A 56,809-nucleotide genomic window follows, 5' to 3' on the forward strand; every position below is an offset into this window, starting at 1 on the left:
CCGATGGCCGCCACGACGGTCATGACCCCCAGGGTGTAGTCGCTGCTGGAGGCATTGGCCACCGTCAGGTGGTGGGCGGGGTCGATCGTGGAGGGCAGGACCACGGGGTAGACGTTGGCGAAGATTGAGGTAAGACCGCAGAACAGCAGTGCGGCGGAACCGGCGAAGGCGCGGCCTTCCCGGCCCAGGCGGGCGCTGGTCCACCCGAAGAGCGCGGCGACGACCGCGACACCGACCAGGGGCCAGGTCCAGGCCGTGTCGTGGAGCACTTGAACGGCCAACACCCACACGGTGAGCGGCACCAGCGCAGCCGGACCGAAGCGGAGGAGGAACCGGCGGGCACGCACCCGGACCGGGCCCTCGGTCTTCAGTCCCAGGAAGGCCGCGGCGTGCACGAGGCAGAACCCGACCAGCGCCAGCCCCCCGAGCAGCGCGTAGGGCGTGAGCCAGGCGAAGGCCCCGCCGACGCGGTCGCCGTTAGCGTTCAGCGGCAGACCCGTAGTGGTCAAAGCCAAGGCAGCACCTAGCCCGAAGGCGACCAGGAACGACCCCATCCCCAAGGCCCGGTCCACCCACCGCCGCCACCGGTCGCTGTGGACCTTCCCGCGGTACTCGATGGACACCGCCCGGAAAATCAGCCCGACCAGGACGAACACGAAGGGGACGTACAGGGCAGAGAACAAGGAGGCGTACCAGTCGGGGAAGGCGGCGAAGAGCCCGGCGGCTGCAGTGATCAGCCACACCTCGTTGCCGTCCCACACCGGGCCGATGGTATTGAGCATCTGCCGGCGCTGGCGCTCATCGCGGGTACTGGTAAGCATGAGCATCCCCACGCCCAGGTCGAAGCCGTCCAGGAGGATGAACCCGGTCCACAGCACCGCGATGGCGATGAACCAGAGAGTGGGAAGCAGTTCCATGTCAGGGGCCGTTCTGTGGTCGTCGGGCTCAGTAGGCGAAGGCCAGCACGTCATCGCGCCGACCGGTCATGCCCTCGGGATGGGCGGGGTCATCTTCGTGGTGGGCGAGCTCGGGCATGGCCGAGGCGACCCCGCCGCGCACGTAGCGCACGAGCAGCATCGTCTCCACCACCAGCAGGACCGCGTAGATCAGCCCGAGGGTGACCAGGGAGAAAAGGATCTCCTCCCCGCTGACTCCCGGGGAGACGGCAGCGGCGGTGTACATGTACACCCCGTCCACACCACTGGGGTTGGGATTCGGGACGACCACGAACGGTTGCCGCCCCATCTCGGTGAACACCCACCCGGCAATGTTGGCCCCGAAGGGTGCCAGGATGGAGGCCACCGCCACCCACATCAAGGGCTTGGAAGCCGGGACGGTGCCCTTCCGTGTGATCCACAGCGCCAGCGCCGCGAACCCCGCGGCGAGCATGCCGAAGCCGATCATCAGGCGGAACCCCCAGTAGGTGACCTCCATCAGGGGCAGGTAGTCGATCTTCTGGCCGGCCCGTTGCCCGTACATGGGGTCCTCAGGCAGGTGGGTGCCGTAGGCGGCCTCGTACTGTGGGATGAGGGTGTTCACGCCCTTGACTTCGGTGTCAAAGTCCCCGTGGGCCAGAAACGACAACAGGCCCGGGATCTCGATGACGTTGGTCACCTGGTCACAGTCCTGGGCTCCCAGCGGGCCCACCGCCAGCACCGAAAAGCTGGTGCCATCGTGGCAGGCCGCCTCAGCGGCAGCCATCTTCAGCGGTTGCTGCTCGAACATCAGCTTGCCCTGCAGGTCCCCGGTGGCGGCGACCCCGCCGAAGGCGACGGCGGCGACCACCGCACCGATGCGCAGACTGGACAGCCACACCGCGTGGTCGACCCGGTCCCGCCCGGGAATATCGGCCCGCTCCCCCACAACCACGGCACCGGAATCGTCGACGGTGTCGATGTTGTCCCGGCGGCGCTGCCACAGCTGGTACCAGGAAACCCCAATCAGGAACGCCGCGCCCACTGCCACCGCTCCGGCCAGAGTGTGGGAGTAGGCCACCAGGGCCGTGTTATTGGTCAGCACCGCCCACACGTCGTTCATCACAGGGCGGCCGTCCACCATCTCCACGCCCACCGGGTGCTGCATCCAGGAGTTGGCGACGATGATGAAAAAGGCCGAAACCACGGAGCCCAGCACCGCGGTCCACAGCGTGGCCAGGTGCAGCTTCTTGGGCAGGCGATCCCAGCCGAAGATCCACAGGCCCAGGAAGGTGGACTCGAAGAAGAAGGCGAGCAGGCCCTCCATCGCCAACGGTGCCCCGAAGACATCGCCGACGAAGCGGGAGTACTCGCTCCAGGCCATCCCGAACTGGAACTCCTGCACCAACCCGGTGGCCACGCCCATGATGAAGTTGATCAGGTAGAGCTTGCCCCAGAACTTCGTCATCCGCAGCCAACGCCCGTTGCCGGTACGCACCCACATCGTCTGCATGAGCGCCACCAGCAGACCCAGCCCGAGCGTGAGCGGGACCATCACGAAGTGGTAGACGGTGGTGATCCCGAACTGCCACCGGGCGATCTCCAACGGATCCATGGGTTGTCCCCCAAGCCTGTTTACAGTGGTGTAGAAGTAATTCTACGAGTCGTAGAACTACTTCTACACCACTGTAGAACACGTGGGTCGGTCCGCTAGAATCAGCCGGTGGCAACCAACGAATCGAAACGTGCAACCTCCTTAGGTGACCTGGAGCGATCCATCATGGAGATCCTCTGGCAGGCGGACACCCCCCTGTCGGCTTACGACCTTCAGGACCAGCTCCCCCTAGCCACCGACAGCGGCCGCCCCCGCGCCGCCACCACCGTGCTCACCGTCCTGTCCCGCCTGGAGCGCAAAGGCTTCGTCACACGGGAACGCACCTTCCGCCCCCACCGCTACTTACCTGCGGCCTCCCGGGAGGAGCACATGGCCTCCCTCATGCACGAGGTCCTCGGAACAGCCAACGACCGGGCCGCCGTACTCGAACGCTTCGTCGGGGGCGTCAGTTCCGAGGAAGCACAAACGCTGCGGCGCCTCCTCGACGACCACTGAGTCCATGTGATCAGCGCCTCGATCGCCCTCGCGGCATTTGCCCTCGCCCTGGCCTGGCCCGTCCCAATCCTTCTCTCGCACGCCAAGTGGCCGACCTGCGCCCCCGCCACCGCACTGGTGCTCTGGCAGGCCGTCGCCCTGGCCGGCGGGCTGTCGATGCTCGGGGCCTTGCTCACCTTCGGCCTGACCCCTTTTGGGCCGGACCTGGTCACGGGCGGCATCAGCTTCGCCGCCAGCTTCTTGGGAGATCAGCCATGGGTGCCCGCAGGCCCGATGCACATCCTCGCGCTGTCCGGAGCAGTTCTGCTCGGCGGGCATCTGCTGCTGAACCTGATCGTCACGATTGTGCGCGCCGAACGCGATCGTCGGCGCCATGCCCAGCTGGTCCTGCTCCTGAGCACACCGCTGCCCGAGGCCCCCGGCACCCGGCTCCTCGACAACCCCGCCCCGATCGCCTACTGCCTCCCCGGGGCGTTCACCACGATGACCGTCCTCTCTGCCGGACTGCTGTCACTGCTCGATGAAAACGAGCTGGACGCGGTGATCGAGCACGAGAAGGCGCATGCCACCCAACGCCATGACATCGTGCTCATGCTATTCCGCGCCTGGAGGGCTTCCCTGCCCTGGTTCCCCATCGCCGACCGCGCCCACCGCGAAGTCGGGCTCCTCGTCGAGATGCTCGCCGACGACAGCGCCCGCCGGAGCGTCGACGACCGTACCCTCGCCCGAGCCGTCGTCCTTGTCAGCACCGGTGGATTCGCTGCTCCCTCGCACCGCTTCCAAGGCACCTGGACAGGAACGGCCCCTACCGAGGATGCTCGTCATCGCATCCTGCGGCTGGAGGCCACACCCCTGCCGACGGGGCAAAAAGCAACAGTCATCGGCGCAGCCGCTGCGCTCATCTCCGTGCCCACCATCTTGTTGCTCGCCCCCGGCCTCACCAACCTGTTCGACTGACCACAGGCGCGAACCACGCTGGCTGCCACGGCAACATCTGACCCACGACAGGGCGCCCTGACATCGGTATCTACCGCGTCACATGAGGTACCTCAGCGCCACTCTGCCGCCACCGAACCAGGAACCTCGAACCGGAGGGCGGCAGCTCTGCGCGTCATACAGCGTTGCGTCCCCGCACGACGCCGCATTAACGGGAGCGAAGACGTATCCTCAGGAGAATTGTCCGTGCTCCTACGCGCACACCAATGTTTGATGCCTGCGGTCCGTTGCTCGATCTTTCCGTCGCTGCCTGCGACGTCCTGGGGGAAACACCATCATGCCCCGCGACTCCTCTCGCCGCCCTGCCAAGCCCGACCTCCGTCACCGCGCCTCCTCGCCGGTGAGCGCCCTCGCCGCGTTCTCGGCCCTCGTGGCGCTGAGCGTGGCCGTCAGCTCGGGCGTCACTCCGGGGGCCGGCGAAGAACGAGGGGCTGCCTTCGGGGCGTCGGCGGGTTCCTCGACGTCCTCGGAGCGGTCGGACAGCGGGTGGAGCCTCTTCGCGTCAGGTCAGGAGCGGCAGCACCCCCCGGCGGCACCGCTGCGGCAAAACCGTTCCACCTCGCCCGTCCGTGACGGCGCCACGGGCAACGGCTCCTGGCGCCAAGGCACCGGCCCGGGCGACGGCGACCGGAACGCGGCCTCGACGGTGCGCCCGGGGCGGCACGCACCGAGGCTGTACTCGGGCGAGCTTCCCGTCAACACCCTCATCGCCCCCACCACTCCCGGGGCCGTCCTGACCGGGGGCACCTTCGGGTGGCGGATCGCCCCCGATCGCGGCGACCGCGAGTTCCATAACGGCACCGACGTTTCCGCCGCCGCAGGGCTGCCGGTCGTGGCGGCCGCCGAGGGCGAGGTGACGGCCGTGTTCTGGGACGTCTGGGGCGGCAACCGTGTGGAGGTCACCCACGCGGACGGACTGAGAACCACCTACAACCACCTCCAGGACGTCAGGGTGGCCACCGGTGACCGGCTGACCGCGTCCGAGCAGCTCGGTTCCGTCGGTGCCACCGGAACCCGGGTCACGGGACCAAACCTGCACCTCGAGACCTGGGTCGACGGGCAGGCCGTGGACCCCCAGTCCTTCGACTGGGTCGACGGCCTCCGCGTCATTCCCGCCTCCCGCAGCAAGTACTCCTTGGAGGTGCCCGTGCCGGCTCTCCCGGAGGACGAGACCGCCGCCAAGAAAAAGGCCGCCTCAGGCGAAGAGACTGCCGATCAGAAGAAGGTCGCCCAAAGGAAGGCTGCCGAGCAGAAGGCCGCTGCGACCAAGAAGGTCACGAAGGAGCCACAGCCCACGGCCGAGCCTTCCGCTCCTGCAAAACCCAGCCCCACACCGACTCCTGCACCGCCAGCAGCGCAAAAGCCCACGGCCCCCCAGACCAAGCCGGTAAAGCCCGCCAAACCAGCACCTGCTGCGACCCCGCCCGGGCCCCTAACGGCACCGTCCAAGCCGGCACCGCCCAAACCGGCACCGCCCAAACCCGCGCCGCCACCATCCGCGCCGCCACCATCCGCGCCGCCACCGTCCGCGGACACTGGGAAAGAGAAGGATCTCCTGCCCGGGGTGGCGCCCCGGGTTCCGGACACCAGACGGGACACCGATCGCGACGGCACCCTCGATATTGAAGACACCGACCTCGACGGGGACGGCATCGACAACGAGGCTGACGACAACCTCGACGGCGATAAGTTCGTCGATGAGGTTGATCCGGACATGGATGGGGACGGCCTGCTCAATGAAGGAGACCCGGACATTGACGGGGACGGCATCCTCAATGACAAGGAAGAGGGGCCCATACGCCCGGCACGAGTGACGTCCGGCAAACCAACCCCCGAGACTGGCGAGCCGAGCGCTCCGGCAGGAATCACGGCCCCTGCCCGGGGAAATCGGAATGCCGGCACCTCGCCGGCCACCAGTGCAGTGCAGGCACGCTGAGGTGCACCTGATCTCATAACTTGGTCGCCTGGCGCAGTCGGCGAACGTTGATGAGCGGGAGGCCGAGCAGGGCAGAGGACCAGGGTGCCGACGATGCGGTCGTAGCGGATTCCGAGGCGTTTGAAGCGCAAGACCCCGGAGATGGGGCGCTCGACCACCAAGCCGTGTCGATCCAGATGAGTTTTGGCCTCGATCCCACGGCGGGTAACACGCACTTTGATGCCTGGGCGGCGCCGTGGCTGCACGGGACGTCCGCACCGATCGCGCACACCGGAGGTGGCCACCATCAGGAGTTCGAAGAGACGGCTGTCGTGGGTGTTGGCGGCCGGGGCGTGAACGTGCAGGGGCAGGCCGTTGCGGTCAGTGAGCAGGTAGTACTTGGAGCCCGGGTTCGCGTGGTCGGTGGAGTTCGGGCCGGTCAGCTCGCTCCCCTTTTTGGGTTCGTACCGACACCGAGTCGATGCTGGCCCCTGTCCAGTCGAGGATCTGCTCCTCGGAGAGCTCCTCGAGCACGGCCCGGTGGGGCTTCTCTCAAACCCCGGCCGCCTGTCACTCGCGCAGAGGCAACCAGGCGGTGTGTCCGGACCCGTGCCCCAGAGCCGGTGGCAGGTCAACGACACCGAGGTATGCAGCACGAACAAGATGCCCTCCACAGCGGCCCAGTCATCGATCCACGCCGCCTACCGGGACCTCGCGGCGGCGTTAGGGGCGGGATGAGCGGGGCGATCAGCTCCCACAGTCGATCATCCACTGCGGCTTCATCGTGGCCATACAGGAATGGTCAGCCAGCCGGACGAGGGCGATCAACGACCGACCAGGTCTTGAAAACAGATGTACGATAATCGCGATGAGTCACGACCACGGCATGTTCGGTTGGACTTTGTTCAGATACGTCACAGCCCTGGCGTTCGGTCTGGGCGCGGTCGGCTACGCCGCGGGATGGTGGGCGTCCCGCCACCGGGGGCGCTGGCCGATCCACCGCGCCGTGCTGTGGTACACCGGGCTCTTCTGCGCCGGGGTCGGGCTGGTGGGCCCGATCGCTGAAGCCGCCCGCACGAGCTTTCCCGCCCACATGGTCGGGCACCTGCTCTTGGGCATGGTCGCGCCACTGTGTCTGGTGCTCAGTGCCCCGGTCACTCTTGCTCTGCGTGCTTTGCCTGTGGTTCAGGCCCGCGCGCTCTCCTGGGCCCTGCGCACCGCTCTCGTGCGGGCTCTGACCCATCCGGTGGTCGCGGTGGTGCTCAACGTCGGGGGCCTGTGGGCGCTTTACACCACCGATCTGTACGGCATGATGCACACCTCGGTGTGGTTGTATGCGCTCGTCCACGCCCACGTCTTCCTGGCCGGCTATCTTTTCACCGCCGCGATGGTGGGGATTGACCCGAACCCGCACCGGAGCTCCTTCGCCCTGCGGACCGCAGCGCTCATTGGGTTTCTCACAGCCCATTCGATCTTGGCCAAGTGGCTTTACGGCCACCCGCCCGCCGGCGTTGACTTCGCCGACGCGCGAATCGGGGCGCAGATCATGTATTACGGTGGGGACGCCGTGGACGTCACCTTGATCGTTGTTTTCTGCGCCCAGTGGTACACCGCCACCCGCCCCCGTGGAATACCCCTGACAGACACCCATGCACCGCGCTGAGTACACACCCGGCGCCAGCGTCCGTCCAGATCCCTAAGGGAGAATACATCCATGGAGTACTTCGCGGCTGTGCTGCCGTCCATCTGCATCGGCGTCATCTTCTGGCTGATCATGCGTTCGATTTTCCGCGGCGACCGCACCGAGCGCGCCGTCGAATCCGCTTCCCAGGACGACGCAGCACGCTGGTATAAGGACCTCAAGCAACGCGAGAGCGACGCCCTCCCCTTCAGTCCATCCTCCCTCGCCGACAACGAGCCCACGCGCTGACCCCGGGCATCATGTCAGCGGGGGGGCTAGCGGCTGACCGCCTCAGGTGATGGGGAACGCGTCCCCCGCGACGGGGCTGTGGCCCGCCCCGTGACATGCCCGTCGACGGGGCGACCTACGCATCACGGACCCCGTAAGCCAGGACGGCCTCAGATCGTCGGCTGCGGCAGCTCCCGGATCCGCTGATACAGACCACCCGTTGCATCCTCGGATTGTGAAGACGGCGGAGAAGCCGTGACGGTTCACGGTGCGGGAGAGCGTCAACCACACCGACCACCAGCTCGCCGGTGAACCCGTCCACGACTGCCCCACCCGCACCGCCGGTCCCGCGCGGGCAGCACGGCCACCCGGGACACCGAGGCTCACAGCACTCACATCACAGCGATCAGGACAGGGAGGACAGATGACGGATCCGCTCACCGGGCGTGTTCTGGTGGTCGACGATGAGGTCGACCTGGCGGAACTGGTCGCGGAATATCTGCGCAAGGCGGGCCTGGACGTCGAGGTGCGCCACGACGGCACGGACGCGGTGGCCGCGGTGCGGGAGTACGCCCCGGACGTCCTCGTGCTGGATCTGGGGCTACCGGGAATCGACGGGATCGAGGTGTGCCGTCAGGTGCGGACCTTCTCCGACTGCCACGTGCTGATGCTCACCGCCCGCGACGACGAGGTCGACAAGATCGTGGGCCTGTCGGTGGGAGCCGACGACTACGTGACCAAGCCGTTCAGCCCGCGCGAGCTCGTGGCCCGGGTCCAGGCCATGCTGCGCCGGGCCCGCACCCGCCCCGCGCCCACCCCGCCGCCGGCGGGGCGGGCCCAGGAGCTGGTGATCGGGGACCTGGTGGTGGACGAGGCCGCCCGGGAGGTCCGCGTGGGCGGGGAGTCGGTGGCACTGACCCGGATCGAGTTCGATCTGCTGGCCGCCCTGGCGACGCACACGCAGATGGTGCTCTCGCGCCGGCAGCTGGTGGAGATCGTCTGGGACACGCGCTGGACCGGGGACGAACACCTGGTGGACGTGCACATCGGGCGGATCCGCAAGAAGCTCGGCGATGAGGCCGCCAGCCCGAAGTTCATCCATACGATCCGCGGGATCGGTTTCCGGATGGGCACCGGAGAATGAGCAGCACTGTCTTAACAAGCCCGCGCTGGTCCTGGAGCCCGTTGACGGTGCGGTTGATGCTGGCCCAGACCGCGGTGCTGTTGATCGGGTTGATCATCGTGGTCGTGACCGCGGTGCTGGTCGGGCCGAACATGTTCTACCACGAGCTCGTCGAGTCGGGTCACGCCGATGAGGCCCTCGGGCTGGTGCACCTGGAGGACGCCTTCCGCTCGGTGAGTCTCACGGCCCTGGCCATCGGCGGGTTGCCGGCTCTCTACATCGCCGGGCTGCTCACCTTCTACCTTTACCGCACGATCGGGCGGTCCCTGGCCTCTTTCAGCACCGCCGCCGGTGAGGTGGCCGCGGGCAACTACGATGTCCGCGTCACCTCCACCAAGCTGGGCCCGGAGTTCGACGCCCTGGCCTCCTCTTTCAACGAGATGGCGGCCAAGCTCAGCGCGGTGGACACCACACGGCGCCAGATGCTCGCCGACCTAGCCCACGAGATGCGCACCCCACTGGCCAGCCTCAAAGGCCACCTGGAAGGGGTCGAGGACGGGGTGGTCGCCCTCGATGCGCACACCACCGGCATCCTTCACGCCCAGATCACCCGCCTGGAGCGCCTGGCCCGCGACATCCGCCAGCTCACCGCCGCCGAAGAGGGCATGACCCGCCTGCAGCTCACCCCCCAAGACCCGGAGCATTTGGCGGTCCAGGCGGTCGCGGCCATCGAGCCCGACGCCGCCGGCAAGGGTGTGTCGATCACCGCGGTGAGCACCGGCCCGGAGACCGCCCCGGTGCCGCTGGACCCGGAACGGATGGGCCAGGTGCTGAGCAACCTGCTGGAGAACGCCCTGCGCCACACCCCGACCGGGGGCACCATCATCCTGCGCACCGACCACACCGCCGAGGCGGTCACTTACACCGTCACCGACACCGGGGAGGGCATCAGTGCCGAGAGCCTCCCGCACGTCTTCGAGCGCTTCTACCGCGCGAACACCGGCCGGGAGGCCCACCGCGGCGGCTCGGGGCTGGGCCTGGCGATCAGCAAGGCCCTCGTCGAGGCCCAGGGCGGAACCCTGGAGGCCACCAGCGACGGCCACGGCCGGGGCGCCAGCTTCCGGATCCACCTGCCCTACCGTCGCCCCACCGGCTGAACACTGGGAGCACCCGGACCTAAGGCTTGAAAACGACTGCGGGCCGTGCCCGCCACCAAGAGCTTCGGAGCTTGGTGACGGGCACGGCCTGCGGCGGTGCAGAGGCACCTACCTGCGCGAGGTCCCAGTGGTCCCTCCGAGCACGAGCCGGCGGGTGCCTTTCACGCTGAGGCTGACAACCCGTTCCAGCGGGCCCTGGCCCAGGGCGCGGTACCAGGCGACCGCGAACAAGGCCGCCAGCGTCACGTGGATCAGGAACCACAGGTACGGCTGGTCGTAGTGGAGCTCGAAGGACAGGCCCACCAGGTGAGCGGTGTACAGGGTCAGAGTCATGACGCCCATCGCTGCCAGCGGCAGCAGCCAGGCCTCGGCCTTGCGGGCGATCAGCAGGAAGGCCCCGAGCACGGCCAGGCTCACGCCCAGGCTGGCCGCGATCGCCAGCGGGGTGTTGGTGTGCGGGGTGGCGATCGCCAGCCACCACACCGTGGAGGTCGGCAGGGAGTCCGGTCCCCAGATCAGGACCTCGGCGAGTTCCTCCTCACCGAACGAGGAGGCGTCCAGCAGCCGCTGGTAGCCGCCGAAGGCGTAGAGCAGGAAGTAGGAGGTGGCCTGAGCAAAGATCGCGATCCCGACACCGATGACCAGCAGCCGGATCTGCACCTCCTGCTTGCGCAGGTTCAACCGGCCCAGACCCATGCCGACCAGCAGATAAGTCATGTACGGCAGGGCTGGGTAGGTCCCGGTGAGCAGCAACTGGGAGGCCGTGGCCCCCGGCTCCGTGAGGACGGTGGTGAGGGTGGGGTTGTAGTTGCTCCAGGCGGGCAGCTCGTTGAGCAGGCCCTGCATCAGCAGCGGGGACACGAGCCCGAAAACCGCCGCGGAGCCGAAGAGCGCCTTCGGCCCGGTGTGGAGGAAGGGGATTGCCAGCAGGAAGAACACCCCGTAGTAGATCAAGATGTTGTCCGCCGGGGCGTCTGCGGGCATCAGCGTCCCGATCCACAGCCCCACAGCGGCAATCAGCACGGCCCGTACCGCCAGCCCGATCCGGTCGGCGGTTATCGCCTGGCCCTCGTGCGGGTGGCGCCCACCGGAGGTCAGCGCCAGACCCACCCCGGCCAGCAGGGCGAACAGGGCCGCGGAGTCCCCGGAGAACACCCGCCAGGTGAAGCTGGCCTCCCCGGTCTCCTCGTTCCAGGAGGGCAGGATGTGGATGGCCATCAACCCGACCAACGCCAGCCCCCTCGCCGCATCGATCCCCACCAACCGGCGTGTGGGCCGGATCAGTGCATCCTCGAGCCCTCCTGAATCGGCTTTCTCCGCTCGTGACATCGCGCTCATGACTCCCCCTGATCGAGCCGGCCCTCTTCGGAACCGGTGAGGCATGCGACCCCCGCCGCATTCGAGGCCTCGGGGTGTCCGAGGCCGATTTAACTCCAGGGTGCGCGCTGTCCTTAAAGCCGATGTTGCAGCTCTCTCAAGTTCCCGTGAAGATTCCCGGAACCCTCGCCATAAGGCAGTCGGATGCACAAGCGACATGACCGAAGTGGGAGACCTTGAGGCCGCTCAATCGGTTCCTGCACGAAAAATCGCCAGAGGGATGCCGTCTCTGCCACGCTCCCCATCCATGCCAGTCCAATTGGGAAATTGGGAAGGGGCCCTGGTTCGCGAAGATCGAACCAGGGCCCCCACACCGCTGACCCGGGGGACTGCCCGGGTGCGGCCGATGAGAACTGGGGGTTCCCGATCTGGAAGTTACGTCGTCTCCGCCCCGAAAAAAAGGACGCAAGGTGATTAAACACCATAATTTATGGTATTTACACACTTCCTTTACTTAAACTATACAATCGTTAGATTTCCTTGATAAATATTGCACTTTTTAGGACGATGCGCCAGCACGATGAGCATTCCAGTCTCAAGTTCAGGGGCGACAGTTGCAGCATGCACCAATAGGGCCAATAGGGCGTGGTCCTGGACATATTTATATCCCGGACTTCCGTTAGCAATGTCGTGATCAGCACCAGTGCGAGAAGTGACATGGGTGCTGGTTGATCAGGATGGGCCCGGTGCTAGACAGCCTGCCGAAGAAGGCTCCACATGAGGCCCTACCCATGGCTCCAAGACCATGAGTGGCGGCCATGCCGCGGAGGCGGTCACTGCTAGCCACTCCAGGAGGACACCAAGCCCCAACACTCTCCACATGTCCTCATGCGTTTCTCCTGCGCCCATCCCTGCCGGGACAGTGCATCGCAGGGGCAAGGTTGGATCCAAATGCGGAAACCGTGGGGCGCCCCGAGGGCCTCGCACTTCCTCGGTCGCCGCTTCCACTGTCAAGACGGGTGCCCCGGTATCCGGGGAGCAGAGCCGGGGCACCCGAATGCCCGTGCACGGGTGGGTGAGAACGGGGTGTTCTCACTAGCAAACTGTAATGCTCATTGAGCCGGTAGGCCAGCCCGTCGAGCATCTGGTGAACAAACTTCAGGAAATCTATACATCACGTTTAAGGTAACGCAACATAAATCTTCGATTTCAATATTCAGAACCAAGTGACCATGGGTTCCACTTTTCCGGCAACACACCGATGACATACGCATCGCAATGTTCACCGGAGGAGGAGGACTCGGATCGTTGTCGCTTGCGGCAGCTCCCGAATCCGCGGATACAGGGTCGTTTCGGACATGCGGAAGAGTCTTGAAGCGACCCTGATGTCATCCCGTGGTGGGTCCGTCACGGAAGCTGTGCTGATGCGCCCCCTCCGCAGGTCTTTGATCCTGCAGTCCAGTTCGTCGTTGCCTGCCAGCCTGAAATACGGCTGTGTCATACGTACCACGATGTCCACAGGCAACGACGGTCTCAGATGGTCGTCGCTTGCGGGAGCTCCCTGATCCGCCGGTAGAGGGTGGCTCGGGACATGCCGAGGTCGCGGGCGACTTGGGCGGCCGGCTCTCCGCCCTCGATGAGCCGCAGGGCGTTGCGGATCTGGGAGTCGGTGAAGGTTTGGCGCCGCCCGCCGAGGTCCTTGCCGGCGGCGCGCCGCTTGGCCACCGAGTCCGTGATCCGCTCCCGTTTGATCGCCACCTCCATCTGCGCCAGGGCGGCCATGACGGTGAAGACCATCGAGCCCATCGGGGTGGCGGTATCCACGTCTCCCCCACCCAAGTTGAGCACCCGCAACCCCGCACCTCTGCCCCGCAGCGCGTCGGCGAAGGCCAGCATGTTCTGCGTCGACCGCCCCAACCGGTCCAACGTGGTGACCACCAGCGTGTCACCCTCCTCGAGCGCAGCGGCCGCCCGGTCGAACTGTGGACGCGACGCACGACCTCCAGACACTCCACTGCCGACATAGATGTCATCGCGTCGCACGCCGGCACGCAACAGGTCAGACACTTGGCGGTCTGCGTCCTGCTGGCGCGTCGAGACGCGCGCATACCCGATCAGCTTCCCCATGTCCACTGCACCTGTCTCGCAACTAACGTTGAGCATCCGATTCTAGGGGCATTAATAAAGCACATAGATGCGAGACAGGCCGACCCGCGGAAACATGCGGGCGCAAATTTATCGGACGAGACGTCTCGCATCCCATGCCTTCAGAGACACACTCGATGTGGTTCGCATGACTGCCGGGCAAGCGCATGCCATGGTTACGATGATGTGCATCGATGTCAGCTACGAGCCATAAGGGGAACGATGCCGTTCGAGGTGTTCGACAAGAGAATGACTCCGCTGGCTAAGGCACCGAGTGTGACTATCCAAAAGCGCGGGGTGATCTCGCTGAACAAGGCCGCTCACGACCTAATCAACAACGCCGAGACGGTCGAACTGCTCTACGACCACGACCGCCAGGTCATGGCACTGCGCGTCGCCGATGACTCCGCCCCGCACGCCTACGCGGTCCGGAACGGTTCCAAGCGTGGCCCTGGGCAGGCGGTTGTCTCGGCCACGGCCTTTACCGCCCACTACGACATCGACACCACAGCCACGAGGCGGTGGAAGCCCTTCGTGGAGGACGGCATGCTCTGCGTGGACCTCACCCAGGAGGGCACGGTCATCACCGGAAACCGGGCAAAGGCCATCGATGCTGCCGCCAGCACAGATATTTCCACGGCTGATCAAGCCGCTGATATCGGACTCACTGCAGAGACAGAATGAGCCGGGCATAGGCTACGGCAGACCCGCGGGTTTCTTGTCGGACAACTATCGAAGCTGGTTTCTTATGACTGCTGGTCCTGCCTAAACATGCGGCGCGAGGATTTCGGCAACATCATGCATGGCGTAGCGACTTTCGAGAAGAACAAGAATTTCTGCAGGTGTACGTGGGGGGTTGCGTAGTCGGCCTGCAAGGGTGTGAAGCGCGTACGCCGCCCTCAACGGATCGACGTCTGCAGTGTCTGCTGCGAACTCGGCAGGGTGTAGAACTTTGATGTGCGCGGGCACTTTTTCCGGCTGAATGTGCTTGAAATTGTCGGTGACAATCCCTCCCGCACCCCCCACGACGGCGGCTGCGACAACATGCTCGTCGTTGGGGTCGCGCAGCCCGTAACTTCCCTCCAGTGGTCCCCAGCCAGTCACGAGTGCGTCGTCGAAGTTCGTGCGCATCTTCATGATGAGGTAGTCAGAACGCCGCTGGGATTCTTCTGCCTCCACCCCACGCCCAAGTAGCTTCAGTTCCTCATGCCGGCGTAGTTCTCCGAGGATGGCCTCACTCCACAGCGGCCGATACAAACCTTCCGCCGCCATACTCAGGATGAAATCCCGTTGCAAACTGGGCCATAAAACACAGGTATCAAGGATGGCGGCGAACATGTTGCCATCCTTGCACTTGGTTACCCATGATTCTGTCGTGTCGCCGCAACCTCGGCCCGAACCTGGCGCAGTCGTTCAGCGACAACCTCGGGGCTTTCTTCAAGGTCGTAGTCATCGGCCGTATCGAAGATTGCTCGGTACTGCTCCTCGCGACGCTGCTTGCGGTAACGCAATACATCGTCCAGGCGAAGTAGCCGGCGGCGCTTCCCGGGCGTATCCGCGGGAAGCTGGCCCTCGTCAATGAGCTTCACGACGGTAGGTCGACTTACTCCTAAAAGGTCGGCCGCCTGCTGGGTCGTCAGCGTCTGCGTCTGTGGGACCACAGTCACCGCTCGACCAGCCTGCAGGGCCTCGACGACCTGGCGCAGGACGCGGTAGACGTTCTCAGGAATCTCGACACTATCGTTAGGCTCTGCCCCCACCAGGAGATATCGAGGCGCGGGGCGTTCACCCCTAGAGGCCTCATGCGCCTCGATGAAGTCGTACACCTTCGCTAGCTGGTCCGAACCCTCCGGCAGATAGGTCTGCTGCTCAAGCGTCTGTGCGGACATCGTCACCACTCTCCCTTAGATATGAAACAATCGTAACCCCTTTCGTTTGCTTCGTAAATGCCTTGGAGGCCGCACCACGCCCTTGAGTCGGGGCACGCCCCTATCGCCCGCCAGGAAAATTTCAAGGTGTCTGAGGCCAGCGAACCGGGGCTTCCCTTGCGGGGTCAGGGCGCAAGCTGGGCGTAGACCACGTAGTTGTCCTCGAACTGGCCGGTCAACAAGTTGTACCCGTCGCAGGTGATCAGGCGCAGCTCAGCCCCTGCGGTGTCGCCGTAGACGGCTTGGGTGTCGAAGTTGTCCTTGGAGTACTGCTCACCGCGCTGAACAACGAACACCGCGGTGGTGCCGTCGTGGCGGGCGACCTCGATGGTGTCCCCAGGCTCGAGCTCCCGCAGGCCTGCGAAGACACCGGGGCCCCCATCGGTGGCATTGACGTGGCCCAGCAGGATCGCCGGACCCGGCTCGCCCGGGACCGGGGACTGGTTGTACCAGGCCGCCGGTGAACCCGGCTCCCCCGGCGGCACTTCCAGGCTCCCATCGGCCCGCAACCCCAGGTGCAGCAGGGGCGAGTCGGTGCCTGTGGCGGGGATGCGCACGGACACCGGAGGGGCTTCGTCGTCGGCTTTGGGCGTCGCAGAAGGCGACGGCGTGGCAGAGGCGGACGGTGCCGGTGCCGTGGACGGTGAGGTGGCGGTCCTCGAGGGCACGGGATCAGCTGTTGCCGACGATGTCGTTGCCGGCGGCTGGGTGCTGGCAGAACCGGTGTCGGCGCAGCCGCTGACCAACAGCAGCGTGAGCGCCGCACCGGCCAGAAGGCCGGTGCGGCGCTCACGGGCAGCACTCATCACGGAGAAGGATTCCGTCCGGTCAGAATCGGTGTAGCTATCAGGCTCAGACCTGGGCAGCGCGGCGGCGGGCCACGATGCTCGCACCGGCGGCGGCCAGCAGGGTCAGACCACCGGCCACGGCCAGGCCGGACACGGTGTTCTCGGACTCCACGGCGACACCGGTCTCAGCCCCACCCACGGGGACCTGACCGACCTGGTTGTACTGGCCGTTGCCCCAGGACTCTGGCACGTAGTCCACGATGACGTCCGTGCCACTGTCGGCCTCGTCGTCGCCGCCCTGCTCACAGGCGATGCCATCGAGGTCACGATCCAGGTGCGGAGCATAAGCCGGGTCCCCGACCGGGATGTTCACCCGGCCCGCGGCACGAGCCTCAGCGCAGTTGTCGAAACCAGCGACATCCGTCGGGGTCTCAGCAACCGGAGTGACCGGGGGAACGGAGACACCGTCATCGGGCACCAGGGCGGCGTTGTAGACAGCGCCGTCCTTCTCACACCCGACACCGTCGACGGGTTGGTCCAGGTGCGTGCCGTACCCGGGGGAACCGGCCGGAATGTTGTAGACGCCGTACTGGGCCGCCTGCGTGCAGTTGTCGAAAACGATCGGGGCCGCTGCGGCCGGAACCATCGACAGGCCGGTGAACCCGGCGGCGGCCAGCACGGCCATCCCTGCGGTGATCTTCTTCATGGTGTCCCCTTTGAACGAAAGCAAATGGATGTATCTGGATCCTATGGACTGGGATCGACTCTTGTGGGGACACCACGACTTTCCGGTCGTCGCAGTGCTATGGAACCCGTAAATCTAGGCCTTCTTGCACCCGACCCAGGCGTCAGTGTTGTGGATTCCTGCTCCGTGGACGCCGTGAGGGCTGCTTGCAGTCCCCCTGAAAGGGGACATGTCCACCACCGCACGGGTAGGTGTGCGATAGCCCCATGAGTCCTCGCCACCATGAGCTGCCTCAGCAAGTAGGAGCCGCCGCACGCATCGACGCTCATGGGCGTTCCTTTGAGCTAGGTCATCCCGAAGGGCCGTGCGGGCTCATCGGCCGGCAAGACCAGCAAGACCAGATTGCCGGGCACCGGGGCCGGAGGACATGACTTCGTGCCAGGTCGCCGGGGACTACCCGCCTCTACAGGGCCGAACGCGTTGACCCCTCGTCCCTTTGGCACAGGACAGGTACCCGCTCAACTCTTCCGGAGATCAACGACGTACATCACACATGTCAGGCGTCGCCGTGCTGGGGAGGATCCGTGACGTGGGCTGATGCCCGTGCGAACCAGCAACACGGTAAAGATCGGACACCCTAGTAATTTGCAGATGCTACCAAGTGGTATTTCTTTGACTGTCGTCCTCCATCGCATCGAAGTCCAAGACCGGCAAAGTCATCTCCGTCTCCTGAGGCCGTGGCACTGGCGGGCGCAGGACGGTGGCGTTGTGATCAGTAACGGCCACGAAGACGAGTAGCACACAGGGACGACCGGCTGGATGGTTTCCCCTCCCCCACCGAGCACAGGAAACACCACCCATGACCCCCCACCGTGGCCTGCCCGACCCCCTGCCGCCGTTGCCCAAGTCCCCCTCCGGGCGCACCCCACAGTGGGTGATCGATGAGGCCCTGAGCCGACAAAACGGGTCTGCTGCGGCCGGCCAACGTCGGCGCCGCCGTCGGGCCGACCGGACCATGAACCGGGAGACGCCGGTCTCGGACTGGCGCCGCTGGGAGCCTCCAGTGTCGGACCGTAGTCCCCGCCGGAACTCATGGGGAATGACCCTTCTGGTGCTCACGCTCGTCGTGGGAGTACCGGCGATCGGTGGATACCTCGTGCTGCCCCATGTCCAGGAGCGACTGATCAGCGCCTCCTCCACCCCGGCACTACCATCCCCGCCACCACAGGATCCCGGCCCCGCCTCCGGGCCCGCGGAGCAGGCCGCACATGAACCGCCGATCGACATCACCACCGTCCATCCCGTGCCCGAGGGGGACGTCATCGTGGGACCTGCCGATCTCGACGTCCCAGGGCATTCCACGGATGGGCGCATCCCGGTGCCGGCGGACGCCGACAACGCCTACGGCCCCCCGGCCGGGGTGGACTCAGCCGCCCACCCCCTCGGGAGGCCCCCGGTTGTGCCCGACACCGGTGGGTACAGCCTGCTGGCCACCCAGAGCCCCGGGGACCAGGTCGTCGCCTACGATCCGTGCCGCCCGATCCGCTATGTCGTGCGCCCCGATGGCGCCCCCGCCGGTGGACAGCAACTGCTCGAACAAGCCATCGCGGAGATTTCGGCGGCCACTGGGTTGCAGTTCCTCGACGACGGCCCCACCACAGAGGCACCCCGGCAGGACCGGGAGCCCTACCAGCCCGAGCGCTACGGTGAACGCTGGGCGCCCGTGCTCATCACCTGGTCCACCCCGACGGAATACCCGGACCTGGCCGGCGAGGTCGTCGGCCTGGGCGGCAGCACCTCCCTGCAGGTCGGCAACAGCCCGCACGCCTACGTCACCGGTCTCATGACCCTCGACGCCCCCGACCTGCAAGAGACACTTCAGCACCCTGCAGGAGCCGAGATTGTCCGGGCCGTCATCATGCACGAACTCGGTCACGTGCTCGGCCTGGGCCACGTCGAGGACCCCACCCACCTGATGCACGGGGTGAGCACTGAGCACAACACCGCCCTCACCGCCGGCGACCGGGCCGGACTGGCCAAGCTCGGCGCCGGCCAATGCGTTCCCCAGCTCTAGCGAAAGCCCCGTCCAAGGGAGGCTTATCAGATGCACGCCTGGCCTCCTCACCCGACCCCCCCCCAGTACACTCGGCGGTGATCGATGAGCGTGATCGTCACCCTCCTCAGATGAGGTGACGATCGCTTTCGATACTTGCTGGAGCGACCGTAACAGTCCGCGCGCACGACGAAATGGGGGCCCGGTGACCACCGCGCCCCGGTTTCTCGAGGCGACACTGTGAGAGCCTGGGTCCGTTCGCATCCCCTCCCCCATGGAGTTCCCATGAGTGCTGCCAGCACGCCCAATGCTGTGCTGGGCGAGGTCCCGGTCGTGGGCTCCTTCGCCGTGGCTGCCCAGCTGCGGAAGACCACCGCCGGCACCACCGCCCGGGTAATCGTGGCCCTACCCGAGGACGTGAAAATCACCCCTGCCGCCCTGGTGCCAGCACTGCTGAGCCTGGGCCAGCAGGTCCTGCTCGACTACCGACTCAGCGGCCACGAGCTGCCCGAGGTGGAGGTCACCGCCGTGGAACGGGTCGAGACCGCCCCGACAACAGTCACGGCAACCGGGTTCGCCCTCGGGGTCATCAACGATTTGGCGGCCAGGCGCTCGGCCATCGCCGTGGACTCGGACCTGCTGCTGGGCAACGACGGCGGTGTCCTGCTGATCGCCGCCACCCTTCTCGCCGGCGCCGAACACCTCCTGGAAGCCGGAGACCACTCCACCGACCGGCCCGCCCCGACCCGGAGTCGGTCCCACCACCGCCGCTGATCTATGGCAACACCTGGTACCGCCACCTGGAGGACCCCGGGCCTGCCAGCCGCGCTCTGCCCCGGAGCGCCCATCACGAGGCGGCCGTGGATGCTGTCCCTCTCCCCACTGGTGCGGTGCGGTCTCCGTCGAAGAACCGCTGAGCCAGCCTTGAAACACAGAGCCTGTCACCGGCATGGTCTACGCAAGACTGAAGTGACTCCTCATCAGACGGACATATCCGGCTCTACATGAAACCGACCTCACCACTCTCAAGCGCGTCAATGAGGTCGGGCTCGCGGAGGTCGACCGATTGCGCGCTGAAGAGTGGCCCAGACACGCGGCTCTGAAGGTCGGATAGGAGGCAGGACTTCTGGGCTGCGATAAATGGCGCCTTCGTCCATGCGCAGCGTTGGTTCAGCTGGCGTTTCGGCAGACTCAGGGTCAGGGACTGCACCGGTGTCCGCAGGAATCGATGCAGAGTGCCCCCATTCGGCGCTTTCCGACTGGTCAGATGGCAAAGCGCCGGGCTGCTCCTGCCTGGACATTCTTGAAGCTACAGGTGGTGTGATGGTCTCGGCACCCTCCACCGCCCGAGCTAACCAACGACCTACCGTCTTGACGGAGGCTCGCATCAGCTCGGCGATCGCCTGCTTCGATTCCCCCGCCAGGTGCAGGGCTTGGGCCTTCAGCGCTTTCGCATCGGTCATTGCAGAGCGCACGGTGCGGCCAGTCGCCGCGTTGGCTGCCGCTGCCTCAGCCTTCGCCTCCGAGGTGGCTTTGCCCCCTACCCGGCCCTTCCGTGATAGGAACTGGTTTTTTTTGCCTCCATGGCTAGACGTACGCGGTCGGCCGTTGCCCTTGCGTGCCTGACGGCACGCGGAGGCAGACAGCGCCCGGACTTCCTTGTCTGGCAACGGGTGCTCGAGGTCTCGATTGAGCGTTCGGGCATACGCCAGCGCATCAGGTTCGTGTGGCTCGCGCTCCTCCCCGAGCCACCGGGTCCAGAGCCACCGCAGGGTCTTACGGAACAGAGAGCAGTTGCGCCCAGAGGTGTTGGCAATCGCCTGCTGCACTACTCGCGACTGCTTGGCTCTGTCCGGAGTGGGTTGCCATGCCGAGACGGCTGGTCCGTCGAGGATCTCGTCGTGAAACGGATCGACGTAGGACTTCATGTGGTCCATCAACTCCCCCAGATGCCACGGAGTGGCCCTGTTCCCCCAGTAGACCTTCCCCACCGGGTTGCGGGCAGATGGATTCTGAACCAGGAATCGGGTGAAGTTCTCGTCGCCGTAGACCAACCGAGTTAGGGAACGTAATACCGAGTCGGCGTACTGCTTCGGGCCGGGACGGTGACCACGACCGACGAAGACCGGGTCGATCGCCCAGCCTGCCTGAGCATGACCAGACTCGGGCTTGTGGATGATCCAGGTGGCCGGTGGCACGGCGGGATGCATCAGCAGCATGAGCGCGTCGCAACGGTCCACGTCGACCACCAGAAAGTTGATGTTGTCGGCCGGGTTGATCTGGACATAGGGGAACTCGACCACGGACTGACCGTTGTTCGGCAAAGCCTGGTGCTTGGTGTACCCGGCCCTGAAATAGGTCAGGCGGTGGTGCGTGATCCATCTGCTGGCCGGGCTCGTCTCCTGCCTCGGAGGCAAGATTCCTAGCAGATCAAGGACTTCGTCTGGGCATGGGGGTATGGCGTCAGGGGCCCAGGGTGCTAATCTGGACGTAACGCACCCCCGGTGTGATAGGGCAAGAAATCACTCCGGTGCTATATGCGAAGCAGACCAACAGGTTTGGCGACTCAGGTGGTCGGCTTCGAGAATTGTTTTGAGAGGGACCCGTCTGGGAAGGCGGGTCCTTTCTCATGCAGTCATGGGATCAGGCGATACGTCGTTCCTCCAGATTGATCGTCTGCTGCTCGGGCTTCGTTGACGACATGGCCGTACGGTCCAACCAGTCGGTAATAATTTCGACTGCCAGGTCATTGGCGGTAGTGCCACGGGACTCCACGATGTCCCAAAACTGGTTGTACCGGTCAATGGGAAGGTTCGCAGATACCTTCTGTCGCTCGCCCTTGGACGGGCGGCCGCCACGGGGACTGCGCGTACGAGGCATAGTCGTCATGGTTGGAAGTATGTCAGTCGAACGACATCGTTTCCAGAAACACGCTGCATGAGTTTCCAAATTTCCCAGTCAACGTTGGCGTGTCCCAGGTGGTGGCAGGTTAGCTCTTCGAGTCAGCCGGTGGCCGCGGATCTGGCCGGCGAGAATTCGGAGATGGGCCGACTGCGTCATCGACCTGGACATCGCCGAGAACGGCCGCCGGGTGGTGATCGAGCTCAACGGGCTCCTCAACGCCGGGCTCTACGCCTCCGACCCGGTGCTCGTTGTCCAGGCCCTGGTCGCCCGGCCCGGGGCAGTACGTGCGCTGGATGTGTGGTCACACACGTGGGTGGCATGAGTACTCAGCAAATGACCCCTCCCCCACTACCGTCACACCCTGCCCACCGCCGCCGACGTCCACCGCTGGTGCGAAGACGTCGTGCTGATGGGTGAGTCGTCCGCCATCGAGCGCGACGTCGACCTCCACCCGTCCACCTTCGAGAACTACTTCATCCAGCTCGACGCCCACCGCACCTTCGTCGAGGTCTGCGGCATCATCGCTGACACCGAGCTCACCAGTTCGCTGGTGGCCGCCCGGCGCGACCTGGTGCTACACGCCACCGAGCTGCACTATGACTGGGACGAGCTATACGAGGTCGGCCAGCATCTCGCAAAGGCCAAGATGCCACTGGCGATCCAGCACTTCCCAAGTGATTCCTGACCGTCCACCACGACGACCGACGGCCCGCCGTCTCCATAGGGGACAGGCCGTCGGCCTGCGTGGGAGCATTGTTGTGTTCTACTTGTTGTACCTGTTCCACATGTTGAACTTATGCACCCAGTCAACCATGCGCCGGTCAGCGGGCGTGCTTGAGTTTGCCCTTCAGCGGCGGGAACTGGGTGACGTTCGCCCGGATCAGGGCCTGGCCGATCGCTACGGCTACCGCCTCGCGGACGAACGCCGACTTGTTTACCTGCCAGCCCTCCATCTCGGCTCGGTCAAGCTCGGCCATCAGCTGGTGGTGGAGGTCGTAGGGCAGCACGACGTTGTAGGAGATCTTCCTTCCGCCGTCATCCGGCGGCGGAGCGGACTGCAGCGCCGTCTCCCGCTCCTCCGGGCTCAGGGCCAGGTGCTGATGCACCGCCCGCTGCAACCAGCGGACGAAGGACGTCGGCCCGCCGCCGGGGATCCGGTGCTTGTCGGAGGAATACGCCCGCTTAGCGTGGTCCAGGGAGGTGCGTGAGAACGAGACTCCGATCGGGACGGTGGTGGCCCGCGGGCCCGCCAAGGGATGCGAGTACCGCTCGAGGCCCCTGACAGCCTCGGAGTCTGCGACGGCGAGCCCGCTCGGATGGATAGCGGGTGCTGACATGGCACTCCCCTCCCCCATCGGCTCCGCGGTCGGCACCACATTTTCGGTCTTCTCTCGAGTAGCAAGCTCCGGTCGCCTGGTCTCTCCGGCCGGCACCTGAGCTGGGACCTCGTCCTCGAGCGCCGGCTGCTCGGCGTGCTGCTGCGCGTCGTCGAGGGTCTGCCCGTTGGACCGCGGCTTCAAGATCTCGGCCACCGGCCACTCCCCCATCACCTCATCGGAGCCTTCCCCCACCGGCTCGGCGGTCACTGCCGGCACCAGAGTCCCCTCCCCCACCGGCAAGGTGACGGGTCCGGGCGTCGGCGCGGTCTCGTTCGCCAGCGTCTCGGCAGCCTGCTCGAAGACCGTGATGTCGGCCGACTCGTCGGAGCCGGCGGTGCTGCTGCGCTGGTTGGCTCTGGCATCCAAAAGCTGCTCGTCACGCAGGTGCTGCTGCTCCAGGGCTTCGTCGCGCACCTGGTTGCGGGTCTTCTTGCCCACCAGCTTGTTCACGCGCTTGGTCGGCATCGTCACGCCTCCCCAATCAGGGAGCCGAACACCCTTGCGTAGTCCTTAGCCGGATTCGACTTGGGATCGTACTGGCCCACCGGCATGGCCGAGCGTGTCGCATCACGAGCTGCGATGCCCTCACGGATCGGATCAGTGACCTTCGTGGACTCCCCGTACTCCTCGCGCAGCGTCAGCACGAGCTCACGGTCCAGCAGACGGCGGCCGTCGTAGCGCGTGGGGATGATCGCGCCGATCTTCAGCCCCCTGTTGATCCGCGGCGCCAGCCGCTTCTCGATCACCGACTCGAAGTAGTCGACCTGCGTGTACGCCTCCACGTCGCACACCACAGGGGCGATGAGGTACTCCGCCGCTGCCATTCCGGTAATGCTGAGGTCGCTCATGGCCGGCGGGGTGTCAATCACGACGTCGTCGTAGCGATCGGCCACGTCTGGCAGGAGGTCCCGTAGCGAGGTGATGAGGTCGTCAACACTGTTCACATCGACCAGAGACAGGTCGTGCTGGCCGACCAGCACCTCGACGCCCTCGATGTCAGGCGCCTCGGTCGCAGCCTCTTCGATGGTCATCCTGGCGGTCAGCACATCTGCGGCTGTGCCGTTGAACTCCGTGGCATCGGTGAAGCCCAGGCGCTGCGTCAGCGTGCCCTGCATGTCCAGGTCGACGGCTAGGACTCGCCGGCCTCGCTGGGCCAGTGTCCAGATCAGTTCGGCCGCGGTGGTGGTCTTGGTCGTTCCGCCCTTGGGGAAGGCGACGGTGTAGATCATCGTGGATGTCCCTCTCGGCCGGGTGTACGGCCGGTGACTTGGGGAAGGCTGTCGTCCATCACCCTAACCGGTTACACGCTTCAACAGGTCAAACACGTTCAACGTAGTGAACACAACAATATTTATCCCTTGCTCGGTGCCAGCCGCAGCCAGCGACGAGCGGAGCGTGGGGCGTACCTGGATCAGAAACGCTTGTCACGTTATGCAGGTTCAGCATGTGGAACCGGCGCTATCGGGCTAGCACCTGATGGCACCCCGGCATGGAGCGTGGGTTGGACCGACTCACGTGGTCGAGCGTGTGAGACTCGTTGAACTTGGCACTACATGCAGACTCTGCACCATGCGTTATGCAATGACGCGGCCGACGCCGCCCGGTCCACTTCGACACCTATCAGCAATAGAAGTCTCTGCAAGACCTATGGGTAGAACAAGGCAAGCATGGGCAACACAACAAGGGACCCTGTGGCGCCAACACACGCCAGGGGATCCATTGGGCGGTTAAACTTATCGAACATGTGAAACAAGTAGAACGAGATAAACATGCACGACGCAACAATAAGCTGGCTATGCCGGTGAGCCTTGACGGGTCATGGCGTCGTTGCTTCTTACATCGAACTTGTGCCACATGTGCAACATGACAAGACCGCACAACACAACAAGAGTCCGTCGCCAGCCGCTATCGAGTTCGAGTTTCATCGATCAGACAGCTGACGCAATGCAACAGCGGCACTTGTTGGACATGGTGAACCGGTTAGACCCAACAACGTAATGCGGTACGGCTGTCAATCTCGGTCAAGGCCCTAGAATCCGGCCAGGTCGCCGGCAAGGCGCTCTGCCTCAGCGGCACCCTAGGTTTCCATAAAGCGGGGCCCGGTCTCGTCGTTGAACATCTTGACGGCAAACTGGTCCGCACCGAGGGACTCGACGGCGACTCGCAGTTGACCGTCCCGGGAGGCGTAATGGACGCGGCCCGGGCTGGCGCAGTCGAACATGCCCTCGTCGTCGTACTCAGGGCGTGGCCGAGGTACTCGTCGCGATCCAGGAGGGCTTCGACCTCCTCGAACGTCTCCTTGGCGCTGGTCGCGGTGGTCAGGTCTGACAGCATCTTGGCGAGAGAGTGCTGGATCGACTCCGACACGTGTTAGTTCTCCGATTTTGATCGACTGATCGCCCGTCGTCAGGGAATGTCCGCGGTCGGCTGCGGCGGTGGGGGAGGGGCAAACCGTCGCCATGGCCGTCATGTGTGCGGTTGACCGTGTCGGGATGCAATGGCCTGAGGTTGTCCAACGTCGACGGGTGGCTACAGGCGACACGCTGGGATCTAGCGGTTACGTCCGTTTTGGACACTACTGACGTTTCCGACTGGATGGCGGTATGCCACAGCCTATAGCCACATGGGACTGCCCCGACTTTGGTTGGCTCTGACCTGCCCCACGGTTGGGACTGTCGCAGCGACAGGTGGCAGGTTGACCTAGCAGTGCACCAGTCCCCTTCTCTCAATCCAAGGGATGCGAGACGTCTCATCCGGAAAATTTGCGCCCGCATGTTTCCGCGGTTCGGCCTGTCTCGCATCCTTGTGCTTTATCCGTACCCCTAGAATTGGATACTCAACGTCAGTTGCGAGACAGATGGGGTGGACATGGGGAAGCTGATCGGGTACGCCAGGGTGTCAACGCGGCAGCAGGACGCAGATCGCCAGGTGTCCGACCTACTGCATGCGGGTGTGCGACGCGATGACCTCTACATCGATCATGGAGTGTCTGGAGGCCGTCCTTCGCGTCCGAAGTTCGACAAGGCGGTGGCGGCCCTGGAACATGGCGATACCTTGGTGATCACCACGCTGGACCGGTTGGGCCGGTCGACGCAGAACATGCTGGCTTTCGCCGAGGCGCTACGGGGCAGAGACGCCGGCTTGCGCGTACTGAACTTGGGTGGGGGAGACGTCGACACCGCCACCCCGATGGGGTCCATGGTCTTCACCGTCATGGCCGCCCTGGCCCAGATGGAGCTCGAGATCAAACGCGAACGCATCACCGACTCGGTGGCCAAGCGTCGGGCGGCCGGCAAGGACCTCGGTGGGCGGCGCCAAACCTTCACCGACTCCCAGATCCGCAACGCCCTCCGGTTGATCGAGGGCGGGGAGCCAGCGACCCAGGTCGCCCGCGATCTGGGCATGTCTCGAGCCACCCTCTATCGGCGTATCCGGGAACTGCCCATATCAGCCACCTGATTTGCCCTGATGCTGGATGGCCGCGGTGAGGGTCGCTCAAGAGTCCGCCAAGGCCGTCTCCATGGAACTGCGGACCCGTGGTTGAGGTAGTTAAACGGTACTTGGGGTGGGATTATGGGTCATGGCAAGTCATCGTGCTGGTCCGCTGCTGTTGCGCGAAGGCGACCGAGGGGAGCTGGTACGGCTGATGAGCTCCGTTCGTTCCGGGCCAGCGCGGCGGGGCGGGTCGTGCTCCTGGCCTCCCGAGGTAGCTCCAGCACCGTGATCACGGAGAAGATGGGACCACCCGCAGGACGGTCATCGGCGGGAAGGCCCGTGAGGGGTATGCGGGATCGATGTCGACCGGTAGGGCCGGCCACGGAGGATCGCTCACCGGGAGGTCGTCGACACCACGTTGCGGCCCTTGGCCGCCTATGACCACTGAGACCTGTTCGTATGACTTATCTAGGATCGGCACAATGCCGCTCTGGCACTGGGGGGAGGTGCCGTGCTCGACCCTAGCGAGAGCCCGGACGCGCCCAAGGTGCTGAGGTTTTCCACGGCGCGCATCCCGGTGGGCCACCGGGTGGAGCACTGGGAGTCCCACAACGCCAAGGCGCTCATCGGTCTGGATATCCGCACCATCGAGAACACCCCGTTGGTGGCAGAAGAGGTCAACCTGCACTTCCCGGCGATGCGCTTCGCACGGGTCAAAGGCTCCTCGCAGGTGGTGGAGCGCTCCGAGCAGTTCATCGCCGAGCACCCTACCGGTGATGTCGCCATGTTCTTCGCCCTCGGCGGGGAAGCGTTCTTCTACCATCCCACCGGGATGATCCTGCTCAAGCCCGGGCAGGCCGTGCTCTACGACGCCGACCGGCCGTTCCTGCGCGGCTTCGCCGCAGGGCTCCGGGAGCTGGTGTTGACGATCCCGCGTGAGGAGTACATCCGGTTGTCTCACGGGGCGTCGCTGAAGGAGCCGGTGATTTTCGAGTTCTCGTCTCCGACTGGGCTGGACCCGGCCGCGGCGGGCCTGGCCTCCTTGATCAACTCCGCCCTCGACCGGCGGGAGCTGGATCCGCAACAGGTGGAGCAGGAAGCCTTCGGCCTCGTGGAGCAGCTGCTCGCCCGGGCCCGGGGCACAAGCTCCGCGTACCGGTTGGCCCGCGATGTGATCGAGCGCCGCTTCAACAGCCCGGGACTCTCCCGCGCGGACGTCGCCAGTGCGGTGGGCGTCAGTGAGCGCCAGCTGACACGGCTGTTCGCCGCTCACGACGAGTCATTTGCCGAGCGATTGCTCGCCCACCGGCTCCAGGCCGCAGAGGCGTTGCTCGTCTCGAACACCGAGGCCGCCACACCAATCAGCGAAATCGCCGCCCGCTGCGGCTTCTCCTCCCAGGCGCACTTCTCCCGGGCATTCAAGGCCCATACGGGTGTGACTCCCTCCGAGCTGCGCAGGGCCGGCACCGCCTGAGTGATCCCGCGGTGTTAATGGCGTCGTCGGCCTCGGGGAGGGGCCAGGCGCGTCTCCTTTGATCCTGCGGGACCACACCGTGACGTTGCGGGACAAGCCCTCGGAGCGGAGAGTGTGACGCGCAACACTTTGAGGAACACCCACCGAGCACCCATCAAGCGTCACCCGGTGCGCGACCCAGGAGGTTCCCATGCCTGCTCTCGATGACGGAATCAAGGCCACGGCCCGCCCCACGGGCCAGGTGGTCGAGACTGATGTGCTGATCGTCGGCTCCGGCCCGGCGGGCTCTTCGGCCGCGTTGTTCCTGTCCACCCACGGGATCCCGAACATCATGATCACCAAGTACCGGTGGACGGCCAACACCCCCCGGGCGCACATCACCAACCAGCGCACCATGGAGGTGCTGCGCGATGCCGGGATCGAGGACCAGGTCCTGCGCGAGGCCTCCCCGCACGAGATGATGGGCGACACCGTCTACTGCGAGTCCGTGGCCGGCCGGGAGATCGGCCGCCGCCCCACCTGGGGCACCCGCCCGGACCGGCGCGCCGATTACGAGCTGGCTTCCCCCGCGATGCCGTGTGACATTCCGCAGACCATGCTCGAGCCGATCCTCGTGGAGAACGCCACCAAGCGCGGCACGCAGACCCAGTTCTCCACCGAGTACGTCTCCCATGTCCAGGACGAGGACGGGGTGAGCGTGCGTGTCCTCAACCGCCTCTCGGGCCACGAGTACACCATCCGCGCCAAGTACCTCATCGGCGCCGACGGGGCCCGTTCCAAGGTTGCCGCGGACATCGAGCTGCCCATGGAGGGCGAGATGGACATCGCCGGGTCCATGAACATCACCTTCAAGGCGGACCTGTCCCAATACGTCGCCCACCGCCCCTCGATCCTCTACTGGGTCTTCCACCCCGGGTCCAACATCGGTGGCATCGGTGCCGGGCTGATCCGCATGGTCCGGCCCTGGAACGAGTGGCTGACCGTCTGGGGCTACGACATCAACGGCCCCGCCCCCGAGCTCGACGAAGAGGAGGCGGTTCGGATCGTGCGCAACCTCGTGGGCATCCCCGACCTCGAGGTCGAGATCACCGGTTACTCCCTGTGGGGTAACAACGAGCAGTGGGCCACACACCTGCAGAAGGGCCGCGTGTTCTGCGCCGGGGACGCCATCCACAAGCACCCGCCGAGCCACGGGTTGGGCTCCAACACCTCCATCCAGGACGCCTACAACCTGGCGTGGAAGATCGCGGCCGTGCTCAAGTGGAACGCCGGGCCTGAGCTGCTGGAGACCTACTCGGCCGAGCGCGCCCCGATCGCCCAGCAGATCGTGAACCGCGCTAACCAGTCCTCCCGCGACTACACCCCGATCTTCGAGGCCCTCGGTGTGGCCGAGGCGAAGGACGACGACGAGTTCACCGAGAAGCTGCAGTTGCGCTACGAGAACTCCCCCGAGGGCGCGGCCCGCCGTGAGCGGCTCCGAGACGCCTTGGACTTCAAGGACTACGAGTTCAACGCCCAGGGCACCGAGATCGGCCACTTCTACGCCTCGGACGCCACCATGACCGACGGAGCGCAGCGCCCCGAGCCCACCCAGGACCCGATGCTGCACCACCAGAAGTCCACCTTCCCCGGCCTGCGCCTGCCGCACGCCTGGCTCGGTGACGAGAAGGAGAAGTTCTCCACCCACGACATCGCCAAGGGCACGCAGTTCACCCTGTTCACCGGCATCACGGGGCAGGCATGGGCCGACGCTGCGCAGACCGTGGCCGCAGAACTCGGCGTGGCGCTGGAGGCCGTGGTCGTCGGTGACGGTTGCGCGGTCCAGGATCTCTACGGCGACTGGATGCGCCAGCGCGAGGTCGAAGAGGACGGTGCGATCTTGGTTCGCCCGGACAAGCACATCGCGTGGCGGTCGATGTCGGTGGCCGAGGACCCGGAGCGGGAACTCGTGCGCGTACTGGGCCGCATCCTGGACCGCCCCGAGGTGTTCGCCCCAGCCCCGGCCACCGCCGGTGAGGAACTCGGCGAGCCGGCACCGGCCAACGCCTGACCGACTCCCGCGTCGAGGGGACCGAACTGCCCGGTCCCCTCGACGCGGGGTTCAGTCAACGGTCCACGCCCCCGTGGGGGCCGTGCCCCTCGCCGCATGAGACGCCACCGTCACTTATCCGAGCGGCAGTTCCGTCCGTGTTCGCGCTTATGGGGTGGGGTTGTCGGTGCGTTCCTCGTTCTTGAGGGTGGTGCCCACGGTCCACAGCTCCGGGTCGACCTCGTTGACCAGCACACGCACGGAGTTCAGCGGGGCGTCGAGAGTACTGGCGACCGTCTTGGCGACTTCACGAAGGCACTCCTGAACGACGGCTCGGTCACGACCGGCGATCATGTTGATGGTGACGATAGGCATGTTCTCTGCTTTCCTCGGTTCGCTGGGGTGTGGCGTGCTCTGGCGCTCCAGGCGGGGCCGGCTGAGTCCAGATACAGCAGTCCGTCACATGTGACTGCGGGCTGCTGTTGACGGTGAAGGGCGCCTGCCCCGTCCTCATGGAGCAGGCACGTAGTCGCCCGGACAGGGGTGAGCACCCCATCATGGCCGGTGGAACACTCAGTTCTGGGGGGCGAGGACGATGTCGAAGCGGGCCCGCGCCCAGTCCGTTCCGCTTAGGTCGCGCCCGTCCGGGGTGGGGGTGCCGGCGGACTGGGTCTCGAAGCGCTTGATCAGGGAGTCCTTGACTCCGAATACGGAGTCCCCGATCTCCAGCTGTGGGTCACCCTCGACGAAGATGTGGGTGACCAGGGTTCGCATGGCTGGAGCGGTGACCATGAAGTGCAGGTGCGCAGCCCGCACGGGGGAGCGTCCGGTGGCTTCGAGCATCGCCCCGACGGGTCCGTCGTGCGGGATCGGGTACGGGGTCGGTGTCAGGCCCCAGAAGGCATAGTGCCCGTTCTCGTCCGAGTACAGGTGTGCGCGGCCGGCGACGCGGTCATCGTCGTACTGGACGTCGTAGAAGCCGTCCTCGTCGGCCTCCCACACCTCGATCCGCGCATTCGGGACCGGGTTGCCCTCGAGGTCACACACAGTGCCCTCCACCCAGGCCGGTTGCCCGGTCGCACCGCCGGCGAGGTCCCCGCCGATCGGGATTTCCGGGGCGGTCTCGAGGAAGAAGGGGCCGAATACGGTGGCTTCGGTGGCGTTGCCGGCCACGGGGTTGTTCACGGTGATGGTCTGCATCGAGGCCCCGAGCACGTCGGAGAGCAGGATGAACTCCTGGCGCCTCTCGTCGGTGATGTGTCCGACCTGGGTGAGGAACTCGATGGCCTTCCCCCACTCGGCTTCGGTGAGGCGGACCTCGCGGATGAAGGCGTGCAGGTGCTTGGTGAGCGACTGCATCAGCTGCTTGAGGCGGGGGTCGGTGGTGTTGGCGAAGGAGGCGAGAACTTTCGCGGTCAGGGCCTCCTCGGCTGCCTGTTGCTCGGCGGACACGGCGGTGGTGGTTTCGGTCATTGGAGGAGCCCTTCTGGTGGCGGGGCGGTGGTCAGCGAGGGGCCAGTGGTGCGGTGGTAGGCATTGCCCCGGTGAGGGCCTCGGTGAGCAATTCGGTGATGTTTTCCTCGGTGACGGTCACTGGGTTTGAGGCGGGGGCTGCTTTTAGCACCCGTCCGGCCGCCTCGGGGATGTTCTCAGCAGTGAGGCCGTAGTCGGCCAGTTTCGGCGGCGCGTCCACCGTCCGGTAGAGCTCGCGCAGGGCGGTCACGGCGGTGGCGGCTGGGGTGTGGCTGTCGTCGACGGGCAGGCCGTGCAGCATCGCCACGGCCGGGTCCTCTCCGTCCCCGGTGACGGGGCGGCCCAGGGCGGTGGCCAGCCGGGTTGCCAGCTCCGGGACTGCCGGGGCGTTGAAGGCCAGCACGTAGGGCAGCACGGTGGCGTGGGTCTGGGCGTGGGGCAGGTCGAAGGTTCCACCTAGGACGTGGCAGATCTTGTGGTGTAGCCCGGACCCGGCCGAGGCGAAGGCGACCGCGGCCAGGTAGCAGCCGTAGAGTGCCTGCTCCCGGGCTTCGAGGTCGCTGGGGTCGGCGACGATCCCGCGCAGGGCCAGGTTCAGGGCTCGGGCCCCTTCCAGGGCCATCGCCTGGTTGATCGGATCGGCCTTCGGCGCCCACAGCGAGTCCACACAGTGGGCCAGCCCGTTGAGCCCGGAGGCCACCGACAGTCCCACCGGCAGCGTCTTGGACAGCTGCGCGTCGTAGACCACGGCCACCGGCAGCACGCGGTCGTCGACCCCGGTGGTCTTGGTGCGGTCCTTGGTGAGTCCCCAGACGTTGGTGGCCTCGGACCCGGCGTAGGTGGTGGGCACCGCGATCACCGGGATTCCGGTGGTCAATGCCACGGCCTTGGCCAGTCCGGTGGTCGAGCCCCCACCGACGGAGACGATCACGTCGATCGACCGCTCGGTGGCCGCTCGACGGGTCTTCTCGGCGATCTCGACCGGCACGTGCTGGACCACTTCTTCCCACCACAGCGCTGTGGTGGTGCCGGTCGTGGCGGTCTCGGCCAGGGTCCGCTCGGAGGCCCCGGCGATGACCATCGGTCGGGACGCCCCGAGTCGGCCGATCTCCGTGGCCACGTGTTCGGCGGCCCGGCCGGTGCCGAACAGCACCCGCTGGCCCAGGGTCTCGTGCGTGAAGGTCATGGACATGGGACTGGTCCTTTCAAAAGGAAGGAAGTAGAGAACAGCCAGATGGAGGGGCCGGCGAGATCGGTTGGTACGTGGCCTGTACGGCAGTGTCCCCGTCAGCCGCGGCTGACGGGGACACCTGCAACCCGGCTGGAAGGGCGACGCGGTAGGGATCCGTGGAGACAGAATCCTTACTTGGTCTGGCCCTCCTTGGCCAGGACGTAGTCGTAGACGACCTCCTCGCCCGCCCCGCCGTCGGTGCGCGGCTTCGGGTCCAGCATCAGCTCGGGCTTGACCGCCGAGGCGATGTCGTCCTCGTTGTGCGGGTCGCCGGGGAAGTACAGCTGCTGGGTGACCAGCTGGTACCCGGGGGCGGAGACCTTGATGTGGATGTGCGCCGGGCGCCAGGCGTGCCAGCCGGCCGCACTGATGAGCTGCCCGCAGGCCCCGTCGGTGGGGATCTGGTACGGGGCCGGGCGCATCGTGTTGATCTCGAAGTACCCGTTCTCGTCGGCCGTCACGGTGCCGCGGAACAGCCACTCGGGCAGCTCCGGGGCGTACTGGGAGTAGAAGCCGTCGGCGTCGGCGTGCCAGATCTCCACCTGGGCGCCCTGCAGCGGGTTGCCCTCGGTGTCGGTGAACCGGCCCTTGAACAGCAGCGGGGTGCCCGGCTCGTCGGAGCGCATCTGCAGCGTCGCCGGGGTCTCCAGCACCGGGGCGCCCGGCACGTAGAAGGGGCCCTCGATGGCACTGACGGCACCGGGGCGCTCCTTGGAGTTGACGTCCACGATGGTGTGCTCCAGCCACACGTCCAGGAACAGCGGCCACTCCCCGTCGGCGCCGACCTTGATCAGCCACGCCTTCAGCGCGTTGTACTCCTCGTAGGTGACCTCGTGCTCGACCGCGATGTCGTTGATCGCCTTGATCGCCGCACCGGCCAGCAGGGACACCCGCTCCTTCGGCACGTCCAGCTTCGCCAGCTTGCCCGAGGCGGTGAACCGCTCGGTGGCCTTGGACCCGGCCTCGACCGCGGTGCCCTCGTTCTCCTTGCGCGTTGCCGCGCCGGTTTCTGTCTGGGTGTTCGTCATGGTCTTCACACTCCTGGTGGTTCGTTGTCGGGGAGATGGGAATGGTCGACGGCTGCACCGTCGGACAGGTACGTGGTGCCCTGCGGCCCCGGGGAGACGGATTCCCGGGGCCGCAGGGAGCAAGGGGGACGGGACTCAGCGGTCGCGCAGGGCGTTGCCGTGGCCGGCGGCGCGGTCGCGGTCGCGCTGAAGGTAGGCGTTGACGTCGGAACCGTCGAAGAGATCGGGCACGGTCCAGCCGTCGAGGTCGTACTCGGCCATGCAGTCCTCGACCATGCCGTGCATGGTGTCGGTGGTGCCGTTGTGCATGGCGTTCATGAGCATCTCCACCCGCACGTTCTCGTGGTTGCCGGAGTAGTTGCGCTCATAGAGCTCGTGGCGGCCGCCGAACTCGGAACCGATCGCGTCCCACAGCAGCTTCATCAGCTTCACCCGGTCCACGGCCTCGATGCCGTTGGAGCCACGCACGTACTTGTCCAGATAGGGGCGGATCTGCGCGTTCTTGAAGTCCAGGGCACCGGAGGGCAGGTAGATCAGCCCGGAGGCAACGTCTTGTTCGATGATCTCCTTGATCCGGGGGTAGCCCTGGGCCATGAACATCCGGTAGGCCAGCCCGTAGTCCATCTTGGGCAGCACCGACCCGTTGGGTCCTTCATCCGGGTTGAGCATCATGGCATCGGCCAGGGCCCAGAACATGTTGCGCCAGCCGATGACCTCCCCGGCGCGGGCCTGCACCCCGCGGAAGTCCTGGGTGCCGGCGATCTCCAGGGCCTTGAGCAGCAGCCCGGCGATGAAGTCCAGTTTCACGGCCAGGCGGATGCAACCCTGGTAGGTGAAGCGCTGGATGAACCCGGTCTGGGGCATGAACCCGTTGATCTGGTCCGGGTCCCCGTAGGCGAAGATGTTCTCCCACGGGACCAGGACCTTGTCGAAGATGAACACCGCGTCGTTCTCGTCCATCCGCGAGGACAGCGGGTAGTCGAACGGGGTGCCGGTGACCGCGGCGTTCTGGGCGTAGGAGGTCCGCGAGATCAATTTGATGCCCGGCGCGTCCATGGGCACGGTGCAGATGATCGCGTACTCGGGCTTCTTGATCGGCAGCCCGTAGTGGGAGATGAAGTTGAAGTTGGTGATCGCCGAGCCGGTGGCCACGACCTTCGCCCCGGAGACGATGACCCCGTTGTCGGTCTCCTTCTCCACCTTCATGAAGACGTCCTCGACCTGGTCCGGGGGCAGGTGCCGGTCCACGGGCGGGTTGATGATCGCGTGGTTCCAGTACAGGACCTTCTCCTGGGACTCCTTGTACCAGCGCTGGGCGTTCTCCTGGTAGGGGGAGTAGAACTCCGGCATCGCCCCGAGGGTGCCCAGGAACGCGGCCTTGTAGTCGGGGGAGCGGCCGAACCAGCCGTAGCTCATCCGCGCCCAGGTCTCGATCGCGACCCGGGACTCCTTGAGGTCCTCCACCGAGTGCGGGACCTTGAAGAAGGGGTGGGTCTTGCCCCCGGAACCGGTGTCGGTGTCCGACAGCAGTTTGTCCGAGGTCGCCGGGTCGTGGAAGCCGTCGTACATCCGGGCGACCATGCGCACCGAGTTGCGGAAAGCGGGGTGGGTGGTGACGTCTTCCACGCGTTCACCGTGCAGATAGATCTCCCGGCCGTCCTTGAGGGACTCGATGTACTCATCGCCGGTCATCGGCAGCAACGGGTTGGCCGGGGTGGTGCGCTCGGACATGTCGCCCTGACGGGTCTCCGGGGTGGCGGTCATGATGGGGTCCTCTCCTTCGATGCAGTGATGCTGTGCTGGATGGATCGTGGGTCAACGGTGTGGAACGGAAGTAGCAGCGGAGTCAGAAGGACGGGAACGAGGTGGAGCCCTCGAACCAGCCCATCGCCATGCTGTCCCCGGAGGCCTCCCACGGGCTGCCCCCGGAGAAGCCGCCGACCTCACGGAACTTCCCCGAGACGAACAGCAGCGGGTCGGCCTCGTTGATCTGCAGATCGATGACCTCGCCGATGACGATGAGGTGGTCACCGCCGTCGTAGATGCGCCAGGGCTTGCACTCGATGGTCGCCGCATTGCCGCACAGCACGGGAATACCGTCATCAGAACGCCAGGCTGGGGCGTCCTTCATGGGCTTGCCGGCGAAGTGCAGGCAGGTCGCCAGCTGATCGGCGGCCATGATGTTGATCGCGAACGGGGCGTCCTCGAGGTACTGGGAGGCCTTGTTCCCGCGGATCAGGGTCACCTGGGCCAGCGGCGGGTCCAGGGACACGGCGGTGAAGGCGTTGACGGTCGCCCCGTGCGGGGTACCGTCCGGGGTCCGGCAGGTCACCACGGTGACCCCAGTGGCGAACTTGCCGAAAGCCTTGCGCAGCTGGCGGGCATCAATGGCCGGTGACTGTTGCTCGGCTGCAGCGGTCTCGCTCATGAAAGCGTCCTCCTCCTGGGTCGTACACCGGACAGCGGTGCCATCCGGTCATGCCCAGAAGTGTTCTGCATCACAGAGCGACCATGAAGAGGCTGTCCTGCACGGGACAGGCGATGTCCTGTGCAGGCCATCGTGATATCCCCGGCCGTCGTATTGAGACGATGGGGGAATCAACGCGTGTTCTACGCTTCCGTTGCCCGCTGGAGCTCCAGCGGGCTCACCCCGGTGCGAGCCTTGAAGACACGGGCGAAATGCGAGGGTGAGGCGAAGCCGCACCGGCGGGCGATCTCGGCGACCGTCGTGCGCGGCTCGGAGACCAGCAGGGCCTCTGCGGCCTGCAACCGGTGAGCCTGGAGATGATCGGCGAACGTCTTGTTCTGTGCGGCGAACAGGCGGGAGAGCTGGCGTTCGCTCACCCCCGCGGCAGCTGCAACCTGCGCGCGGTCCAGTGCGAGATCGCCGAAACGGTGCTCGATCTCCTGCACCGCCCGCCGGTAGGCCGAATCCCTTCCGGTGTCCGTGGCCCGAGCCAACAACCGCTCCACCAACCCGAAGGCCTCCTGCTCCACCCGGTACAGGTCCTCCTGGGGCCGGCGCAGAGCGGAGTTGATCAGCGAGGCCAAACTCGTAGCCGCCGGGTCCCTCCCCGGGTTCCCGCCGCCCGTGGCGAAATCGAACACCACCGGCTCCTTCAAAGGCTTTCCGTGCGTCAAGCGCACATACTCTTCATGCGGAACGGTAAGCACCAGCTCCTGCAGGCCGCGGGAGAACCCGCGTACGAACGGCCGGTCGGCGTCGTAGAGCACCGCCTGGCCGGGGCGGAGCAGGATCATCCCCGTGGAGTGGTAGAAAAAAGCCTCCCCGCTCAGGGCGAAGAAGATCGCCACATCCCCGGTCGGATGCTCAGCGATGACCCGTTCCGACCGCTCCACGATCTGGGACGAACCCCTCACTCCCGCGAACCGCAGGGCGGGGAAATAGAGGTTGACCTCCTCCGCCACGAGTGGGGTGTTCTCGATGGTGCGGATGTCCAGGCCGATGAGCGCCTTGGCGTTGTGGGACTCCCAGTACTCGATGCGGTGACTGGCGGGAATCTGGGCCGTCGAGAAACTGACCAAGCCCGAGGGTGGCTGAGCGCCCTGAGGTGCTGTCACTGCATCACCCCCTCCGGCGAACATGTGAGATACGGCACTCCCACAGTTATAGAGACTCCGGGGACGTCAAACCACTGCCAGGCCAAATACCCCCGGGACTTTGGTCGTCAACTTCCGCGGGCTGCGCCATCCGCACTCTCGAGATCTCCTACCACGGCAAGCACATCCAGGCCGGGCGCCCCGGCTCGCCCCTGAACTCAACCATGCCTGTCAGAACCGACAGCCCCCAGCCGAGATCCTGATGAGCAGCGCCTACACACCCACAATGAAGCCCCCCTGGCGCGCCTAAGAAAGTGATCATGGCTGCCGATCAGCGGGTGCACCCATCCTGCTTGGTGCGGCGCGACGACCCCGCCCCGGAAGCGGCCTTTGTCCGGACGGTCAGACCCGCCAGGCCGGCCCTCATAATGTCATCCGGGAACCAGGAAGTCACTGCAACAGCATCTTGGCGCCCTCTGCTTTACATATGGCCCGGTTACCGGACACGACCTGCGAGGGCGATGTTGCAGTTGGGGTTCCTTAGTGGGCGCAGGAACAGGCATGTCGTCGTGGTGGGACGCCCGCATCATGATTGTGGCTGTGAGTGTCTGCCGTCACTGCGCATCCGGGCCGGTCCGCGTACAGTAGGACCCAGTTGTTGAAGTTTCGTTTTTCGCATTTCAAGCAGTTCGCCCGAACACCGGGTGCAGCAGTTGTTCTGAGAAGACGTTTATGGCAGGCATCGCAACGCCCGAGCACCCCGATCGCCGGGGACGCTCCGTCTCCCAGAAAGCAGGTCAATTATGACTACTGGCACCGTGAAGTGGTTCAACGCCGACAAGGGCTTCGGCTTCATCACCCCCGAGGACGGCTCCAAGGACGTGTTCGCGCACTTCTCCGCGATCAACTCCGGCGGGTTCCGCTCCCTCGAGGAGAACCAGCGCGTCGAGTTCGAGACCCAGGACGGCCCCAAGGGCCCCCAGGCCGCGAACATCACCGTGCTTGCGTGAGAACACGCTGATCTCCTCGTGAGATCACCGGCGCGGGGCTGAAACGCCCCGGCGTCGACCTGACATCGCCACCCGGCTGGAGCCGGGTGGCGATTTCTTTTTGCCTCTGCCCCCCTTGACCTGCCCTTAGCGGCCTCACTGCGGCGGAATCCTCCCATCCTTGATGGCGAGGGGCGAACATGATGCCGCCAGGGGTCGCAGCTCACTAGGGTGGGGGCATGGTCAAAATCTTCAGGTCCAAGGTGGGGCAGTTGGAGCAAGGAAAGCCAGCCTCCAGCGCTGTCGATGCACCCGACACACCCCAGCCCGAGGAAAAACCGATGGCCGCCGGAACCTTCAACGCGCTGCTCACCCAGCAGGTCGGCAACGAGTTCGCCGCCTCCCACCAGTACATCGCCGTGGCGGTCTGGTTCGACAGCCAGGACCTTCCCCAGTTGGCCCGGCACTTCTACCGGCAGTCGCTGGAGGAGCGCAACCACGCCATGATGATCGTCCAGTACATCCTGGACCGGGACCTGCCGCTGACCATTCCCGGGGTGGGGGAGGTGCGCAACGACTTCACCGACGTCCGTGAGCCCCTGGCCCTGGCGCTGTCCCAGGAGCAGGAGGTCACCGAGCAGATCAAGGCGCTGTTCGCCGCCGCCCGGGCCGAGGGGGACGCGCTGGGGGAGCAGTTCATGCTCTGGTTCCTGAAGGAGCAGGTCGAGGAGGTCGCCTCGATGACCACCCTGGTGAACGTCGCGCGCCGGGCCGAGAACCTCTTCGACCTGGAGAACTTCGTGGCCCGGGAGCACGTCGGCGACGGCGGGCACGGTCATGGCTCGGGGGCGCCGCAGGCCGCCGGCGGGGCCGCCTGACGCACCAGCACGACCTCGCGGTGGCCGGAGCACCGACGAGCGACAGGCAGACCCGCTGACGCCCTACTTCACATAAGGCCCTCTACCGGCCCCTTTCCATGAGGGCGATGTTGCGGTTGGGGTTCTCTGGGTTTTTGCGGTGATGATCGTCATCCGGGGCCACGGTCAGGAGAGATCGGGCACCGCGGCGGTCGTTGCCTAGGAGGGGTCCTGGTGGGGCAGGGCGCGCAGGACGAGCTCGAGCTCGAACCGGGTCTGCGGGTCGTTGAGCGTCTCCCCGAACACGTCGCGCAGCTGGTTGACCCGGTAACCGACCGTTTGTTCGTGGACAGCCAGTTCGGCGGCCATCGCAGCGCGGTGCCCGTGGTGTTTGAGCCAGGACAGCAGGGTCGCCCCCAGGCGCTCCCGCTGGGCGGGGCGCAGCTGTTCCAGCGGGGCCAGCCGTTGGGCGGCGAGGTCCTCGATCATGGCGCGGTCACTGAGCAGCAGCAACTGGGCGAGGTGCTCGGTGACCCACAGCGGCCCCTCGGCCTCGGGGTCGTGCGGCAGCAGGTCTCGGGCCATCACGGCCAGGCGCAGAGAGTCAGGTGCGGACTGCCAGGGGCGGCCGGGGCCGACCACCGCGTTGCGCCCGGCTAGGGCGCGCCTCAGCTCTTGGTGCGCTGTCGGAGAGGCGGGTTCGGGCACGATCGCGATGATGTCACCGGGGCGGGAGGTGAGCAGCGCCCGGGGCCCCAGGCGCGCTCTGAGTCCGGGGCGCCGGTCCGTGGGGAGCGTGACCACCACGACCCGATCGGGTAGGGTCCACCCGGCCGTGAGCACGGCTGCGCGTACGGCGTTCTCCTCGGTGTGGCCGCGGATCAGCATCTCCGCCACCGTGTCCAGCAGCCGGTCCTGCTCACCGGCGCGTTCGGACTGCTCGGCGGCGTAGCCCTGGGCGCTGGCGGCGGAGAGCTCCTCGATGTAGGCGAACACCGACTCCGCCAGAACGATCAGCACCGAGGCCTCGGCCCCGGACTCCATGGCGACCCCCGACATCGAGCGCAAGGTGGTGCGGGCCGCGGAGCGGTAGGCGGCGAACAGGGCGTCCATGGGCCGGCCCTGGTGGACCTCGGCCCGGCCGAGCAGCTCGTAGACCAGCCGGTCCTCATCGCGCAGAGCCGGTTGAGCGGTGCCGGCCAGGTCCAGGAACCGGGTCAGGGCGGACTCGACCCCCTGCTGGATCTCGCCCCGCAACGGACCCTCCAGCGAAGCGGCGTAGACCGGGACGTCCCGGTGCACCGCCGCCAACAACCCTTCCGTGAAGGCGGGCACATGCCCGGCCAGCAGTGGGGTGAGTGCGGGAGGCAACGCCGTCCACGGCAGATCACGATCCACATCAAGCACCACACACCCCCTTTCGTGGCCTCGCCACAGTCTCTCGGGCCCACAGAGAATCAACCAGGCTCAACGACTGAGGCTAGAGCACCGATGCGGTTGACGACCTGGCCCGAGCCCACCTGCTGTCCCCTCCACGGCGAACCGACCACCCGGCACCTGGCTGCTGGAGCCTCAGGCGATCGATCCTGCTCCTATTGCACCCCAGGCACCGGCACACGGAACAGGGCCTGGGGCAGCACTGTCACCCCGGATCTCCACGGTGCACGCCCACAGGGCAGCGGGAGGGTCTACCAGACCGTTGATCGATCGGTCAGCCGATCACGGCCAGGGCCGAGGGCGCGGATTCGACGCGCACCGTGGTGTTCGCCGGGACGGAGCGGACCTCCCCGTCGAGCTGGTAGGGCATCGGCTTCAGCGCGGTGAACTCGTAGCGGGCCACACTGGGCTGATCCCCCAGCCCGGTGGTGGCCGCACGGGCGGCCTTGAGCAGCACGCGCCACTTGGCGGTGTGCGGGAACAGGATCACCTCGAAGCGCCCGTCGGCCGGCCGCTGTTGGGCCTCACTCAAGACGGCGTACTTGGCCATCTGGGGAATGTTGGCGAAGAGCAAGCTGTCGATCTTCTCGCGGGTGCCGTCGGCGTGCTGGATGCGGAAGGGCCGGAACTGCGCGAAGGTCCGCACCACCGACACCATTTCCTTGAGGGCCCCTTTGTTGCCCTTCTCCATGTCGATGGCCACCACCGGGGTCAGCCCGAACCCGATGTAGGAGTGGGCGTAGAGGGCTTGCGCACCCGGGTGGTTCCCGGTGGATAGGTGCAGCAGATCCATCTGTCGTACCTGGCCTTCGGCGATGGCCTGGGCCAGGGGCTGGCGGGCGGTGGTGCGGTGGTGGTCGTTGGCGTTGCCGGCCGGGAGCACCGCGCACACGGCGTCGGTGGCCCCGGCGCCCATCACCCCGTTGACGACCTCGTTGTAGCCCCCGTCGCCGCTGACCGAGACGATCAGGGCGTTCGGGGTGCCGGCCGCCTCCTTCGCCAGGTCCACGGCGTGGCCGGCGTGGGCGGTGGGGAGCATCCGGATCTCCGGGCTGTAGGGCAGATCCTGGGTCAGCTGGTCGCGCAGCTTCGCGGCCAGTTCCGGGGCGTTCCCGGTGCTGTGCGGATTGAAGATCAGACAGATCGAGTCGAACCGGCGGGCCGCCGAATCAGTGGTGTGGGTGGGGTCGGTGGTGTTCATGGTGTGCCTGTCGGTCAGTGCTCAAGTGGGAATCATGCGGTGTCGCGGGCGTCGAGTTCCGCCTGCAGGTCCTGGCACCGGTCCGTGGTGGCCGAATACGGGCCGGTGGGATCAGTGAGGTAGCCGCGGTCGAGCTGGCGGATAACCCGGGAGTGCACCACCTGCAGCTCGGTCATGCCCAAACCGGTCTGCTCCTCCGGGAAGTCCTCGGTCGGGCCTAGACGGCTGCCCGGTGTCCGTAGGGGCGCGGGGGACCGGTGGGGTGTGGCGTGGTCAAAGGCGGAGGCGGTGGTGGTCAAGACAACTCCTGGATGCCATGGGTCAGGCATCGAGCTGATGGGTGAGCCCCGGCCGACCCTCGGATCCACCGGTGGGGTGGAGCTGGGCGGCCAGGCCCGAGAGCAGGATGGTGATGCCCTGGTCCAACTCGCCCGCCCCGTCGTAGTCGGCCAGCACCGGGGCCATGGCGCGCAGTCGGGGGAAGGAGCGGGCGGGCAGGCGGTGCAGGCCCAGGCGCAGCAGGGTCTCGTTCTCCTCCGGGTCCACGATGATCTCCTGGAGCTCGTTGAGGATGTGGCCGTAGAGGAACCCGTAGTAGGCCCGGTAGACGTGCAGCGCATCAGTTGGGGCGAAGCCGGCGTCGATGAGCAGGGCCAGGATGTTCTCCAGCGGCCGCAGCGTGCCCAGCGGGCGCAGCCCCAGCGGGGTGGACAGCGGCCGGGTCACCAGCAGCGGCACCACGTGCGGGTGGGCGAGGGCCAGGTGGCGGAAGTCGTGGGCGGTGGCCCGCAGCTGCTGTTGCCAGTCGCCCCCGTCGGTGGGAATGACCAGCTTCTCCAGCACCAGCTCGGTGATCCCGTCCAGCAGATCCGCCCGGTTCTTCGCATATCGGTACAACCCCATGGGATCCCGCCCCAGCTCAGCCCCCAGTCGGCGCATGCTCAAGGCATCGAGGCCCTCGGCGTCCACCAGGGCCAGGGCCGTGGTGAGCACGACCTCCCGGCTCAACCGCGCCCGGCGCGTCGTGGGCGTCGAGGCGGGCGCGCCCTGGGGAGCAACGTCGTGGGCGGGGTCCGTGGTGGGGGCAGGCATGGTGATAAAGATCCCTTAATAAGGCGGCTTTGCTTTTCCGTCAGTCTACACGTAACGTCTACGGTGTAGGCAGGGCGTCGAGCACACGGCGCCCCTCACGCCTCCCCTTGACTGCACCGACGGCGATCCGCCCTCCGGTGCCCCGCCGAATCCGGCCCCCCCTTTTTGCTTTTTCAGGAGATCTCCTTTGACGACCACTGCTTCCCACACCGCCACCACCGCTGCTCACACTGCCGACGGTGGGGTACGCCGGGCCACCGAGACCAAGACCGCGACCAAGACCACCGAGCTCATCGCCTACCTGGGCGTGCTGGTGGCCATCGTCGTCACCGCCACCCTGGTCGGTGACGGCGGGGCCGAGGACGGCGCCGATCTCTTCGACGCCCGTCAGGCCATGGAGTACATCACCTACCTGACCATCGGTTACCTGGTGTCCCGCGGGCTGGCCAAGTCCGGCAGCCGCGAGTACTACAGCGCCTGAGCACCCCCGGTTCCGTCCGGCAGGTGCCTCCGGGGCACCTGCCGGGCGGAACCGGTTCTACCGGTAGGACGCCGGTGCCCCCTGGGGGAACACCCCTGAGGAGCCCTCCCACACCAGGATGGGCGTCCCCCGACTCGATCAGCCCATGCCCTGCACCGCCCGACTCACACAGGAAACGCCATGACAGCTGCCCATGACCAGACCCATGATCTGACCCGGGTCCACCCCGGTGATTGGATCGAGGTCTGGGACCAGAACCACCTGCGCCATGCCGGCACCGTGAGCCAGGCAGCACCCCACTTGGGGGTGCTGTGGATCCTCGAGGACGCCACCGGGATCCCGAAGCTGATCCCCGCCCAGGATTACCGCCTGCGCCACGCCCCGGTGACCCAGCCCGCCTAAGCCTCGATCCACCGATCAGCGTCGCGGAGGGATCGGCGTTTTAACGTCGGAATGCCCTGCTGACCACGGAGAATAGGACTTGTCGAGAGTTCTGTTCCACCGTGATGAGAGGGCATCCCGTAGATGCAAGTTTCCCACACTCCTGCTGCCGTGTCCGCGTCGTTCGACGAGCCCAACCTCGTGTCGGCGGCCGGGTTGCTGCCGGTGATGCGCCTGGCCCAGGGGATCGGGTTGCGCGACCTGGTCGATGAGCGGTTGAGCGTGCCCACCGACAAGGGCGCCAACCCGGGGCTGAAGGTTTCCTCGCTCGTGGCCGGGATGCTCGCCGGGGCCGACAGCATCGACGACCTGGCCCTGCTGCGCCAGAGCGCGATGAGCAAGCTGTTCGAGGCCGTCTACGCGCCCTCCACGCTGGGGTCGTTCCTGCGGGCCTTCACTTTCGGGCACGTGCGCCAGCTCGACGCGGTCGCCTCCCGGCTGCTGGCCGGGTTGGCCGGGCGAGTGCCGTTGCTGCAGCGCCGGGACGCGGAGGAAGAATTCGTGTTCGTGGATGTGGACGACACGATCGTGGAAGTCCACGGCTACCAGAAACAGGGATCCGGCTACGGGTACTCCGGAGTCCGGGGCCTCAACGCGCTGCTGGCCACCGCCTCCACCGCTGCCTCGGCCCCGGTGGTGGTGGCCCAGCGGCTGCGCAAGGGCGCGGCCGGCTCCGCCCGCGGAGCGCACCGGCTTCTCGCCGAGGCCCTGGCCACCCTCGCCCGCACCGGCACCGCAGGACCGGTGCTGGTGCGCGCGGACTCGGCCTTCTACGGCCACGCACCCGTCGCCGCGGCCGTGAGGGCCGGGGCCCGGGTGTCGGTGACGGTGCGGATGGACGCGGCCGTCAAGCGCGCCATCACCACCATCGCCGATGATGCGTGGGAGAGCATCGAGTACCCCGATGCCGTCTACGACGAGGACACCGGCGCCTGGATCTCAAAGGCGGAGGTCGCCGAGATCGACTTCACCGCCTTCACCTCCCGCAAGCGCTCCGAGCAGGTGGCCGGGCGGCTGGTGGTGCGCCGGATCCCCGACCTCAACGCCCCCGCCCACGGGCAGGGCACCCTCTTCGAGACCTGGCGGCATCACGCGTTCTTCACCACCGTGCCTGCGGCCACCATGGGCACGGTGGCCGCGGACAAGACCCACCGTGCCCACGCGGTGATCGAGCAGGTCAACGCGGACCTCAAGGACAGCGCCCTGGCCCACCTCCCGTCCGGGAAGTTCACCGCCAACGCCGCCTGGCTGGTGGCGGCCACCATCGCCTACAACCTCTCCCGTGCGGCCGGTGTCCTCGCCGGCGGGCGGTTCGCCAAGGCCCGCACCGACACCATCCGCACCCGGCTGGTCAACGTCCCTGCCCGCATCGCCACCTCCGCCCGCAAAATCCGCCTGCGGCTGCCGGAGAACTGGCCGTGGCAAGAAGCCTGGGAACAGCTCTTCACGACCATCCACGATCCACCGGCCGCGGCGTAGACCCCCGACCACCCAGCCCATCGGGCACCAGACAGGAACACCTCGTGGAACACCCCCGGCAGCGAGGCCGGCTCCTCCACCACGCCCAAATAGCGAACCGAGGCTCCGTCCGAGGCGACCCCCACAGCACACGGCCGATCGGTGGATCGAGGCTAAGGCGCCGCGGGCACGCGGCCACTGCCCGGCGATGGGCGGGCCCATTTCCCGACAGGTCGCAGAGGAATCCCGCCCTGCTCAGTACCACCTCCTGCACGGCCCTGCCGATCAAGCCCCATGCCGGGATCCCCGTTCTGCCTGTTTCTGCTGAGAAGGACATCATGCTCACTATCCTCATGCCGGTGATCGTCGACCGCGGCGCCACGGCCCAAGCCGCCCAGGCTGCCCAGGAGACCACCCTGTGCCTCGAGCGCCTGTGCGAGAAGGCCCGCAGCGCCAGTGCGGCTGCCGAGGCGACCTCTTGGTTGCACCGCCGCACCCAGCGGCTGGAAGCAGCCACCGCCACCGCCCAGCAGCTGGCTCAGGCCGCCGCGGCCGCCGCAGCAGCGGCCGAGCACGCCGAGGGCCAGCACCTGGCCGAGGCCGCGGACACCGCTCAGCGGGCCCGGCGGAAGATCTATGCCATGTACCTGTCCATCACCGCCTGACCGCACCCGGGCACCGACCCACGGCCCTCCTCCGGCCATTGGGGCGAGACACCTCAGGCCCCTGGCGCATCATGCACCGGGGGCCTGAGGTGTGTCCCGGGATCAGCGGGTGTGCGGGCTCAGCCCTCGCAGTCGGTGCAGTGCCGCGTCTGGCCGGACTGGCGGGCCAGCTGGGAGCGGTGCCGGACCAGAAAACAGGAGCCGCAGGTGAACTCGTCGACCTGCTCCGGGATCACAGCCACGGTGAGCTCTTCGTGGGAGAGATCCGCACCGGGCAGGTCGATGCCCTCGGCGGTGTCGAAGTCCTCGACGTCGATGACCGAGGTCTGGGCGGTGGCGCTGCGCTGGGCCTGGATCGCCTCCAGGGACTCGTTGGCCGGCTCGTCCTCGGGCCGGGTACGCGGAGCGTCGTAATCAGTGGTGGCCATGATGTGGTGCGTGCTCCTTCGAGCAGGAAAGGGGGTGTCGGCACCGACCACAACTGGGATGGGGGCCCCGCTATTCCAGGAATCCCGCGAACGTGGCGCCCCCCTCACCGCAGTTGTTGACATATCAAGTTACTAGGGTGTATGAATTAGACTAAAGTCTAGATCGAGCTCAAGGAGGTCTCCTGGTGGCAGGCATGTTGATCACCGTCGCGACAGGTGCCGGCGGACTTGCGGGCGCGGTCGCCATCCTCGGACTGGGCTTGTCGGTCGAGGCCGGCGGCGTCCCGGACCCGGCAGCAATAGGCCTTCTGGTAGTCGGGGTGGTGGCCGTGGTCATCGGGTTCGTGTCGAACTTCGAGCACCAGTCGCGCCTGTGGGCTACTGAGACGGAAGCGCAGCTGCAGGGACGCCGACGCGACCTGCAGTCGTTGGGGATCATTCCTGGTCGATCGCCTCAGGTGCACTGACGTGCACAGCATCTGCGCACGGTCGTTAGGGCATTGACGAGGAGCCTCTGCTCACCGCAAGTGCCGGCCTTACGTGTTCGGGACCGGCGTATTCGATCGATTCTCCGGGTGAGCAAGGCGGCCTGGTGTGGGGGAATCCAGCGGTCAGGGACCGGTGCTTCTGCTGCTGATGTAGTTGGTGGAGGTGGCACCGTCGTCCACCGCGCCTCGCCCGTGCCAGGGGAAAGGTTCCGCGCTAACTGCTGAGCTGCCCAGCCATCCAGTATCGCGGTCCATGCCCTCTCGGCCTCGTGGAGCGCGCCCGTCCAGGAGCGCAGCACGGCCGGGACAGCACCGGCCGGATCCCGCGGATCGTCTCGCATAAGACGCGAAAGATTCGCACGTCACGCGAATTCTGGCCGACCCTCCACAGAAACCCCCGGTCAGAGCGCAGTCCATTGCCCAGCTTCTCGACCTCGAGTCCTGACACGGGATCGACGCCGTCTCCAGAGACCCAGCACAGTGGCTCGGTGACGGGGGAGTCGTCCCAACTGGCGAATTCGCACATTCCGCCAGCATGGCGTCCTTTACATATGGCCAGTTAGCGGCGTCGGACTGACGGGAGTTCTCGCATCTGGTGGAACTCCCGTCGGGCCGATTTCACCCCGGTTCCGCGGCACACTGCGGTCGGGAAGGCTGCGCTGGGCATCGGATCGCCCATCCGGGTGTTGCGACGGCGCTGGTCAGCATGGACGTCCTGCATCAGATGCACGATTCCACGGCAAGTCGGGAAACGCGTGGGCGCTGTACCGGGCCGGATTCCCGCCGTCCCGACCGACACCAACGTGGCGTTGTTCCGGGGTCATTGAGCGGGTGCTTTAGGTGATGCTGGACGAGTGGAGGGTGCCGGTAGTCCCGACAAGGAGCCGACTCCCGCCTCCTCAACATCCGTGCCTACCAGTTTTCCACGACGTTGACGTCGCAACGGGAGTTCCTGAACCTGGATGCGCTCACGGCCAGCGGCTTCCAGGTCCCGGATCTGCAGTGCCGTGTCCTGCTCGGCCAAGTTCACCGGGTTACCTGTACATCCACTCTGCCGGACGCAACTGGTCGAGCAACGACCGACCAGGTCTTGAAAACTCAGTCCCATAGGGGCATCCGTTATTGCGATAGTCCCGGGAGGTGGGTCCAGCTCAGCCGGCGGAGTCTTCCTGCATGGCCGCGACCAGAGCCCGGATCCCCTGGGTGAGTGCCCTCAGGTCTTCGAGGGACAGACGGTTCAGCGGGGCGTGGGCAAGTTCGGGCCTGGCGGCGAGTAGGCGCTGGATGGTCTCGCGGCCAGCGGCGGTGACCGTCACGCGGCGCACGCGCTGGTCGTAGGGGTCGAGGGCGCGCACGATCATGTCCTGCGATTCCAGTCTGTCAACGATCCCGGACATGGTGGCGAGGGACACCTCCATGGCTGCGGAGAGCGCGCGGATAGTGCTGCCTTCGGGCTCGGTGACCAGGATGGTGAGCACCTTGAGCTGTTGCATCGTCAGTCGCAGGGAGAGCATCGGTTCGATCACCGCAGGCACGAAAGACAACTCCAATTCACTCTGCAGCCTGAGCAGCTCGATGAGCAGCTCCTCGCGCTGGGCGGGTTCCTTGGGGTCCACAGCCCGAGCATAGCCCGCGAACGAGTCTCGAACGGGGGCATCGCGAGAATACATAGCCTTGCCCTAAGCTTCGGGTGATCCTAACCTTTAACGGGCTACTGTCCCGCGCTTCCCAACCCCTTCGGTGGTGTCTCCTTGTACCGTCTTGCCCGCTTCAGTCTGGCGAATCGCTTGTTGGTCGCGCTCCTCACCCTGTTCATCGCGGTCTTTGGTCTGTTCACGATGACTCAGCTCAAGCAGGAACTGATCCCCGCGATCGAGTTGCCGCAGACAACCGTGGTCACCGCGGTGCCCGGGGCCAGCCCCGAGGTACTCGACGAGCAGGTCAGCGAACCGATCTCCCGGGCCGTGGGCGATCTGGACGGCGTGGAACAGGTGGTGGCGACCTCCTCCGCGAACATGTCCATGGTGTCGATTGCCTACGAGTACGGAACGGATTCGGATGAGTTCAACGCCTCCGTCGAGTCAGCCATCGGAGCGCTGACCACGTTGCCCAACGACGCCGAACCGAACGTGATGTCCGGTGGCACCGACCAGATGCCGGTCATCTTCATGACGGCCTCCTCGTCCGAACTGGATGAGACCGAGCTGTCCGCAGCCCTGCAGGACACCGTCAAGCCCCGCGTGGAGTCTATTGAGGGAGTCCGCTCGGCGGCCGTGTCCGGCGGTGCCGTGCAGCGGGTGGAGATCACTCCGGATCAGGCAGCGATGGCCCAGCACGGGCTGACCCAGCAGGCCATTACCCAGGCCCTGCAGGACAACGGCACCACCTTGCCCCTGGGATCCGTCGGCAAGGACGGCACCTCCTCGCCCGTTGACGGCGGCACGCCCCTGGGCTCCCTCGAGGACCTGGGTGCTCTTCCGCTGGCCAGTCAGACCCAGCCGGACACTGTGGTGCACCTCGACGACGTTGCCGACCTGGAGATCGTCACCCAGGAACCCACCTCCATCACCCGCATGAACGGCAACCGGGCATTGTCGGTGTCGATCACCGCGACCCAGGGCGCCGACGTTGTGGGTGTGTCCCATGCGGTGGAGGACGCGATCGCCGAACTGACCGGGGACGTGCCCGGCCTGGACCTGACCGTGGTGTTCGACCAGGCGCCGTTCATCGAACACTCCATCGAGGGATTGGCCACCGAGGGCCTGCTCGGCCTGCTCTTCGCCGTCGTCGTGATCTTGGTTTTCCTGGTCTCGGTGCGCTCGACGCTCGTGACGGCCCTCTCGATCCCGATCTCCGTCCTGGTCACCTTCATCGGGCTGAATCTCGGCGGGCACTCCCTGAACATGCTGACCCTCGGGGCTCTGACGATCGCGATCGGGCGCGTGGTGGACGATTCGATCGTGGTGATCGAGAACATCAAACGGCATCTGGCCTATGGTGAGCCGAAGGTCCACGCCATCCTCACCGCAGTGCGCGAGGTGGCCGGTGCCATCACCGCCTCCACCCTGACCACCGTGGCCGTGTTCCTGCCGATCGCGCTGGTCGGGGGCATGGTCGGCGAGCTCTTCGCCCCGTTTGCCCTCACCGTGGCCATCGCGATGCTCTCCTCCCTGCTGGTCGCGCTGACGATCGTCCCGGTCCTGTCCTACTGGTTCCTCAAGGCGCCCACGGACGTCCAGGACTCGGAGGCTGTTCGCGCCGGGGCCGAGGAGAAGGAACACCGCAGCTGGCTGCAGCGCGGCTACAAGCCCGTGCTGCGCGGCACCCAGAAGCACCCCGTCATCACCGTGGTGGCTTCAGCGCTGCTGCTGGTGCTGACCGTGTCTCTCATACCCCTGCTGAAGGTTGATTTCCTCGGCAATACCGGCCAGAACATGGTCATGGTCACCCAGACCTTCGATTCGGGCACGGACCTGGAGTCGGTGTCCGAGGGTGCTGAGGAGGTCGAGGACGCGCTGGCCGGCGTCGAGGGCGTGGAGGACATCATGCTCATGGCCGGCTCCTCCGGCGGCGGCGAGGGGGACTTCTCTGCCCTGCTCGGTGGGGGCGGCGGCTCGGCCACCTTCATCGTCAACACGGATCCCGACGCCGACCAGTCGGCCCTGCAGGAAGAGGTCCGGACCCGGCTCGCCACCCTGGACGGTCCCGGCGAGGTCAGCCTGATGGACCCTGCCTCCATGGGCGGCTTCGGAGGCTCCGTGGACGTGGCGGTCAGTTCCCAGAACGAGGAGGATCTGGCCGAGGCCGCGCAAGCCGTCCAGGCGGCCCTCGAGGGGACCCCGCACACCGCGGAGCTCACCAGCGACCTGGCCGCGGACCAGCCGACGGTCCACGTGGCCGTGGACCGCGCCGCCGCCCTGGAGGAGGGCCTGACCGAGATGCAGTTGTTGGGCATGGTGGCCGGGACGCTATCCCCGCAGAGCGTCGGTTCCGTGACCATGGACGGCGACGCCTACGACATCTACATCGAGGGCACCGACGCGCCGGAGACGATCGCCGAGCTGCAGGACATGCCCGTTCCCACCGCAGCGGGCATGGTCCCGTTGACCGATCTGGCCACCGTGGAGGAAGTGACCGTACCGGAGTCGGTCACGCGCATGGACGGCGACCTGGCGGCCACCATTTCCCTGACACCCTCCGAGGGCGAGCTGGGCGCGGTGACCACGGAGGTCCAGGAACGCGTGGATGCCCTCGAGTTGCCGGCCGGCACCGAGGCCACCATGGGCGGGCTGGCCCAGACCCAGCAGGAGTCCTTTGAGCAGCTGGGCCTGGCCATGGTGGTGGCCGTCGTGATCGTGTTCATGCTGTTGGTGGTCACGTTCCGATCCATGATGCAGCCGCTCATCCTGCTGGTCTCCATCCCGTTCGCTGCCACCGGTGCCATCGGCCTGCTTTTGATCTCCGGCAAACCCCTGGGCATTTCCGCCCTGATCGGCATGCTGATGCTCATCGGCATCGTGGTCACCAACGCCATCGTTCTGATCGACCTGATCAACCAGTACCGGGTCCAGGGCCAGAGCCTGCAGGACGCCATCTTCAACGGCGCCCGCCAGCGACTGCGCCCCATCCTCATGACGGCGTTGGCCACGATCTTCGCCCTGATTCCGATGGCGATCGGCGTCACCGGCTCGAGCGGGTTCATCAGCCAAGACCTAGCCATCGTGGTGATCGGTGGGCTGATCTCCTCGACCCTGCTCACTCTGATCCTGGTGCCGGTGCTCTACCAGCTCTTCGAGCAGGGTCGGGAACGCCGCCGAGCCGCCCGGGGCGAGGCCGTCGTCGGCGATGTCCTGGAGCAGGAACTGGCAGCGGCACCGGACAGGGAGCCCGCGGGACGGCACCGGGGACCGGACACCCCGTAGTTCTCGGCTGGCCACACGGCGGGTCGGAGCGACCCAGCCCGCTTTCTGGTTCTCGGGAAACCGGCAAATCCAGGCCCGGCTACACCCTCAATTGCGATGAGCCTCCAATCCGGTGTTTTGATTCTGTGTAGGCAGAGGCGGAGACCATCGATCTGGATGGGATGGATGATCCTCAGGAACATGGCCGACATCGGGGGACTCGTGAGGCCGGGTCTGCTTGTGACCGGAGGTGTGATCACCACAACGAGTCCGGAACAAACTCCCCATCACTGCCACCCGCGTCCCCCAGCACGCCACCCTGCTCAAGGCCTGCGGCGCACTCATCGTGAAATGACCTTTGAGCTTGACGCGGACGGAAGCGGGGTCCGACTGTGTGCCCCTTCGTGTGAGAGCTGGCTATCAGATTGATAGTTTACTATCATGCAAGGACGAGATGGGGCGCCCTCAGCGACCACACCGAGAGGAGACAGTCATGGATAGCTCTGCGACACGATCCGTGCGCTGTGATGCCTTCTCCAGCGGATCACGGATCATCGAGGCGGCCCGTGGAGTCTTCTCCTCAGGGGAGGGGGAAGGAACGCTGAACCGGATCGCGCAGGAGGCCGGGGTGGGGATCGCCACACTGTATCGGCACTTTCCGAATCGGCAAGCACTGGCCTGGGCGGTCTATGACCGGATTTTCACCACGGAGGTGGAGCCGTTGTTCGCCAGGATCGGTGCGACCGAGGCTCCTCGGGAGACTCTGCTGGAGATCGCGGAACGCCTCAGTGACATTGCCGGCCGGGAGAGAGGTCTGGTGGCCTCGATCGGCAATCTGACCGAAGCCACCACGGAGTTGCTGCGGCGCCACAGCGAGTCGTTCGCCCCGATTCTCCAGAGGGCCCAGGCCGCCGGGAACGTCCGTCCGGACATCGAGCCGGCCGACATCCCCAACATCTTGGCCATGGTCGTCACCGGGGTCAACCTTCCCCATGCGGATGACTTGTCACGACGTCGTTACCTGAGTCTGTTGCTGGACGCGCTCAATCCGGCTCGGGCCACTTCGTTGCCGCAGTGATCCGATGCCCGCCCTTCGGCACTGCTGAACGGGGCGGACCTGAACGCGCAGAGACATCAGAGAAGAACGCCTAGACATCAGAGAAGAGGAGAACAGCATCGGTGAGCCGGACAACCCCGCCTTTCGGAGATCGGATCGGCCTTGCCCTCGGTGGAGGCGGTGCGCTGGGCGCCGCCCACGTGGGGGTGCTGCAGGTGCTGGCCGAACACCGCATCCTGCCGCAGATCGTGACCGGAACCAGTGCCGGAGCATTGGTGGGGGCTGCCTATGCGGCCGGCCTGCCGATGCGCACGATCGAACGAGCCGTGCGCGAGGCGAGCTGGGGGACTTTCGGGCGATTCACCCTCGCACCCCGGCTCGGGTTGTTGGATACCTCTGCACTGGCCGAGACCATCACTGCACTGGGTGGAGATCCGCTGATCGAAGAGCTGCCCCGCCGCTTCGGGGCCGTGGCCACCGAGATGCGGACCCGCCGGGAAGTCGTCCTGACCGAGGGCCCACTGTACGAAGCGCTGCGGGCCAGTATCGCCGTGCCTGGGATCTTCCCCCCAGTCATCCGCGGACGGGAGGTTCTCATGGACGGGGGGATCGCCGCGAACTTACCCATCGCCGCGGCCCGTCAGATGGGCGCCACAGCAGTGATCGCGGTGCGGTTGCGCCCAGAGTGGGAACGCTTGCCGATCGTCCGCTCAGCTGCCGACATCGCCCGGATGGAACAAGACCCTTCCACCACCCTCATCCAACCTGACCTGCGCGGACTGGCGCATTGGTCTCCCGAGGACATTCCGCGCCTGATCGATGCCGGGCGCGTCGCAGCGGAAACAGCGCTCGATGCTGCGAACCGAAAGAGCCTCCATGCCGTTGCCTGACAAGCACACCGACCGACTACGAGTCCTGATTGGTGCCGACACCTTTCCCCCGGACGTGAACGGCGCGTCCCGGTTCACCCGGGACCTGGCCGTCCGCTTATCCGCCCGTGGACACACAGTGCATGTGGTCGCCCCGGCTTCCTCGCGTCGCCACGGCACCTACGTGGAGACCTTCGGCGGACAGAGAATAGCCGTCCATCGATTGCGCAGTTTTCGCTGGCCGGCCCATGAGTGGTTGCGTTTCGCCCCACCTTGGGAACTGGGGCCTCGGATCGATCGACTGCTCGAGCACCTCCAACCGCAGGTAGTACACTCGCAGTCCTTCATCAACATCGGTCGGGTGCTCACTGGACAAGCCCACCAACGCGGCATTCCGGTTGTGGCGACCAACCACGTGATGCCAGACAACATCATCGGGGTCAGCGGGCTGCCCCGATCGCTGCACCCGGGCCTGACCCGCTACGGGTGGCATCTGGCCTCCAAAACGCTGGCTCGGGCCGCGGTGGTCACCAGCCCGACTCCGATCGCCGCCGATTATCTGGCCCAGCACACCGGCCTGGAGACGATTGAACCGGTCTCCTGCGGGGTGGACACCTCCCGCTTCCCCTTCCACCCGCACCGTCCGGTCGACCACCGGATTCTCTACGTCGGACGGCTGGATCCAGAAAAACATGTCGATCAGCTCCTCAGAGCCTTCTCCCTGATGAACCAATCCCTGGGAGCCTACCTGGACATCGTCGGCGGCGGAGCCGAAAGCCACCGACTCCAACAACTGGCCGCCCGGCTCGGCGTCGCCGACCGGGTACGGTTCCACGGCCGCATCAGCGATGAGGAACTAGAACGCCTCTACCCCACTGCCAGTGTCTTCGTCATGGCCTCGACCGCGGAGCTGCAAAGCATCGCCACACTCGAAGCCATGGCCAGCGGCACGCCGGTTGTGCTCGCCGACGCGATGGCCCTACCTCATCTCATTGACAACGGGCACAACGGCATCCTGGTTCCCCCGGGCGAACCCCGTGGTCTCGCGGAAGCCATCGAAACCATCCTGACGTTACCCCACGACGCTTACACCACCATGCGACACGCAGCCCGCCACAAAGCTGAAGAACACGACAGTCAGATCGTGATCCAGCACTACGAACAGCTTTACCGCACCGCTGAAGCCCCCCGAGGGGTCTACCAGCACTGACACACCTATCACCACACCATTCCGGCCACCCGTCGGGGACTGTCCGGTGAGGGACCGGACCCTGCATGTCAGGGTGAGTTGAGGCCAGTGGTCCACAACGAATCCGCACCCAGCGTGGAACACGAACAGGATCCCTCCCAGGGCGGCACGGTCCTCGATCCCAAGCCTGCCACCCGGGCCCCCTGACAGTGGTGGTTCCAGGATCAACGGAGCGATCGGGACTGTCGCTCTAACGGTGTAAGAGGCGTTTCCATGGTTAGTGGTTCTCCGCCGCCGGCATCCGGTCGGCGAAGGTGATGGCAAAGGCGTTCAGCGCCGGCTTCCACCGTGTGACCCATCGTGTCTGCCCGGTGCCCTTCGGGTCCAGACTCCGCACGACGAGGTACAGGGTCTTCATCGCGGACTGCTCGTTCGGGAAGTGCCCACGGGCCCGCACCGCTCTCCGGAACCGGGCATTGAGGGACTCGATCGCGTTGGTCGAGCAGATCACCCGGCGGATCTCCACGTCGTAGTCCAGGAACGGCACGAACTCGGTCCACGCCCCGCGCCACAGCCGGCTGATCGCCGGGTACCGGGCGCCCCACTTGTCCTCCACCTCCTCCAGGGCCGCCTCGGCGGCAGCGGCGGTCGGGGCGGTGTAGACAGGCCTCAGATCCTTCGCGAGCTCGTCCCAGTACTTCCGCGAGGCGTAACGGAAGGTCCCCCGGATCAAGTGAATGATGCAGGTCTGGACGATCGCGGCCGGGAACACCGCGTTCACCGAGTCCGGTAGCCCCTTCAGCCCGTCGCACACCACGAAGAACACGTCCCTGACCCCTCGGGACTTCAGGTCGTTGAGGACCGCGTACCAGAACTTCGCCGACTCCCCGTCGCCGTCCCCGGCCCACATCCCGAGGATGTCCTTGTGACCACCCAGGTCCACCCCGATGGCCGCGTACACGGGCCGGTTGCGGACCTGCCCGTCCCTGACTTTGACCATGATGGCGTCGATGAAGATCGCCGCGTAGACCTGCTCCAGGGGCCGGGCCCACCAGGCCTGCATCTCCTCGATCACCCGGTCGGTGATCCGGGTGACGGTGTCCTTGGAGACCTCGGCGCCGTAGACCTCGCCCAGGTGCGCGCTGATCTCCCCGGTGGTCAGACCCTTGGCCGACAGGGACAGGACGACCTGGTCCAGGTCCGTCAGCCGCCGCTGACGCTTGCGCACGATCACCGGCTCGAAGGACGCCTCGCGGTCCCGCGGGACCTCGATCTCCACGGGGCCGGCGTTGTCGGTGATCACCGTCTTGACCCGCCTCCCGTTGCGCGAGTTGCCCCGGTTGCGCCCTTGCGGGTCGCCGGGCTCGTAGCCGAGGTGTTCGTTCATCTCCTCGTCCAGGGCGGCCTCGACGACCATCTTGGTCAGCTGCTTCAGCAGCCCGCCGGGGCCGGTCAACGCCGCCCCGCTGGCGCGGGCGGCGCGGACCAGTTCTCGGACGGTGTCCTGCTCAGCCGCGCTGAGCTGCGCATTGTCTTCCGGCTCGTCACCGGGCTTCGGTGGGCTCACGTCCACCAGTGTCTCGATCTTCTCGCTCATGTCGACCCTCCAACCCCGAACGGGGTGATTGGGCCTCTTACACCGTTACTGCGATAGTCCCGAGCGATCAGCTCCTACAGGCGATCATCGACCACCCACGGCTGT

Annotated in this window: 54 protein-coding genes (2 of these 54 only partly in view); 27 read left to right on the forward strand and 27 right to left on the reverse strand. The window is 66.2% G+C overall.

Annotated features, from left to right (window positions below; translation table 11 throughout):
• Positions 1 to 917, reverse strand: the 5' portion of a protein-coding gene (gene cydB, locus CK505_RS08240) for a cytochrome d ubiquinol oxidase subunit II (protein WP_062737390.1). It extends 178 nt beyond the left edge of the window; the window shows 917 of its 1,095 coding nt (coding positions 1–917); its start codon is at positions 915 to 917; the stop codon falls past the left edge of the window.
• Between the two features lie 28 nt (positions 918 to 945).
• Complete coding sequence (locus CK505_RS08245; protein WP_062737391.1) at positions 946 to 2,529, reverse strand: cytochrome ubiquinol oxidase subunit I; 1,584 nt, start codon at positions 2,527 to 2,529, stop codon at positions 946 to 948.
• 108 nt (positions 2,530 to 2,637) lie between these two features.
• On the opposite strand from CK505_RS08245, the gene CK505_RS08250 reads away from it, so the two are divergent.
• From CK505_RS08250 to CK505_RS08280, 7 genes are all read left to right on the forward strand, one after another.
• Complete coding sequence (locus tag CK505_RS08250; protein WP_219930804.1) at positions 2,638 to 3,024, forward strand: BlaI/MecI/CopY family transcriptional regulator; 387 nt, start codon at positions 2,638 to 2,640, stop codon at positions 3,022 to 3,024.
• A 6-nt stretch (positions 3,025 to 3,030) separates the two neighbouring features.
• Positions 3,031 to 3,981 (forward strand): M56 family metallopeptidase, encoded by a 951-nt coding sequence (locus CK505_RS08255; RefSeq protein WP_062737393.1) that lies wholly within the window; start codon positions 3,031 to 3,033, stop codon positions 3,979 to 3,981.
• Positions 3,982 to 4,360: 379 nt separating this feature from the next.
• Positions 4,361 to 5,956: a M23 family metallopeptidase gene (locus CK505_RS08260; RefSeq protein WP_158279241.1), complete on the forward strand. Its 1,596-nt coding sequence runs from the start codon at positions 4,361 to 4,363 to the stop codon at positions 5,954 to 5,956.
• Between the two features lie 847 nt (positions 5,957 to 6,803).
• Positions 6,804 to 7,598 (forward strand): cytochrome c oxidase assembly protein, encoded by a 795-nt coding sequence (locus CK505_RS08265; protein WP_095650768.1) that lies wholly within the window; start codon positions 6,804 to 6,806, stop codon positions 7,596 to 7,598.
• 51 nt (positions 7,599 to 7,649) lie between these two features.
• A complete protein-coding gene (locus tag CK505_RS08270) occupies positions 7,650 to 7,865 on the forward strand; it encodes a hypothetical protein (RefSeq protein WP_095650769.1) in 216 nt (71 codons plus the stop codon).
• A gap of 403 nt (positions 7,866 to 8,268) precedes the next feature.
• Entirely contained in the window at positions 8,269 to 8,988 is a 720-nt protein-coding gene (locus CK505_RS08275) for a response regulator transcription factor (protein ID WP_095650770.1), read from the forward strand.
• 56 nt (positions 8,989 to 9,044) lie between these two features.
• Entirely contained in the window at positions 9,045 to 10,124 is a 1,080-nt protein-coding gene (locus tag CK505_RS08280; RefSeq protein ID WP_095650771.1) for a cell wall metabolism sensor histidine kinase WalK, read from the forward strand.
• 108 nt (positions 10,125 to 10,232) lie between these two features.
• On the opposite strand, the gene CK505_RS08285 is transcribed toward CK505_RS08280, so the two are convergent.
• Positions 10,233 to 11,507, reverse strand: a complete 1,275-nt coding sequence (locus CK505_RS08285) for a heparan-alpha-glucosaminide N-acetyltransferase domain-containing protein (RefSeq protein ID WP_353301337.1) — start codon at positions 11,505 to 11,507, stop codon at positions 10,233 to 10,235.
• A 1,467-nt stretch (positions 11,508 to 12,974) separates the two neighbouring features.
• Positions 12,975 to 13,568 (reverse strand): recombinase family protein, encoded by a 594-nt coding sequence (locus CK505_RS08290; RefSeq protein ID WP_095650809.1) that lies wholly within the window; start codon positions 13,566 to 13,568, stop codon positions 12,975 to 12,977.
• Positions 13,569 to 13,808: 240 nt separating this feature from the next.
• Here CK505_RS08290 and CK505_RS08295 point away from each other — a divergent pair, with 240 nt between their 5' ends.
• Complete coding sequence (locus tag CK505_RS08295) at positions 13,809 to 14,270, forward strand: hypothetical protein (protein ID WP_062737304.1); 462 nt, start codon at positions 13,809 to 13,811, stop codon at positions 14,268 to 14,270.
• Between the two features lie 81 nt (positions 14,271 to 14,351).
• Here CK505_RS08295 and CK505_RS08300 read toward each other — a convergent pair whose 3' ends face one another.
• The 3 genes from CK505_RS08300 to CK505_RS08310 all read right to left on the reverse strand — a co-directional run bounded on the left by CK505_RS08300 (position 14,352) and on the right by CK505_RS08310 (position 16,182).
• The gene (locus CK505_RS08300) at positions 14,352 to 14,924 is read right to left on the reverse strand and encodes a PIN domain-containing protein (RefSeq protein WP_084271826.1); all 573 of its coding nucleotides are present in this window, start codon (positions 14,922 to 14,924) and stop codon (positions 14,352 to 14,354) included.
• A 20-nt stretch (positions 14,925 to 14,944) separates the two neighbouring features.
• Positions 14,945 to 15,475, reverse strand: coding sequence for an excisionase family DNA-binding protein (locus CK505_RS08305; RefSeq protein ID WP_095650810.1), 531 nt, complete (start codon positions 15,473 to 15,475; stop codon positions 14,945 to 14,947).
• Positions 15,476 to 15,639: 164 nt separating this feature from the next.
• Positions 15,640 to 16,182 (reverse strand): class F sortase, encoded by a 543-nt coding sequence (locus CK505_RS08310; protein ID WP_255250919.1) that lies wholly within the window; start codon positions 16,180 to 16,182, stop codon positions 15,640 to 15,642.
• On the opposite strand from CK505_RS08310, the gene CK505_RS18845 reads away from it, so the two are divergent.
• The gene (locus CK505_RS18845) at positions 16,124 to 16,357 is read left to right on the forward strand and encodes a hypothetical protein (protein WP_232319483.1); all 234 of its coding nucleotides are present in this window, start codon (positions 16,124 to 16,126) and stop codon (positions 16,355 to 16,357) included. The genes CK505_RS08310 and CK505_RS18845 overlap by 59 nt on opposite strands.
• Positions 16,358 to 16,366: 9 nt before the next feature.
• On the opposite strand, the gene CK505_RS08315 is transcribed toward CK505_RS18845, so the two are convergent.
• On the reverse strand, positions 16,367 to 17,008 hold the full coding sequence (locus CK505_RS08315) for an excalibur calcium-binding domain-containing protein (protein WP_062737305.1): 642 nt from the start codon (positions 17,006 to 17,008) through the stop codon (positions 16,367 to 16,369).
• Between the two features lie 1,078 nt (positions 17,009 to 18,086).
• Between CK505_RS08315 and CK505_RS08320 the strand changes: the two genes are divergently transcribed.
• Positions 18,087 to 19,061, forward strand: a complete 975-nt coding sequence (locus tag CK505_RS08320) for a matrixin family metalloprotease (RefSeq protein WP_176338650.1) — start codon at positions 18,087 to 18,089, stop codon at positions 19,059 to 19,061.
• A 264-nt stretch (positions 19,062 to 19,325) separates the two neighbouring features.
• A complete protein-coding gene (locus tag CK505_RS08325; protein WP_141246792.1) occupies positions 19,326 to 19,814 on the forward strand; it encodes a hypothetical protein in 489 nt (162 codons plus the stop codon).
• A gap of 260 nt (positions 19,815 to 20,074) precedes the next feature.
• Here CK505_RS08325 and CK505_RS08330 read toward each other — a convergent pair whose 3' ends face one another.
• Positions 20,075 to 21,343: a replication initiation protein gene (locus tag CK505_RS08330; RefSeq protein ID WP_141246793.1), complete on the reverse strand. Its 1,269-nt coding sequence runs from the start codon at positions 21,341 to 21,343 to the stop codon at positions 20,075 to 20,077.
• 340 nt (positions 21,344 to 21,683) lie between these two features.
• Positions 21,684 to 21,929 carry a hypothetical protein gene (locus CK505_RS18175; RefSeq protein ID WP_136341073.1) on the reverse strand — a complete coding sequence of 82 codons (246 nt, stop codon included), beginning with the start codon at positions 21,927 to 21,929 and terminating at the stop codon, positions 21,684 to 21,686.
• A gap of 205 nt (positions 21,930 to 22,134) precedes the next feature.
• Here CK505_RS18175 and CK505_RS18850 point away from each other — a divergent pair, with 205 nt between their 5' ends.
• Both CK505_RS18850 and CK505_RS08335 read left to right on the forward strand, forming a co-directional pair.
• Positions 22,135 to 22,266, forward strand: coding sequence for a hypothetical protein (locus CK505_RS18850; RefSeq protein WP_255250917.1), 132 nt, complete (start codon positions 22,135 to 22,137; stop codon positions 22,264 to 22,266).
• A gap of 81 nt (positions 22,267 to 22,347) precedes the next feature.
• Positions 22,348 to 22,629 carry a hypothetical protein gene (locus tag CK505_RS08335; RefSeq protein WP_062737309.1) on the forward strand — a complete coding sequence of 94 codons (282 nt, stop codon included), beginning with the start codon at positions 22,348 to 22,350 and terminating at the stop codon, positions 22,627 to 22,629.
• A gap of 136 nt (positions 22,630 to 22,765) precedes the next feature.
• Here the strand turns inward: CK505_RS08335 and CK505_RS08340 are convergent, their stop codons facing one another.
• Both CK505_RS08340 and CK505_RS08345 read right to left on the reverse strand, forming a co-directional pair.
• Complete coding sequence (locus tag CK505_RS08340; protein WP_141246794.1) at positions 22,766 to 23,794, reverse strand: hypothetical protein; 1,029 nt, start codon at positions 23,792 to 23,794, stop codon at positions 22,766 to 22,768.
• Positions 23,791 to 24,552, reverse strand: coding sequence for a ParA family protein (locus CK505_RS08345; protein WP_062737311.1), 762 nt, complete (start codon positions 24,550 to 24,552; stop codon positions 23,791 to 23,793). The genes CK505_RS08340 and CK505_RS08345 overlap by 4 nt, the downstream gene beginning before the upstream one ends.
• A 1,639-nt stretch (positions 24,553 to 26,191) precedes the next feature.
• Between CK505_RS08345 and CK505_RS08350 the strand changes: the two genes are divergently transcribed.
• The 3 genes from CK505_RS08350 (at position 26,192) to CK505_RS08360 (ending at position 30,282) form a co-directional block, all read left to right on the forward strand.
• Entirely contained in the window at positions 26,192 to 26,782 is a 591-nt protein-coding gene (locus tag CK505_RS08350; protein WP_095650811.1) for a recombinase family protein, read from the forward strand.
• A 487-nt stretch (positions 26,783 to 27,269) separates the two neighbouring features.
• Positions 27,270 to 28,232, forward strand: a complete 963-nt coding sequence (locus CK505_RS08355; protein WP_095650774.1) for an AraC family transcriptional regulator — start codon at positions 27,270 to 27,272, stop codon at positions 28,230 to 28,232.
• A 190-nt stretch (positions 28,233 to 28,422) separates the two neighbouring features.
• A complete protein-coding gene (locus tag CK505_RS08360; RefSeq protein WP_095650775.1) occupies positions 28,423 to 30,282 on the forward strand; it encodes an FAD-dependent monooxygenase in 1,860 nt (619 codons plus the stop codon).
• Between the two features lie 147 nt (positions 30,283 to 30,429).
• Here the strand turns inward: CK505_RS08360 and CK505_RS08365 are convergent, their stop codons facing one another.
• From CK505_RS08365 to CK505_RS08395, 7 genes are all read right to left on the reverse strand, one after another.
• Positions 30,430 to 30,636: a tautomerase family protein gene (locus CK505_RS08365; protein WP_095650776.1), complete on the reverse strand. Its 207-nt coding sequence runs from the start codon at positions 30,634 to 30,636 to the stop codon at positions 30,430 to 30,432.
• Between the two features lie 198 nt (positions 30,637 to 30,834).
• Positions 30,835 to 31,734, reverse strand: a complete 900-nt coding sequence (locus CK505_RS08370) for a dioxygenase (RefSeq protein WP_095650777.1) — start codon at positions 31,732 to 31,734, stop codon at positions 30,835 to 30,837.
• 31 nt (positions 31,735 to 31,765) lie between these two features.
• Complete coding sequence (locus tag CK505_RS08375; protein ID WP_095650778.1) at positions 31,766 to 32,926, reverse strand: maleylacetate reductase; 1,161 nt, start codon at positions 32,924 to 32,926, stop codon at positions 31,766 to 31,768.
• A gap of 170 nt (positions 32,927 to 33,096) precedes the next feature.
• Positions 33,097 to 33,993: a catechol 1,2-dioxygenase gene (catA, locus tag CK505_RS08380; RefSeq protein ID WP_095650779.1), complete on the reverse strand. Its 897-nt coding sequence runs from the start codon at positions 33,991 to 33,993 to the stop codon at positions 33,097 to 33,099.
• A gap of 135 nt (positions 33,994 to 34,128) precedes the next feature.
• On the reverse strand, positions 34,129 to 35,757 hold the full coding sequence (locus CK505_RS08385; protein WP_095650780.1) for a 4-hydroxyphenylacetate 3-hydroxylase family protein: 1,629 nt from the start codon (positions 35,755 to 35,757) through the stop codon (positions 34,129 to 34,131).
• An 82-nt stretch (positions 35,758 to 35,839) separates the two neighbouring features.
• Positions 35,840 to 36,421, reverse strand: a complete 582-nt coding sequence (locus CK505_RS08390) for a flavin reductase family protein (RefSeq protein ID WP_095650781.1) — start codon at positions 36,419 to 36,421, stop codon at positions 35,840 to 35,842.
• Between the two features lie 182 nt (positions 36,422 to 36,603).
• Positions 36,604 to 37,539, reverse strand: coding sequence for an AraC family transcriptional regulator (locus CK505_RS08395; protein WP_255250918.1), 936 nt, complete (start codon positions 37,537 to 37,539; stop codon positions 36,604 to 36,606).
• Positions 37,540 to 38,357: 818 nt separating this feature from the next.
• Between CK505_RS08395 and CK505_RS08400 the strand changes: the two genes are divergently transcribed.
• Together CK505_RS08400 and CK505_RS08405 are read left to right on the forward strand one after the other, a co-directional pair.
• Entirely contained in the window at positions 38,358 to 38,564 is a 207-nt protein-coding gene (locus tag CK505_RS08400; RefSeq protein ID WP_035923571.1) for a cold-shock protein, read from the forward strand.
• Positions 38,565 to 38,884: 320 nt separating this feature from the next.
• Positions 38,885 to 39,421, forward strand: coding sequence for a ferritin (locus CK505_RS08405; protein WP_095650783.1), 537 nt, complete (start codon positions 38,885 to 38,887; stop codon positions 39,419 to 39,421).
• Between the two features lie 198 nt (positions 39,422 to 39,619).
• On the opposite strand, the gene CK505_RS08410 is transcribed toward CK505_RS08405, so the two are convergent.
• From CK505_RS08410 to CK505_RS08425, 4 genes are all read right to left on the reverse strand, one after another.
• Complete coding sequence (locus CK505_RS08410) at positions 39,620 to 40,771, reverse strand: helix-turn-helix domain-containing protein (RefSeq protein ID WP_242630363.1); 1,152 nt, start codon at positions 40,769 to 40,771, stop codon at positions 39,620 to 39,622.
• A gap of 340 nt (positions 40,772 to 41,111) precedes the next feature.
• The gene (locus CK505_RS08415) at positions 41,112 to 42,038 is read right to left on the reverse strand and encodes a diacylglycerol kinase family protein (RefSeq protein ID WP_095650784.1); all 927 of its coding nucleotides are present in this window, start codon (positions 42,036 to 42,038) and stop codon (positions 41,112 to 41,114) included.
• Between the two features lie 32 nt (positions 42,039 to 42,070).
• The gene (locus CK505_RS18430; RefSeq protein WP_154676732.1) at positions 42,071 to 42,214 is read right to left on the reverse strand and encodes a hypothetical protein; all 144 of its coding nucleotides are present in this window, start codon (positions 42,212 to 42,214) and stop codon (positions 42,071 to 42,073) included.
• A gap of 145 nt (positions 42,215 to 42,359) precedes the next feature.
• On the reverse strand, positions 42,360 to 43,130 hold the full coding sequence (locus tag CK505_RS08425) for a TetR/AcrR family transcriptional regulator C-terminal domain-containing protein (RefSeq protein ID WP_095650786.1): 771 nt from the start codon (positions 43,128 to 43,130) through the stop codon (positions 42,360 to 42,362).
• A gap of 187 nt (positions 43,131 to 43,317) precedes the next feature.
• Here CK505_RS08425 and CK505_RS08430 point away from each other — a divergent pair, with 187 nt between their 5' ends.
• The 4 genes from CK505_RS08430 to CK505_RS08445 all read left to right on the forward strand — a co-directional run bounded on the left by CK505_RS08430 (position 43,318) and on the right by CK505_RS08445 (position 46,175).
• Positions 43,318 to 43,611 (forward strand): hypothetical protein, encoded by a 294-nt coding sequence (locus CK505_RS08430; RefSeq protein WP_095650787.1) that lies wholly within the window; start codon positions 43,318 to 43,320, stop codon positions 43,609 to 43,611.
• A gap of 180 nt (positions 43,612 to 43,791) precedes the next feature.
• Positions 43,792 to 44,013 (forward strand): hypothetical protein, encoded by a 222-nt coding sequence (locus tag CK505_RS08435; RefSeq protein ID WP_095650788.1) that lies wholly within the window; start codon positions 43,792 to 43,794, stop codon positions 44,011 to 44,013.
• 123 nt (positions 44,014 to 44,136) lie between these two features.
• A complete protein-coding gene (locus tag CK505_RS08440) occupies positions 44,137 to 45,531 on the forward strand; it encodes an IS1380 family transposase (protein WP_095650789.1) in 1,395 nt (464 codons plus the stop codon).
• Positions 45,532 to 45,848: 317 nt separating this feature from the next.
• Positions 45,849 to 46,175, forward strand: coding sequence for a hypothetical protein (locus CK505_RS08445; RefSeq protein ID WP_095650790.1), 327 nt, complete (start codon positions 45,849 to 45,851; stop codon positions 46,173 to 46,175).
• Positions 46,176 to 46,294: 119 nt separating this feature from the next.
• Here the strand turns inward: CK505_RS08445 and CK505_RS08450 are convergent, their stop codons facing one another.
• Entirely contained in the window at positions 46,295 to 46,603 is a 309-nt protein-coding gene (locus CK505_RS08450) for a DUF4193 domain-containing protein (protein ID WP_095650791.1), read from the reverse strand.
• Positions 46,604 to 46,788: 185 nt separating this feature from the next.
• On the opposite strand from CK505_RS08450, the gene CK505_RS08455 reads away from it, so the two are divergent.
• Positions 46,789 to 47,070: a hypothetical protein gene (locus CK505_RS08455; protein ID WP_095650792.1), complete on the forward strand. Its 282-nt coding sequence runs from the start codon at positions 46,789 to 46,791 to the stop codon at positions 47,068 to 47,070.
• A gap of 1,172 nt (positions 47,071 to 48,242) precedes the next feature.
• Here the strand turns inward: CK505_RS08455 and CK505_RS08460 are convergent.
• Positions 48,243 to 48,707: a MarR family winged helix-turn-helix transcriptional regulator gene (locus CK505_RS08460; RefSeq protein ID WP_161976645.1), complete on the reverse strand. Its 465-nt coding sequence runs from the start codon at positions 48,705 to 48,707 to the stop codon at positions 48,243 to 48,245.
• 135 nt (positions 48,708 to 48,842) lie between these two features.
• On the opposite strand from CK505_RS08460, the gene CK505_RS08465 reads away from it, so the two are divergent.
• From CK505_RS08465 to CK505_RS08480, 4 genes are all read left to right on the forward strand, one after another.
• Positions 48,843 to 52,013, forward strand: a complete 3,171-nt coding sequence (locus tag CK505_RS08465) for an efflux RND transporter permease subunit (RefSeq protein WP_095650794.1) — start codon at positions 48,843 to 48,845, stop codon at positions 52,011 to 52,013.
• A gap of 472 nt (positions 52,014 to 52,485) precedes the next feature.
• Positions 52,486 to 53,070 (forward strand): TetR/AcrR family transcriptional regulator, encoded by a 585-nt coding sequence (locus tag CK505_RS08470; protein ID WP_095650795.1) that lies wholly within the window; start codon positions 52,486 to 52,488, stop codon positions 53,068 to 53,070.
• Between the two features lie 101 nt (positions 53,071 to 53,171).
• Complete coding sequence (locus tag CK505_RS08475; protein ID WP_095650796.1) at positions 53,172 to 53,939, forward strand: patatin-like phospholipase family protein; 768 nt, start codon at positions 53,172 to 53,174, stop codon at positions 53,937 to 53,939.
• On the forward strand, positions 53,926 to 55,128 hold the full coding sequence (locus tag CK505_RS08480) for a glycosyltransferase (RefSeq protein ID WP_161976644.1): 1,203 nt from the start codon (positions 53,926 to 53,928) through the stop codon (positions 55,126 to 55,128). Before CK505_RS08475 ends, CK505_RS08480 begins: the two co-directional genes overlap by 14 nt.
• Positions 55,129 to 55,384: 256 nt before the next feature.
• Here CK505_RS08480 and CK505_RS08485 read toward each other — a convergent pair whose 3' ends face one another.
• Positions 55,385 to 56,704, reverse strand: a complete 1,320-nt coding sequence (locus CK505_RS08485) for an IS256 family transposase (RefSeq protein WP_095650798.1) — start codon at positions 56,702 to 56,704, stop codon at positions 55,385 to 55,387.
• A 74-nt stretch (positions 56,705 to 56,778) separates the two neighbouring features.
• Positions 56,779 to 56,809: the 3' end of a hypothetical protein gene (locus CK505_RS08490; RefSeq protein WP_095650799.1), read on the reverse strand. 167 nt of this gene lie beyond the right edge of the window; the window shows 31 of its 198 coding nt (coding positions 168–198); its start codon lies beyond the right edge, outside the window; it ends in the stop codon at positions 56,779 to 56,781.

The organism is Kocuria sp. WN036, assembly GCF_002287015.1.
In the GTDB taxonomy this organism is placed as follows: Bacteria; Actinomycetota; Actinomycetes; order Actinomycetales; family Micrococcaceae; genus Kocuria; species Kocuria rosea.

Bases quoted from the DNA above. Each gene is read 5' to 3' on its own strand.
- CK505_RS08470 (WP_095650795.1), top strand. From the start codon at position 52,486: ATGGATAGCTCTGCGACACGATCCGTGCGCTGTGATGCCTTCTCCAGC.
- CK505_RS08275 (WP_095650770.1), top strand. From the start codon at position 8,269: ATGACGGATCCGCTCACCGGGCGTGTTCTGGTGGTCGACGATGAGGTC.
- catA (WP_095650779.1), bottom strand. From the start codon at position 33,993: ATGACGAACACCCAGACAGAAACCGGCGCGGCAACGCGCAAGGAGAAC.
- CK505_RS08360 (WP_095650775.1), top strand. From the start codon at position 28,423: ATGCCTGCTCTCGATGACGGAATCAAGGCCACGGCCCGCCCCACGGGC.
- CK505_RS08415 (WP_095650784.1), bottom strand. From the start codon at position 42,038: ATGAACACCACCGACCCCACCCACACCACTGATTCGGCGGCCCGCCGG.
- CK505_RS08485 (WP_095650798.1), bottom strand. From the start codon at position 56,704: ATGAGCGAGAAGATCGAGACACTGGTGGACGTGAGCCCACCGAAGCCC.
- CK505_RS08400 (WP_035923571.1), top strand. From the start codon at position 38,358: ATGACTACTGGCACCGTGAAGTGGTTCAACGCCGACAAGGGCTTCGGC.
- CK505_RS08425 (WP_095650786.1), bottom strand. From the start codon at position 43,130: ATGCCTGCCCCCACCACGGACCCCGCCCACGACGTTGCTCCCCAGGGC.
- CK505_RS18175 (WP_136341073.1), bottom strand. From the start codon at position 21,929: ATGACGACTATGCCTCGTACGCGCAGTCCCCGTGGCGGCCGCCCGTCC.
- CK505_RS08375 (WP_095650778.1), bottom strand. From the start codon at position 32,926: ATGTCCATGACCTTCACGCACGAGACCCTGGGCCAGCGGGTGCTGTTC.
- CK505_RS08345 (WP_062737311.1), bottom strand. From the start codon at position 24,552: ATGATCTACACCGTCGCCTTCCCCAAGGGCGGAACGACCAAGACCACC.
- CK505_RS08270 (WP_095650769.1), top strand. From the start codon at position 7,650: ATGGAGTACTTCGCGGCTGTGCTGCCGTCCATCTGCATCGGCGTCATC.
- CK505_RS18430 (WP_154676732.1), bottom strand. From the start codon at position 42,214: ATGACCGAGCTGCAGGTGGTGCACTCCCGGGTTATCCGCCAGCTCGAC.
- CK505_RS08445 (WP_095650790.1), top strand. From the start codon at position 45,849: ATGCTCACTATCCTCATGCCGGTGATCGTCGACCGCGGCGCCACGGCC.
- CK505_RS08390 (WP_095650781.1), bottom strand. From the start codon at position 36,421: ATGAGCGAGACCGCTGCAGCCGAGCAACAGTCACCGGCCATTGATGCC.
- CK505_RS08325 (WP_141246792.1), top strand. From the start codon at position 19,326: ATGAGTGCTGCCAGCACGCCCAATGCTGTGCTGGGCGAGGTCCCGGTC.
- CK505_RS08350 (WP_095650811.1), top strand. From the start codon at position 26,192: ATGGGGAAGCTGATCGGGTACGCCAGGGTGTCAACGCGGCAGCAGGAC.
- CK505_RS08265 (WP_095650768.1), top strand. From the start codon at position 6,804: ATGAGTCACGACCACGGCATGTTCGGTTGGACTTTGTTCAGATACGTC.
- CK505_RS08370 (WP_095650777.1), bottom strand. From the start codon at position 31,734: ATGACCGAAACCACCACCGCCGTGTCCGCCGAGCAACAGGCAGCCGAG.
- CK505_RS08285 (WP_353301337.1), bottom strand. From the start codon at position 11,507: ATGCCTCACCGGTTCCGAAGAGGGCCGGCTCGATCAGGGGGAGTCATG.
- CK505_RS08320 (WP_176338650.1), top strand. From the start codon at position 18,087: ATGACCCTTCTGGTGCTCACGCTCGTCGTGGGAGTACCGGCGATCGGT.
- CK505_RS08450 (WP_095650791.1), bottom strand. From the start codon at position 46,603: ATGGCCACCACTGATTACGACGCTCCGCGTACCCGGCCCGAGGACGAG.
- CK505_RS08405 (WP_095650783.1), top strand. From the start codon at position 38,885: ATGGCCGCCGGAACCTTCAACGCGCTGCTCACCCAGCAGGTCGGCAAC.
- CK505_RS08280 (WP_095650771.1), top strand. From the start codon at position 9,045: ATGCTGGCCCAGACCGCGGTGCTGTTGATCGGGTTGATCATCGTGGTC.
- CK505_RS08440 (WP_095650789.1), top strand. From the start codon at position 44,137: ATGCAAGTTTCCCACACTCCTGCTGCCGTGTCCGCGTCGTTCGACGAG.
- CK505_RS08295 (WP_062737304.1), top strand. From the start codon at position 13,809: ATGCCGTTCGAGGTGTTCGACAAGAGAATGACTCCGCTGGCTAAGGCA.
- CK505_RS08290 (WP_095650809.1), bottom strand. From the start codon at position 13,568: ATGGGGAAGCTGATCGGGTATGCGCGCGTCTCGACGCGCCAGCAGGAC.
- CK505_RS08315 (WP_062737305.1), bottom strand. From the start codon at position 17,008: ATGAAGAAGATCACCGCAGGGATGGCCGTGCTGGCCGCCGCCGGGTTC.
- CK505_RS08245 (WP_062737391.1), bottom strand. From the start codon at position 2,529: ATGGATCCGTTGGAGATCGCCCGGTGGCAGTTCGGGATCACCACCGTC.
- CK505_RS08305 (WP_095650810.1), bottom strand. From the start codon at position 15,475: ATGTCCGCACAGACGCTTGAGCAGCAGACCTATCTGCCGGAGGGTTCG.
- CK505_RS08385 (WP_095650780.1), bottom strand. From the start codon at position 35,757: ATGACCGCCACCCCGGAGACCCGTCAGGGCGACATGTCCGAGCGCACC.
- CK505_RS08435 (WP_095650788.1), top strand. From the start codon at position 43,792: ATGACAGCTGCCCATGACCAGACCCATGATCTGACCCGGGTCCACCCC.
- CK505_RS08480 (WP_161976644.1), top strand. From the start codon at position 53,926: ATGCCGTTGCCTGACAAGCACACCGACCGACTACGAGTCCTGATTGGT.
- CK505_RS08365 (WP_095650776.1), bottom strand. From the start codon at position 30,636: ATGCCTATCGTCACCATCAACATGATCGCCGGTCGTGACCGAGCCGTC.
- CK505_RS08300 (WP_084271826.1), bottom strand. From the start codon at position 14,924: ATGTTCGCCGCCATCCTTGATACCTGTGTTTTATGGCCCAGTTTGCAA.